This window comes from Pseudomonas lactis (genome assembly GCF_001439845.1).
Taxonomy (GTDB): domain Bacteria; phylum Pseudomonadota; class Gammaproteobacteria; order Pseudomonadales; family Pseudomonadaceae; genus Aquipseudomonas; species Aquipseudomonas lactis.
Window position 1 is genome coordinate 56,681 of record NZ_JYLO01000006.1, and the last position, 57,671, is coordinate 114,351.

Genomic DNA, 57,671 nt, shown 5'->3' on the forward strand with positions numbered 1-57,671 from the left:
GAGAATCAGCAGCGCCACCAGGCCCCAGGCCGCTGGGCGGATCGATTCGTCCACGGCGTTGCCCAGGCCCAGTGGATTGATCAGCGCACTCAACAGGCTGAGCTTGCCGATAAACCCGGACAGCGGCGGCATGCCGATAATCAGCAGCGCGCAGGCGATAAAGCTCAGGCCCAGGAAAGCCATGGTCCAGGGGATGACCTGGCCAATCACTGCTTTTTGCTCATCGTCCAGGTTCACGCCAGGACGCGGATGCAGCGATTCCATGGCTTTGGGCAGCGCATCAATCTCCTCATCCAGCGGCAGGTCGTTGGCCGAACGCGAACGCTCGATCAGCTCCGCCAGCAAAAACAGCGCACTCAGTGCCAGGGTGGAGCTGACCAGATAGAACAGCGCCCCAGCGGTCAGGCTCGGCTGGGCAAACCCGACGGCCGACAGCAGGATCCCGGCCGAGACCAGGATGCTCAGGCTGGCCATGCGCTCCAGGCGCTGCGCCGCCACCATCGCCAGTGCCGCGCAAATGATGGTCGCCATGCCGCCGTACACCAGCCAGTCGCCGCCAAACAGCGCCGAGGCGCCGGCCTGGCCGGAGAACAGCAGGGTCCACAGGCGCAGCACGGTGTACACGCCGACCTTGGTCATGATCGCGAACATTGCCGCCACCGGCGCGCTGGCCGAGGAATAGGCGGGCGCCAGCCAGAAGTTCAGAGGCCACATCCCGGCCTTGGCCAGGAACGCCGTCGCCAGGATCGCTGCACCAGCATGCAACAGGCCGCGATCGGCCTCCGGCACCAGCGGTATTTTCAACGCCAGGTCGGCGAAGTTCAGCGTACCGGTGACGCCGTAGATCATCGCCGCGCCGATCAGGAACAGCGACGACGCCAGCAGGTTGATCGCGATGTAATGCAGTCCCGACGACACCCGCGCGCGGCCGGAACCGTGCAGCATCAGGCCGTAGGAGGCGGCCAGCAGCACCTCGAAGAACACGAACAGGTTGAACAGGTCGGCGGTGAGGAAGGCGCCGTACAGCCCCATCAGTTGGATCTGGAACAGGGCATGGAAGCTGGTGCCCGCACGGTCCCAGCGTGCCATGGCGAACAGCAGCGCGCTGACGCCTATCACCCCGGTAAGCACCAGCATCATCGCCGACAATTGGTCCACCACCAGCACGATGCCGAACGGCACCTGCCAGTTGCCCGGCAGGTACACGCCAATGGAGCCGGGGCCGCCTTGTTGCGTCCAGTACAACAGCAGGATGGCCACGCCCAGGCCGACGAAGCTGGAGCACAGATTGATCTGGGCTTTGAGCGGGCGGCGTTTCTCGCCCAACATCAGCATCAGCCCGGCGGTGAGCAGCGGCAGCAGGATCGGCGCGACGATCAGTTGATTCATCCACGTCATTCCTTGGGCTCCCGGCCGTCTACATGGTCAGTGCCGGTGAGGCCGCGGGATGCCAGCAGCACCACCAGGAACAACGCGGTCATGGCGAAGCTGATCACGATGGCCGTGAGCACCAGGGCCTGGGGCAGTGGGTCGGTGTAGTTGAGCAGGTCTTGGGGCACGCCGTCCTTGATGATCGGCTCCTTGCCGATAAACAGGCTGCCCATGCTGAAGATGAACAGGTTGACCCCGTAGGACAGCAGGCACAAACCCATGACCACCTGGAACGTCCGTGGCCGCAGGATCAACCAGACGCCGGAGGCCGCCAGGACCCCAATGGCTATTGCGATGACTTCTTCCATCAGGCGGCTCCTTCGGTTGCAGCAACCACTTTGGGCTGGTTGCTCGGTTTATGCGCGCGCACCGACTGGTGGCCGAGGGCGGTGAGCATCAACAGGGTCGAGCCCACGACCATGGCGTACACGCCGACGTCAAAGAACAGCGCACTGGCGATATGAATATCGCCCAGTAACGGCAGGCTGAAATGCCAGGTATGCGTAGTGAGGAACGGGTACCCGGCGAACAGCGCACCCAGCCCGGTCAAGGTGGCCGACAGCAGGCCGAAGCCCATCCAACGCATCGGCCGCAGGCTCATCTGCGCCTCGACCCACTGGGTGCCGGCAACCATGTATTGCAGGATAAACGCCACCGACATCACCAGCCCGGCGACGAAACCACCACCCGGTTGGTTGTGGCCACGCATGAACAGGTAGAACGACACCACCAGCGCAATCGGCAGCAGCAGGCGCACCAGCACCGCCGGTACCATCATAAAGCCCAGGGCGGTGTCGCTGGCCTGGCGCGGGTTGACCAGGTCGGTGGCCACGTCCGGTGCCAATTGGCGCTGTTGCGCCGGCAACTGCATGCTTTCCTTGGACGGGCGGAAGCGGCGCAGCAGGGCGTAAACAGTCAACGCCACGGCGCCGAGTACGGTGATTTCGCCCAAGGTGTCGAAGCCACGGAAATCCACCAGCATCACATTCACCACATTGCTGCCGCCGCCTTCGGGCAGGGCACGGCTTAAGTAGAACGAGGAGATATCGTTGGGCGTCTGGCGGGTCAGCATCGCGTAGGACAACAGCGCCATGCCGCCGCCGACTACGGTGGACAGCAGCAAGTCACGCACCCGGCGAATTCGCGCCTTGCGCAAGGTGTTGGGCAATGGCCAAACTTCCTCGATACGCCGTGGCAGCCAGCGCAGGCCAAGCAGGATCAACACGGTAGTGACCACTTCCACCACCAATTGGGTGAGGGCCAGGTCCGGCGCCGAGAACCACACGAAGGTGACGCAGGTCATCAGGCCGCACACGCTGACCATGGTCAGGGCCGCCAGCCGGTGGTACTTGGCTTGCCAGGCGGCACCCAGTGCGCAGGCAATCGCCAGCAACCACAGGGTGACGAAGACGATGGAGCCCGGGATTTTCGGGCGGTCGCCCCAACTGAGGCCACTGTTGATCATCGGGATCATTGCGCCGATCACCGCCAGCAGCACCAACAGGAACAACTGGGTTTGCAGGCGTTTGGTGCTGATGCGTTTCTCGATGCGGCGCACGCCGCGCATCATCACCACCAGGCAGCGCTCGAAACCGCGCTTGCCGTTGAAGTAGCCGATCAGCGGCGGGTATTCGAAGCGGCCACGCTTGAGTTGCTTGCGCAGCAGCAGGTACAGCACCACGCCGCCGGTCATCGCCACCAGGCTCATGATCATCGGCGCGTTCCAGCCGTGCCAGATTGCCAGGCTATATTCCGGCAAGGTACCGCCCACCACCGGCAGGGCGGCAGCGGCGAGGATCGAGCCGACCATCTGGGCCGGGAAAATCCCCACCAGCAGGCAGGTGAACACCAACAGCTCAACCGGGGCGCGCATCCAGCGCGGCGGCTCGTGGGGCGTGTGCGGCAAGTCGGTGGCGGGCGGGCCGAAGAACACATCCACGGTAAAGCGCAAGGCATAGGCCACGCTGAACGTACCGGCGATGGTCGCGATCAGCGGCAGGGCGATTTCCACCCATTGGGTCGACGAGATAAACACGGTTTCGGCAAAGAACATCTCTTTGGACAGGAAACCATTGAGCAACGGCACCCCGGCCATGGACGCACTGGCGACCATCGCCAGGGTCGCGGTAAACGGGATCAGGCGCACCAGGCCACTGAGCTTGCGGATATCCCGCGTGCCGCTTTCGTGGTCGATGATGCCCGCGGCCATGAACAGCGAAGCCTTGAAGGTGGCGTGGTTGAGAATGTGGAAGACGGCGGCAACAGCGGCCAGCGGGCTGTTAAGGCCCAGCAGCAGGGTGATCAGCCCGAGATGGCTGATGGTGGAATAGGCCAGCAGGCCTTTGAGATCGTTTTGAAACATGGCGCAGTAAGCGCCGAGGAGGAGAGTGAGGGCGCCGGCACCGCCGACGATCCAGAACCATTCTTCGCTGCCGGACAGCGACGGCCACAGACGGGCCAGCAAGAACACGCCGGCCTTCACCATCGTTGCCGAGTGCAGATAAGCCGAAACCGGAGTGGGCGCCGCCATGGCGTGGGGCAGCCAGAAGTGGAAGGGGAACTGCGCGCTTTTGCTCAGGGCGCCGATCAGCACCAGGGCCAGCATGACCGGGTACAGCGAGTGCACGCGAATCTGATCGCCCGCCGCCAGCACCTGGTCCAGGTCATAGCTGCCGACGATATGCCCCAGCAGCATCACTCCCGCCAACAGGCACAGGCCACCTGCGCCGGTGACCATCAGCGCCATGTACGCACCCCGCCGCGCATCGGCACGGTGGTGCCAATAGCCGATCAGCAGGAACGAAAACAGGCTGGTCAGTTCCCAGAAAAACACGATCTGGATCAGGTTGCCGGAGATCACCAGGCCAAGCATGGCGCCCATGAACGCCAGGAAAAACGCAAAGAAACGCGGCACCGGGTCGTCCGGTGACATGTAATAACGCGCATACAGCGACACCAGCGTGCCGATGCCCAGCACCAGCATCGAGAACAGCCAGGCAAACCCATCCATGCGCAACACGAAGTTCAGCCCCAGGCTGGGCAACCACATGAATTCTTCGCGGATCACGCCACCGTGGGCGATCTGGGGGTAGAGCAGGGCGACTTGAATAGTACCGACCAGTGCCACAAGGCCGGCCAACAGGGATTCGGTGTTACGTGCGTTATGCGGCAGCAAGGCCGCCAGACAGCTGCCGATAAAAGGCAGAAGCAGTAGAACTATCAGGGACATAGGCTTCTAATCTGCGGGAGTTTGGGATGCATCATACGTGCCGCTTTCACGATCACCAAACGGCAAGATGTGGCAGGATCCTACAAGGTAGGCTGAAACTTCCCATTTGGCACTGTTTGGACCTGCCCTTGAATTGAAATGCCGACCTCTGTGGGCGCCGTTATCTGCAGCGACGCCGTACCTGTGGCGAGGGAGCTTGCTCCCGTGACGGCCTGACAGTCGACGCTTGTCTCCCTGACACCCACGATCCAATTGTGGGAGCTGGCTTGCCTGCAATGGCGGCCTATCAGCCGACACTTCTCTACCTGACACCCCACAATCCAACTGTGTGCGGGCTTGCTCGCGAAGGCGTCCTGGCAGTCAACACAGTTGGATTGTGTACATATCCATTGCTGCGGTAACGGCCACTTGGGGTTCCGCCCTGACGGCGGCTCACTTTTGAGAAGCGCAAAAGTAAGCAAAACGCTCTTGCCCCACCACTCGGCACCTCGCTTAGGCTCGGTGTGCCCGAACGCAGGCTTGAATCCGTGGGCCGCCGCCACGCGCCATCCATGGCGCGGGGCGGCTAACCCGGCGTCCTGCCGGGTTACCCACGAATTCAAGCCTGCGTTCGGCCAGCGTGGTTTGACGGGGCGCCTGAGATCAAAAGCAGATCAAGAGCAAGAGCAAGAGCGGCTCGCTTCGCATCGTGGTTACTGTCGATCGTGGACTATCCCTGCCGCTCCTCTTCCAACGCCTCTGCCAACTCAACGGCCTTCTGCCCCTTCGTCTTCAACTCACTCACAATCACCGCCACCACAATCAACACCGCCCCCAACATTGCAATCGGCGGGAACCGCTCCCCGGCGATTCGCCCCACAACGCCGGCCCACACCGGCTCACCGGCATAAATCAACGTCGCCCGGGTTGGCGAAACACTTTGCTGGGCCCAGTTCATCGCCACCTGGATCACCGCACTGGTCAAGCCCAGGCCCACGGCACTGAACAGCAGCAGCCAGGAAAAGCCCGGCAACGCCTCGCCCATGGGCACTACCATCATGAACGACAGCACCGAAGCGGTGGCCAGTTGCACCACGGTCACCCGACGAATATCCACTTGGCCTGCAAATGCGCTGATCAAGATGATCTCGGCCGCTATTGCCACGGCACCGACCAGCGTAGCGATTTCACCTGGGCTGAAGTTCAGTGAAGCCCCCGCCGGGCCGGTCAACAGCATCAACCCGGCAAACGCCAGCATGATGCCGATGCTGGGCATCAACCCGGGGCGACGGCCCAATACCAGCCACTGCAACAGCGGCACGAATGGTACATACAAGGCGGTGATAAACGCCGACTGGCTGCTCAAGATGGTTTGCAGGCCAATGGTCTGCAAGCCATAGCCGAACATGATCGCCACCCCGATAAACACCCCGGCCTTCAATTCGAACAGGGTCAGGTCGCGCAGGGTGCGCAAGGAAAAAAGCCCAACCACTATCGTCGCCGCCGCGAAGCGCAGACCCACAAAAAACATCGGCCCGCTGACGGCCATAGCGTGCTGCACGAGCAAAAAGGTGCCGCCCCAGATCATGGTGATCACCACCAGGATGCATTCGGCTTTACTGAAACGGTTGAAACGCGAAGGGGAGTTCGGGGTGGTCATGGCGGCTCGGTCTTGCAAGGGGAAAGCACGGACCGCACAATGCGCCGCACGCTGGGCAGTATACTGCGCACACCCACCTATTGAGCAATATAGTGCACAAAGAAAATCCGCAACGGGCCTCGGTCCTGCAGCACGTCAGCCAGAACGTTCGTCGCCTGCGCCATGCCGCCGACCTGAGCCAGACCGCGCTCTCGGAAAAGTCCGGTGTCAGCCGGCGCATGCTGGTGGCGATTGAAGCGGGGGAGAAGAACGTCAGCCTGTCGACCCTGGACCGTGTCGCCGAAGCGTTGGACGTGGCGTTCAGTGATCTGATTCAGGCGCCGGATGCTCCCGATCACAGCTGCATCAACGAGCTGGCCTGGGCGGGTGAGATCCCGGGCAGCAAAGCCGTATTACTGGCTAAGGCTAACGCTCGACGTGAAGTTGAATTGTGGGAGATGCGCTTGGAACCAGGGGATCGCTACTGTCCCGAGCCGGATCCGGAAGGGTGGAGCGTGCAGTTGTTTGTATATGAAGGTCACCTGACACTGAAAGTGGGAGACGAAAAAATAATCGTCAGCGCTGGCGAGTTTTTTATGTTTGCCAGCCGCCAAGGCCACGTCTACCGCAATGATAGTGAGGTCGCGGTGCAGTTTGTTCGTAATGTCGTTATTTGATTAATTTGTCAGGTGTCTGTCGACAGTTTTTATTGTTTGTCAACTGTTGAGTTTGACAGGTTTAAGCGTTCGTCATATTTGCTAGATTGGTTTCTCGATATCGTTGATGTGCTATCAGCGCAAGTCGAGTTAACTTATTGAAGGAGATAGTCAATGGATATTTTTTTGCCTGATCCAGCTACAAACCTGCCTGGCTCGACGTTGCCTGATGCTTCGATCACTCCGGTGAACCCTGATGGGACGCTCAATAATCACGATATCGAGAATAAACTCGCTTACATGCACGTGTTCCCCTATGCCGGTATCCAACTTGAGGACGAGGTAGCTTGCTCCCAAAAAGTGGAGGGCGGAACGTGGTTCAGTTTTCGTGAGGTCACTAATCCTTGCGCCACTATCGACGTATTAGTACGTTCATTGCGTGGTGGCACTACGACAACTATTTCGTATTACGTGAGGCGCGGGGGAGAAATTGTGGGGCGCTCCGGAGAAAGGGTCTATCACGTCGTATAGGGCTTTCTAACCTGAGTGTTTTGATAAGTCATGCAACGTTTTGTCCTTGCCATCTGTTCTGGCGTGATTTTCCAGTGTTTTCATATGGCGAGGAGACTTGGACGCACGCGAAAGTCGTGGCTGTTTCCAGTGCGATAATTGTCAATAGATCGCCATGACAAAAACAGCTGCTGATTGTTTTATCTTACCCTTCCAAAAGCTGCGAACATCGGTATCTGTCTGTGCATCGGCTCTCCATTTCATTGCCAACTGCCACGGCCCGCCTTGCTCTCGCAGCGTTTCAGTCAAAGACAATCCTAATTGCCCAGGCCATGCTAATGCCCGCGAGTAGCGGGTGAGGCTCCTGATCGCTGAGCACACTGTCAATGTCGCGTTCAACTATGCATCTCAGAGCTACGTGCTGGATACTGGGCGGGTGGTCCTGAGTCGCAGTACCGCGCCGTTGTTGGTGCGGGACATGACATTTGTCTGGGCAAACAGTAAGGGTGAACCAGCATGAATCAATCAACTCGCAACGCTGACGTGCTGATCATCGGTGGCGGCCTGAGCGGTACGATGCTGGCCGTGCAACTGCTGCGCCTACCGGGCACGCGGCGCATCCTGATAGTCGAACCTCGCGCTGAACTGGGGCGTGGCGAAGCCTACAGCGCGGTCGAATTGGGCCATACGCTGAACGGCAATGCCGCCCGCATGAGCGTTGACCCGGACAATGCTGACGACCTCACTCAGTGGCTCACCGACTACATCAGCGCCGGGGGATGGCCCGAGTCGTATCAACAGCATGTGCCCATCAGCGAGCTGTTCCCGCCACGGGGGCTTTTCGGCCTGTACGCGCAGCAGCGTCTGGCGCAAGCCAAGGCGCTTTCTACATCGAGCGTCGAGCACATCCGCGCCGAAGGGGTAGACCTGCAAGTCGATGCCACCTCGGCGTTGTTGACTCTCGATACTGGCGAGCAACTGCGCGGCGCCTGTGCGGTATTGGCCACTGGCATGTTCCCGGCGGCGCGCACTCCGCAGACCGAGTCCACAGGATTGAATGCCGCCGCGCTGGACCCCTGGGATGTCCCCGCGATGACTCGTCTCGACCCACAATCGACCGTGCTGATCATCGGCTCGGGCCTGACCATGGTCGATGCCGTGGTCTCCCTGGAGCAGGCCGGCCATCGCGGGCCTATCGAGGTTTTTTCGCGCCACGGCTTGTTGCCCCATGTACGCCGGCAACCGCCGAGCTGGAACGACTTCCTCGCCGCCGACCACAGCCTGAGCAGCCCCCGACAGTTGCTGCGTGAGGTGCGACGCCAATGCCAGCTCGCGTTGGGGCAAGGCACAGACTGGCAGGCGCCGTTGGACACGGTGCGCGGGCATATCGCGCGGCTGTGGAGCCAGGCCAGTGAGGCTCAGAAACGCCAGTTCGTGCGGCATGTGCGGCCCTGGTGGGAAAGCCATCATCACCGTTCGCCACCCTTGAGCGCGCAGTTGCTGGCGCGGTTGCACCAGCAAGGGCGGTTGCGCATCCGTGCGGCGTCGTTCAAGGGTTTGATGCCGTCGCAAGAGGGGGTCGCCATTGCGGTGCGCTACCGTGGCGAGGATGTGATCACCCAGGTGTGGGGCGCCGCGCTGATCAATTCCAGCGGCATCGAATACGACTGGCGCCGGGTGGCCCGGCCTTTGCCGCAGCAATTGCTCAAGCGCGGGTTGGTCCAGCCTGGGCCGTTGGCGCTGGGGATTGCGGCGGATGCGTCCGGCGCAGTGCTGGATGCTCGCGGCCAGGTCAGCCCGCGACTGTTTGCCATGGGGCCGCCGTTGCGGGGCATGTGGTGGGAGAGCACGGCGGTGACCGATGTGGCCCTGCAGGCCAAGGCACTGGCCGCCAGGCTGGCACAGGCTTGAATGTGGGAGCTGGCTTGCCTGCGAAAGCGCTAGTGCAGTAACAGATGCAGTGACTGACACACCGCTTTCGCGGGCAAGCCCGCTCCCACATGGTGTTCTCCTTTTATCTGGAGATTTTCACAAACCCGGATTTCAGCCCAAACACCTCAACCCCCTGCGGCGTCGATTGCCCGGTGGTCACGTTCACCCGCTGCACCGGTTTATCCATCGCCGCCCGATACTCCACCGTCATGTCCGCCTGGATCGCCTGGCTGGGAATCACGATCGCCTGGTCATTGTTGTAGGTGACGATAGTCAAGCGCGCACTCATGCCCAGGCGCACCCGCTGCAACTGCTGGGGCGTCAGCGTGGGGATCGACAAGGTCACCGGAAACTGCGCGCTGCCCTGGCTGTCGCTGGCGATGGCCAAGCCGCTGACCACGCTGACCGAACCCGTCAGCCGCTCGCCGTCAAAGCCATCGCCCATCACTTCAACGGCCTGGCCCTGACGTAACTGGTTGATATCCAGCTCTGAGACCTTGGCGACGATTTTCAACTGTTCGATATTGGCCAGGCCGAACAGCACCTGGCCCTGGCTGACCTTGCTGCCGGCCTGCACCGGCGCGCTGTTATTGCCGCCAGCTTGCGCGGTGTTGTTGCTGCCGGGGGCCGGTACCACGATGCCGGAGAAGGGCGCCTTGACCTCCTTGCCTTCGAGCAGTTTCTGCAAGGCTTCGTACTTCACCGTGGCATTGGTCAGTTCCATTTCGGCGATCTGCCGGTATTCGCCCTGGCCTTGGTCCAGGGCTTGTTGCAGCTCACTGCGCGCCGCCGCCAGGTCCAGTTGCTGCTGCTGAGTCTGCTGCTTGAGGTCATCCAGTTCGTTGCGCGGGATGATGCCGCGCTTGAACAGGTTTTCGCTCTCGGTGAGTTTGCGTTGGGTGTTGCCGGCGGTCATTTCAGCGGTGCGTAAACTGCGGCGGGCACGGCTGACGGTGGGGCTGCTGCCCCAGTCCTGCATTTCCTGCACGGTGCGCCGGGCCTTGAGTTGTGCGGAGAGGGCGTCGCGCAGTTGCACTTCCAGCGTCGCCGGGTCCATGCGCAACAGAACCTGGCCGGCTTCGACGCGCTGGCCTTGTTCGACCAGGTTGGCCAGCACATTGCCGTCGAACGGCGCCGTCAGGGTGACGGTGGTGTGCGGCTCGATCTTGCCCACCAGGCCGATCTGGTGCACCAGCGGGTCGGGCTTGACGGCCAGCCACTGCTCGGCCGTGTTCGCTGGCTCGGCGCCGCCGCGTTGGCTGAGCAGGCTGACTGCCGCCCCGGCCAACAACAGGGCCAAGGCAACGGCCAGCAGGGATTTTTTATTAATAGTCATTGAGGGCGATTTCCCAACTTTCCAGCGTCATGCCCAGGGTCAGATCGAGCTGGGTCTGGGCGTTCAAATAAGCGATCAGCGCATTGAGCTGGGCATTTTCGGCGTTGCGCAGGTCGGTCTCGAAGCTCAGCACCTGGAAGTTGGTGGAGCGTCCGGCACTGAGTTTTTCCCGCTCGATCTCGATCTTGCGCCGCGACAACTCCACGGCGCGCTTGGAGATTTCATATTGGCGCCAGCGGGTGCCGAGGTCACGCACCACATTGTTGACGTTGCGCTCCAGTTCCTGGCGAGCGTCGGTGATGCGGATTTCCTGATCCTCCACATTCACCCGCGCACGCACTTCGGCCTGGCGCGTGCTGATATCGCCAATAGGGATCTGCACTTGCACCCCGGCGTAACTGTCCCAGGTGCGGTTATTGTTATGGCCGTCGTCGTTATCGGTGGCGGCGCGTATCTGGTTGGCGCCTGCGACCAGGTCCACTTGCCAGCGCCCGGAATCCTTGGCGATCACCAGGTTAAGGTCGGCCTGCTGGCTGCCGAGCAGGGCGGCGAGGTATTCCGGTTGCTGGTTTTGCGCGAGGTTGAAGGCCTGGCGCTTGTCTATCTCCATGGGGCTGGCTTCCAGGGCCTCGGTGGCACGCACCGGTGTCGACAGGTCCAGGGCCAGCAGGCGCAGTAACGCCAGGCGGCTGGTGTCGAGTTGGTTGCGGGCTTCTTCCACGCCCAATTGCTGGGTGGCGATGTCGGCTTCGGTCTGCACGATCTCGAACTCGGCCATGCGCCCGGCGCTGATCAGCGCCTTGTTCACCTCCAGCAAGGTCGTGGAGCGCTTGAGGGCTTCCTGCACGATCACCAACTGTTCCTGGGCACGCAGCAACTCGCGGTAGGTGGCGATGATCTGGCTGATGGTCTGCGCCACGGTGGCCTTGAGGTTCAGGCGGTTGGCCTGCTCGGCCAGGCGCGACAGGCGCAGCGGTGCGGTGGTGGCATCCCAGCCGGCGCCGCGCATCAGCGGTTGGATGATCGCCAGGTCCAGGCCGTCGCTGCGATAGCGGCCGGCGCGGTTGGCGTTGTTCAACTGCTGGGTCCAGGCCATGCTCAAGCGTGTGCCGTATTCACCCAGCAGGCTGCTGCTCGGCGCCAGGCTGGCGTTGCGCGCGTTGTCCTGGGAGCCGCGTGTGCTGCGGTAATAGCTGTTGAGGGTGAGCTTGGGGTTGAACACGTCTTCTGCCACGCGCAGGTCGAACTTCTGCGCCACCCGTTGCAGGTAGGCGCTGCGGATCGCCGGGTTATTGCGCAGGCCCAGGTACACCGCGTCGCCCAGGGTCATGGTGGTGGCCTGGGCATTCAGCGAGACGCTACGCTCGTAGCCGCTGCGGGTGGTGCTGGGTGCCTGAGGGTTGATCACCACGTCGGCGGCCATGCCCGGCAGGCTGGTCAGCATCAGCAGTAGCAGGTACTTATTCATCGCGCAGGGCCTCCACCGGCTGCAAGCGTGAGGCCGACACTGCCGGGTAAATGCCAAAGAACAAACCCACCAGCAACGTGCTGCCCACGCCCAGGGGCAGGGCCGCCACTGCCAACGCAAACGTCCAGCCCGACAACCACGCATACAGCCAGGCAGCGGTCATGCCCAGTACCGCGCCGCACAGCGCGCCCACGGCGGTGAGGGTGACCGCTTCGAGCAAAAACAGGTTGCGGATGTCTCGCTGGCGCGCGCCCAAGGCCATGCGAATGCCAATCTCGCGGCGGCGTTCCGAGACGTTCATCAGCATCACGTTCATCACCCCGACACCACCGCCCACCAAGGAGATCGCGCCGAGGGCAAGCAGCAGGTAGGCAAAGGTGCGGCTTTGCCGGGTCATGCCATCGATCATTTGCTGGGGCACCGTGATGTCGACGTCATGGTCGGTAAGCTGGGGTTGCAGCGCGGCGGCGGTGTCCCTGGCGATACGTTCCATGTCCTGTCCTGGCGCTGCGCGAATGATCAGGTTGTTGATCTGCGGGGTGGCATAGATACGGCGCATGCCCTCGGCGGGGATAAACAACGATTCGTTGGCTTGCACAGGCATCAGCATGGCCCGGGGTTGGTTGTGCAGGATGCCCACCACCAGAAACAGGTAATCGTTGATACGCACACGGTCGCCCAGTTGCAGCGGGTCGCCCGGTGCGCCGAGGGCCTGGGCGAGTTGGTCACCGATTACCCCGTAGGTTTCGTTGGCATCGAAGGGTGACAGGAAACGCCCCTTACGCAACGCCAGGCGCATGGCGTGCTGGATACCCGCAGTGCTGCCGACAAAGTTGGCGTTAGTGGTACGCCCATGAAACACGATGGGCCCGCTGAACAGGCTGAGCGCGCCGAGATGGGCAATGCCCGGCACTGCCTGGCGTACCGCGTCGAGGTCGAGCTGGGTGCGCATCGGCACGTTGCTGCTGCCCTTGGGTGGGAACTGGGCGATGAGGGTATCGGTACCCATGTCCTTGAAAATCATCGCCGCATCCACTGCCGCGTTGTGGCCGATATTGATCAGCGCTACCACCGAGGAACTGCCGATGACGATCCCCAGGAGCGCCAGGATCGAGCGCTTGCCCAAGGTACGCAGGCTGATAAACGCTTCATGCAGCAGTTGGCTGAGGCTCTGCTCGACCCGCAGGCTCATGGGCGCCCGGCCTCATGCACCACGCCGTTGCGCACCAGAATCTTGCGCTCCAGGCGCTCGGCAATGTGGGGGTCGTGGGTGACGATGATCAGCGTCACCTGTTGCTCACGGTTAAGGTTCAACAGCAGGTCCATGATCTCTTGGGCGGTGGTGCTGTCGAGGTTGCCGGTGGGTTCGTCGGCCAGGATCACCGAGGGGTTGCCGACCAGGGCGCGAGCAATGGCCACGCGCTGGCGCTGACCGCCGGAGAGGTCGGCGGGCCGATGGTGGGCGCGGTCACCGAGGCCGACCTGTTCGAGCATGCGTTGGGCGTGTTCCACCGATTCATGCCGCGACACGCCGCGATAACTCAAGGGCAGCGCGACGTTGTCCAGGGCGCTGAGGCGGGGCAGCAGGTTGAAACTCTGGAACACGAAGCCGATCTGCTGGTTGCGGATCGCCGCCAGCTCATCGGGGGTGGCGTTGAAAATATCATGGCCGGCAAAGTGGTACTGGCCACAGTTGGGCAGGTCGAGCAGGCCGAGGATGTTGAGCAGGGTGCTTTTTCCGGAACCGGAAGCACCGAGAATGCCGCAGCTGTCACCGCTGGCGATGCACAGGCACACATCATTGAGAATGCTCAATTCTTGCCCGGCGAGCTGATAGCGCTTGCCGATGCCTTGCAGGGAAATCAAACCTGGGTGCGCGGGGGTCTGTGTCATCATGACTACGCCTGCAGTCTCGACGGTACCGCCTTGCCCCCGGAAACCCTTTGTAACAAGTTCGGAAGCTGCCTGTACGCGTCACGGACTGGTTTTATTTCTTGTTTTTAAAATATTGTTTGAATAGTAACTGCCTTCCTGACGCTTCGCCAGCCACGGAGGTAGAGCGGTTTTACCGGTTGAAACGATTTTCTCGTTGGGTGTGAGGGGCCGGGAAAAATTCCTTGGCTAGCCTCAAAAGCCCGGTAACACGGGCTTTACAACATATGGCGGAGTGTCACTACTTGCTTTCGACGGGCCGCCCCGGTATAAAAAATCAAATTATTTTTTAAAACAATATTTCCGCCGTGGAACCCATATGGTCGCGAAGAAACTCAGCGCTCCAAACGTTACCAAGACTCGACTGCTGGATGCGACAGAGGCTCTTTTCATCAAGTACGGCTATGACGCCGTGTTGCTACGGCAGATAACCGAGCGTGCCCAGGTCAACCTGGCGGCGGTGAACTACCACTTCGGGGACAAGGACTCCCTGATGAAAACCCTGCTGATGCAGCGCCTGGAGCCCCTCAACGAGCAGCGCCTGGAGTTGCTGGCGCGCTGTGAAGCCGAATCCGATGGCCCGCTCGATTGCGACACACTCCTGGGCGTGCTGTTTGCCCCAGCCATGGGCCTGGAGCGCAGCGACCCGGCCAGCGGGGAAGGGCGCTCGTTCATCCGCTTCCTGGGCCGGGTCTACAGCGACACCTCGCCGTTCATTCAGGAATACCTCAAGGTGCATTACCAGCCGGTGTTCCAGCGTTTCTTCGAAGCCTTCGCCCTGGCCCTGCCGGATTTGCCGCGCAATGAACTGGGCGTACGCCTGCAATTTGCCCTCAAGGCCATTTCCGGGGTCATGGCTGGCACCGAACTGCGCCTGCTGATGAACTCCATGAGCCTGGGCCGCCCGGCCACGGATGCCGAGGTAATGGCCAAGCTGATCACGCTGGTGTCGGCAGCGATTCGCGTGCCGCAGCAGAGTGCCGAGGCTGAAACGGCGCTGGCCAAGGTGCTGGAAACCCAGCGCGCCATTCGCGAACAGGCTGCACGCTGAAACCCATCCCCAAACCCATGTAGGAGCGAGCTTGCTTGCGAAAAACGCAATGACGCCGCGGTTAACCAGAATGCCCGCGTTATCGTTGATGTTCTTCGCGAGCAAGCTCGCTCCTACAGGGTGAGGCCGTTTCCTGACCAAAACCCAGGCAAAAAAAAGCCCGCTGGGGCGGCGGGCTTGATATGCAACGTTTGTAACGGATGAGGCTTCACACTACGGCTTGGCTTGTGAATAAATCGTGAAAAATATGTAAGAAGAAGTGTGAATGTGCGGGCATTGTATTAGGTGTACTTTCACTCGACCCAATGTACCGTTTGTCGTCACTGTCAATTCTCACAGCTAGACGCGGCTTCCCTTACCACTGTTTGATCTCCCTGGCCCCACGCATAATTCCCTGTGCGTGCCCTTCAGCCAGGAGAGCTCTTCATGTCTGATAACCCGTTTGATTCCGGCAGTGATCGCGCGCCCGCTGCCTCTGATGACACTTCCTTCCCCATAGCCTGTCTGCCCCACCAGAGAGAGTCTATTGTCCCTGGCCCACAGCGCGTGGAAAACCTGGACCCGCCTTATTCCGCGTATCCCTCTGTCCCTATTGCTGGGCATGTGCCCGGTGAGGTTGCGGTCTATGGCCTGGGCATCCGGCATGTGCGCCCTTACGCACTTATGTCATTTGAAAATTGGTCTGCGCAGGGTATTGATGACTACTTCGCTAGTTACTTCGGCCGTAGCGATGCCGACCTGGCTTTCCCGGTAGCTGACGACCTCGTTAGCGATACCACCCTGGTTCGCCAGAACCTGGCGATCCCCGAGGAGCGTATGCCCGAGGGCGAAGTGGTGACCTATGGCCGAGTACGCCGGGCAGGCAGCGGCAACGAAAGCACTTCCCCCAAGCAGATTATTCTGATCAAAACCACCCGGCCCGGTGGCACCGATACCGACCCGGGCAGCTCATGGCATACCGGGTTGGTCATGGAAGTCGAAGGGTTCCCCGAAGGCGAGACCCTGCGCTTGGAAAATATCGGCCTTGGCGTGTATTGCCTGATTTACTTGTACGAACACATTCGCAAGAACGATGTGATCGAACTGTCCTGGGATGGCATTTTTGTACTGCATACCGTCACTTCCGATGAAGCGGGCGGAGCGGGGCCGATCCGCGTATTTGTGGATAAGTCCATCATTGCGCAGGGCGGACAACGGGGCACATTGACCCTGCGTTTTCGGGTGCGAGATGTGGTGGAGAACTTCTCCGGCGAAAAATATCAGTATTCCAAACCCTATTTCCTCAACGCCGAACTGGACCCCAGCCTGTTGAACGCACCGATTTTCCTGGTGGATGACCAAGAGCTTGAATCCCGACAGATCGACTTCGACACCCAGAGCGGCTCGACCTTCGAACTCGTCGTCCTGACAGACCGGCAGTTTCCAGCGCCTAACCCCAGGTATGAGATCACCGTTTCCTTGCTTTGCACCCGAGACGACGGCACCAGCGAGACTATCCTGTTGGGACCTGTGCCTGATTTGAACCGAGGGTTTACCTATATTCCTATTGATAACGACATCATTGCGCAGCTGGTTGGGGGCTCACTTAGGGTGTCATTTTTCTGGAAAACCGATGCGCCGCTACCGCGCGAGTCCGGCAGCCTCACGATTACCGTGGTTGGCACCAAGGTTTCAATGCCCGCGCCTAGCGTCAGCCCTATCGAACTGGGGTTGATTCCGGCAGGTGAGGACATCACCGTCACCATACCTGCCTACGAGCCGCACAGCCCCGGCTGGCTGGAAACGCTGTACATCACCCATGTACCGCCGGGTGGAGGTAGCGCGATTATTTTTAGCCGAGAGCAGTTGGCCGGTTCTCAAGGCGGCACCTACACCGTCACCGCAGCCGAGTTGGAGCAATTCAATGGGCGGGGTGAAATCCACATTTATTACACCACCAATGATGGCGCCGCCCATATTTTGGGAGGCGGCGCCTTGGCGATTCGTCAATCGGCGATGCTCGGGGCGCAAGTCGGTGAGCGCATTGCAGACATGCCGGCGCCGCGCTTGCAGGGCGCTATTGGTAACAACGTGGACCCGGCTGACGTGCCTGGTAGTGATGTGCTGGTCACCTTTACCTACTTGGGAACACAAAACGGCGACAAGCTTCACTGGTCGTGCATTGGTTCAGGCCTTGGCGGCTCCGCCAGTGGCACTATCGAGATTAACGGCGCAACCGCCGGCAAGGAGTTGCACTATCCGGTCACCCGCGACATTCTCGATAAAAACCTCAACGGCAGCCTGCGTATCTCCTACAGCCTGGAGCGTGAGGGACCGCCGAAAGTGGTGTTGCGTTCAGAAGTACTGATGCTCACCGTGGGCAAAGGTGTGGAGTTGGACCGGCCGATCATCGAGGGCGCCTCCACCGCTCCCGATGAACTCAACCCGTTGGCGGCAATAAGCGGCACCCGGGTAATCGTGAAATTCCGGCCGATGCTGGACGGTGACCTTATTACGGTGGATTGGATCACCGCTGATCATCACGGCAGCTTCGCAGATAATGTTGCTGGTAACCCAACTACCCATGAAGCCAGCGTGTGGGTCGACGCTCGCACCATCGCCCGTGGGATTCGTGAGGGTGGCAACACCATCAATGTGCAATATCACTTCCATCGCGGCACGTTCCCGTACGAGTCCGTGATCGTGCCCCTGCGGCTATTGCCGTTGGCCGGGTTGCCGACGCCGACTATCGAAGGCATCAGTGGGCCGGTTCTGGACTTGTCACAACTGAGCCCAACCGCGCGGACCTACATTCCGGTGTGGAGCTTCATCCATGCCGAGCAATTGATGTGGATGACGTACGAAAGCGAAGGCGTTGTGTTTGAAGACACTTACACCGCCAATGAAGTAACGAACGACGGCGTGTTGAATGGGATCAGCCCGCCCACGCCTGTGGACAAGATCAAGCTGCTGGAGGACGGCGTGGATTTGACGATCAAGTTCTGGGTCAGCCTGGCGGAACGCCCTGACAAGAACACTGCCGTGCTGTTCGGTGTGCGCCATTACACCATCCAGGCCTTGCCGGGAGTATTGCCTCATCCGTTTATCAATGGCACCACCGATACCGGAGCAAGTGTGACGGTGGACCCGCTGCCGATTGAACACAATACGACGGTGACCGTCCGCTACACCGGTATGAGTGGTCAAGACCGCATAACGCTTGAATGGATTTTGGCCGACGGCACTCATCATACGGCGGTAGAGAACGGACTGGATGGAGGCACGGTGGTATTCAACCTGACCGCGGATAAAGTCTTGCACCGTAGTGTGAACAGTACGGTGTGCTTGAAGTATTCGGTGGTACGTACGGGTGTGGCGGACCCGATTCCGTCGAATGTGCAGACGGTGACGGTCACTACCATTCCTGCTGCCAGTTTGCCACAGCCACGGATCAATAATATTGCACCCGGTGGCGTTCTGAACTTGAACAGCTTCACAGGCAATGCCTCTGCATCAGTCGCCAAGTGGTCTTTGAGCTCAGTGGGCAATCGTGTGTGGCTCACCTGCAGCAGTTCGGGAGTGGCACCGCTTCATGTACTCACGGCTAACGGCGCGTTGATCACTTCAACAGAGGCTGCCAATGGCCTCGTGAACAAAGCCGTATTACGCAGTTGGCTGGAGTCATTACCCAACAACAGGCAGATAACGATAACCTGTGAAGTGGAGTTTGGCGGTAATACGGATAAAGCGCGTGCTGTCGTATTCCCTACCACATCATATACCGCCGCCTATCCGGCCTTGTCTATCAGTACAGCCACGATGACGTTAAATGGAACCGCTTATATCATGGCCGGCTGGGTAAAGAGAGCAGAGTACGCCGGCAATACGCAGACCCGGGCTGCAACCGGTGGGCGACCTCCTTATACCTACACCTCCCAAAACCCGTCCGTGGCGACGGTCACATCTACAGGGTTTGTGTCAGGGATGCGTAATGGCAGTACTAACATTGTTGTCACTGACAGGGCGAATAACCAAGTGTCCTATACCGTTAGCGTCAGTAACGTATGGCAAGTACGTGAAGACCGCCGCGGTATGGATTGGGGCACCGCAGTCAATTGGAGAAAGTCCCTGCCAGGCGCTATTGGTCATTACGGCGATGCTATTCGCTTCATGGGCAACGCTTATGGTTGGCCATTGCCGGTACCTTATGACTCTTGGTACTGGGTATGTACAGAGCCTCAATGCGACGCCTTGACCGGAGTACTCTGGGACTCCATCGACCCAGAAGTAGTCTGGTGTAATCGAAAGCAGGCGGTTGGATGGGCCTGGTGCTTGCAACCTTAAATATAAGGGCACTGTAAAAAAGGCGAAGCAGGTTCATGGGGTTGTATAGGACCTGCTTCTCTGGCCTGTTACTAAATTTTCCAATGTAACGAGCTTTTCAAAAGCCGCTCGCGCATCCCGTCGACATTCGCGGTCAGTTGCAGCGTCAACAGTCGGTAGCCGTCCAGCCCGTTGTGCACCGGGACCTCCAGCAACGTGACGTTCGTCGCGACACTGCCAGGGCGCTCCAACCGCTCCGTCACCCCCGACTTCAACGCCCGCGCCATCCCCACCAACTGCACCCGAATCTGCCGATGCTCGGCCTTCAACATCACCCGCATCCTTGCCGTGGCCTGCTCATCACGCGGGTCCGGCCGGGTATTGCCCAGAATCTCCAAAGTGCTGATGCACATGCGCAGGTGCCGCTGGATCGCATCCAGTTCAGTCATGGAAATCCGCACTTCCTTGGACACCGACGGCATCAACGAGCGCAGTTGCACCATCGCCCCGTTCAAACGGTTGAGCAGCTTGAGGTGTTCATCGTTGGTTACCGATTGGCCATTGGTGATCCGGCTATAAATCTGCGCGCAGTCCCGCAGGGCGCTGGCCAGGTTGTAGCGCCACGAATACACGGCGTACAACGGCAAGGCGAAGGAAAACGCCAGGGCCAGCACGATGCCGATCAGGATATCGACGGTGCGCCACAGGCCATCGGAGATTGGGTTGTCGCCATGGCCGGCGACGATAAATACCGTAATCGCCGACAGCAGCGCGATGTAACCGCCCTTACCGATGGCGTGATAGGAAAAGAACCCGCACACCACCGACATCAGCAGGTAGGTGAGCAACGGCAGGCCGAAGTAAGCCTGTTGCACCACCAGCAGCAAGCCGACGCTGGCGCCGATCAAGGTGCCGTAGGCGCGCTCGACGGCTTTCTTGCCGATGTTGCCGTGGTGCTGCAGCCCGCCGATGACAATCAGCATGGTCACCGACGCCCATTCACCGTGCGGCAGGTTGAGGCCGGTGGTCAGCAGGATGGTTGCCAGCAAACCCACGGACACGCGCGCGGCGTGGATCAGCTTGGCATGGCGAAAGCGGCGGTAGGGGTCGAGCAAGGGGCGCAGCAGGCGCCGGGCAAAGAAGGGCAGGTTCATCAGTATTAAAGTGGCCTCGATTATCTGAGTATGCGCGATCAAATGTGGGAGCTGGCTTGCCTGCGATAGCATCACCGCGACCTGACTGAAAGACCGAGGTGCCAGCATCGCAGGCAAGCCAGCTGCCACACTGACCTGTCTGCACATTGAAACGGGGTTGATCTTAGAAGATGTAGTCGGTGGTCAGGAAACTCGAGTCTCGATTGCGCAAAATGTCGCTGACCAACGCCTTGTTACTTTCCTGGAACTTGGTCGCCACCAAGGTGCGGATCGAGAACACACGCAAGGCGTCATGCACCGACAACGTGCCCTCGGCCGAGTTCTTGCGCCCGTTGAACGGAAAGGTATCCGGCCCGCGCTGGCATTGGGCATTGATATTGATGCGGCCCACCTGGTTGGCGAAGGTGTCCACCAGGCGTCCGACTTCCACGGGGTCGGTGCCGAAGAGGCTCAGCTGCTGGCCGAAATCCGAGTCCAGCACGTAGTCGATCACGGTTTCTAGGTCACGGTAGGGCACGATCGGCACCACCGGGCCGAATTGCTCTTCGTGGTAGACACGCATCTGCGGGTTCACCGGGTACAGCACCGCCGGGTAGAAGAACGAGCCACGGCTGCTGCCACCCTCGGCATTCATCACCTTGGCGCCATGGCGCGCCGCATCGGCCACCAGTTCGTTGAGGTAATCGACCTTGCCCACCTCCGGCAGTGGCGTCAGCGCCACGCCGTCTTCCCAGGGCATGCCGGGCTTGAGCGTCGCCAGCTTGGCGTTGAACTTCTCGATAAAGCGCTCGACCACGTCTTCATGCACGAACAGGATTTTCAACGCGGTGCAACGCTGGCCGTTGAACGACAGCGAACCGGTAACGGCTTCGTTCACCGCATTGTCCAGGTCTACTTCGGGCAGCACGATCCCTGGGTTTTTGGCATCCAGGCCCAGCGCAGCGCGCAAACGGTGCGGCTTGGGGTGCAGCTTTTTCAAATCACTGGCGGCCTTGTTGGTGCCGATAAACGCAAAGATGTCGATCTTGCCGCTGGCCATCAGCGCGCTCACGGTCTCGCGGCCGCTGCCGTAGATCACGTTGATCACCCCGGCCGGGAAGCTGTCGCGGAACGCCTCCAGCAACGGGCGGATCAACAGCACACCGAGCTTGGCCGGCTTGAACACCACGGTATTGCCCATGATCAAGGCCGGGATCAGCGTGGTGAAGGTCTCGTTCAAGGGGTAGTTGTAAGGCCCCATGCACAGCGCCACGCCCAGGGGCACGCGGCGGATCTGGCCGAGGGTGTCCTGCTCCAGCTCAAAGCGACTGCTGCGCCGGTCGAGTTCCTTGAGGGCATTGATGGTGTCGGTGATGTAGTCGCAGGTGCGGTCGAATTCTTTCTGCGAGTCCTTGAGGTTTTTGCCGATCTCCCACATCAGCAGCTTGACCACCGCATCACGCTGTTCGCGCATGCGCCGCAGGAACGCCTCGACGTGCTGGATACGCTCAACCACTCGCATCGTCGGCCATACACCCTGGCCACGGTCGTAGGCGCGCACGGCAGCATCCAGGGCGGTGAGGGCGGTGTCGGCATCCAGCAACGGCGTGCTGCCGATGTGCACGCGCTCATCACCCAGTTGCACGGGGCTTTGCACGCGGGCGAGCGGGCCGTTCCACTCCTGCAACTGGCCATCGACCAGGTATTCACGTTGCTCAATGGGCGCTGCCAGGCGAAATTGCTCGGGAATCTGCGCGGTGGAGGTGGGAAACAGCTGGGCGAGCAGGTTGCTGGTGGTCATGTCGCTACCCCTGGAATAGTTGCAAAACATGACTAGAGAGTCACCCAACACGCGGCTCTAACGCAAGGCTTGCGCGCATTCTTGTTCGCAGCGCGGTGTACGCCGGGTAAACTGCGCGGCTTTTCAGAAGGAGTTCACATGAGTCAGTACCAGCCGGGCATTCTTGCCGCACCGGTGCCTTTGCAGGCCCGCCATCTGTTTTTTGCCCTCGACTCGCTGCAAGCCGTGCCCGCTGCGCTGGACGCACTGGTGCAGTTGACGGATGCGGCGGCCGTGGTGGGGTTCGGTGAGCCGCTGGTAACGGCGCTGGGTGTCCAGATCCCAGGGCTGCGCTCATTCCCGGCCGTCAGCGGCCCTGGCGCCCACAACCCGTCGACTCAACAGGCGCTGTGGGTATGGCTGCATGGGGTGGATCGCGGTGAGTTGCTGCTGCGCAGCCGGACCGTGGAAAAAGCCCTGGCCCCGGCGTTTCGCCTGGTGCAGTCGACAGAAGGCTTCCGCTACAAGACCGGCTTTGACCTGACCGACTACGAAGACGGCACCGAAAACCCTCACGACGATGCCGCCGTGGAAGCCGCGCTGACCGACAGCGGCGCCAGCTTCGCTGCTATCCAGCAATGGCAGCACGACCTTGACGGTTTCGCCGCGTTGCCTGCCCAGGAGCGTGACCACATCATTGGCCGCCGTCATGGCGATAACGAAGAACTCGACGATGCCCCCGAGTCGGCCCACACCAAGCGCACCGCCCAGGAAAGCTTCACACCGGAAGCCTTCGTGGTGCGCCGCTCCATGCCCTGGGCCGAAAATGGCCAGGCGGGGCTGATGTTCCTCGCGTTTGGTCATTCTTTCGATGCGTTCGAAGCGCAGTTGCGACGCATGAGTGGGTTGGAAGATGGGATTGTCGATGGCCTGTATCGCATCAGCAAGCCGTTGACGGGGGGTTATTACTGGTGCCCGCCGCTGAAGGACGGGCGCCTGGATCTGGGCGTGGTTTTTGAGTCGCCGCTTCCTTGAGCGATCATTGCCCCCTGTAGGAGCGAGCTTGCTCGCGAAAAGCGTCAACGATAACGCGCGCCGCCTGAATCAACGCGGCGCCTTCGAGTTTTTCGCGAGCAAGCTCGCTCCTACGCAAAGCCTAACCGAGCATTTTTACTTTGCCGCTGTGCAGCTTGTATACGCCGCCGACAATCAGCAGTTTTCCCGCCGCGACCGCATCAGCCAACAGGCTTGATTCAGCCGTGAGCCGCGCCATGGTGTCGGTGACATTTTGTGCAATGGCGTTTTCCAGCAAATCGCCGGGCGCTTTCAATACCTTGTTCACCGAGGGTTTGAAAGTATCGGCCAAGCCCTGGATCTTGCCCGGGAAGCGGGCGTTATCCTTGACGGCCTTGACCCCCGCCGCGACTGCGCCACACATGTCGTGCCCCAATACCATGATCAGGGGCGTGCCCAATACCGCCACCGCGTATTCAAGGCTGGCGAGCCCGTTATCGGTGGCGAAATTGCCCGCGACCCGTACCGCGAAGAGGTCGCCGCGGGCGGTGTCGAAAGCGTACTCGGGAGCGATCCGCGAATCGGCACAACTTAACACCGCGACGAACGGATTTTGCCCACCCACCAACACTTCACGCTCGCTCATAAAGTCATGACGCTTGGTCACCCCGTCGGCGTAACGCTGGTTGCCTTCCATCAGCCGCTGCAAGGCAAGTTGGGGGCTGAGGTCGTTGGCGGGCTTGGGCAGCGCTGGCGCCGCCGATGTTGCGTTCGCGAGGGAGGGCAGCGCCCCGCTCAGTAGCGTTGCGCTTGTACTGACGGCAGCCAGGCGTAGGAAGTTTCGACGGTCTTTGAGGTGAACAGGGCGGTTGCACATCGGGAAGGTTCTCAGACGGGTTGAGGGCACTAGGGTGGGAACGATCAGCCGAAAGAGATGTAAGAAATATCTGATTTTGCTTGTGTCTAGCAGCGGGGGCGCCTTCTAAGCACAAGACTCAGCCCTTGTAAAAAAGGCCAGGGGAGGGCTAGTGTGGCGGCCTGAATATTTCTGAATGTTTCAGTTTTATGTCCAGCCTTGCCCAACGCACCGCCAATACCACCTCGCGCCGCGCGGCACTGACCCTCGGGTTTTGCCTGCCCAGTGATGTGCTGCTGTACCTGTTGCTGCCCATGGAGTCCGAGGCGTTCGGCATCACGCTGGCCCAGGCTGGGGTGTTGTTGGCGGCTAACCGTCTGGTACGGATCTTTGGTTATCGGCATGTACTGAATTTTTATGCACGTAACGGCGACCGCCTGACCTGCATGCTCGCCGCCGGCGCGGCAGCACTGTGCGCATTGGGTAATTCGGTGCTGTCGGGCTTCGCTGCGCTGTTGGTCTTGCGGCTGGTGTGGGGCCTGTGTTTTGCCGCGTTGAACCTGTCGACCCAGGTACTGGCGACGTCTGAACCTGAAGGGGCGGCGCGCAGGGCGGGGCGCTCACGGGCATTGATTGCCTTCGGGCCGATGCTGGCCCTGCCTCTGGGCGGGTTGCTGACGTTATGGGCCGGGCCGCGCCCGATCTTCCTGATTCTCGCCGTCTGTTGCCTGGCAGGGTTGTGGATCGCTCGCGGCCTGCCCACCTCCGGTCATGACTTGCACAGCACTCCGGGGCGCCGCTTCAGGTGGCCTGACAGCGTTGCGCTGTGGTCGTTTATCGAAGGTGTCGCGCTGGACGGCTTGTTTATCTTTGGCCTGTCGATCCAGGCGCAGAAGATCATGGGCGGGGATGCGGTACTGATCGCCGGCGGCTTGATGGGCCTGCGCTACCTGTCGGAATTGCTCCTGAGCCCGTTGGGCGGGCGTGCGGCCCAGCGTTTCGGTGCCACGTCGATGCTGTTGCTGTTTTCGTTCTTGAGCGCCCTGGCCCTGGCTGCGTTCGGCAGCCATTGGGTGATCGTCGGCGCGGCGGCGGTGCTGGTGCTGCGTGCGTTGCAATTGCCCCTGGTGACTACCCTGGTGGCCGAGCGCAACCCCGGCGCCATGCGCGTGTCTGCATTGGCGTCCAACGCCGTATGGCGCGATATCGGCGCCGGCCTCGGGCCGCTGCTGGCGGGCCTGTTGCTACCTGTGGCCTCGGCGCCCTGGGTGTTTGGCCTGGCGGGTGCGGCGATTGCCCTGAGTGCAGTGTTTTGCTGGCGGGCCAAATGGCCCACTGACGTGTCCCTGCGGAGCTAAGCGCTTTTCAGGCTGTCCAGCCAGGCAGGATCAAGCCGGGTTTGCTCGGTAGCGATCCCCAGGGCCTGCATCTTCGCCTTGTGGGCCTCGATCTCGCCCACCATTTGCGCCTGGGCGCTGGAGTTGGCGTCCAGTTCGTGCATCTGAATCAGCCCCAGATGATAGAAACGCAACAGCTTGATGGCTGACGGGTCGTTGGCCTGTACCCGTTCGCTGACCTTGTGCATCACATTGGTCACGCTCATCAGGCTGCGTTTGAGCTGCCAGCCATACACCGCCGACGTCATCCAGGGTTGGGTCCAGAACGGGCCACGTACCAGCGCGACGGTGATCAACACCCCGGCAAAGACGCCGCCGACGTTGAAGCGAAAATTATCACCGCCAGGCTCACCGAACAGCATCACTGCCAGGCTCGATAACAGCATGGCCAAGGCCAGGAACAGCACGGCAATGACCAGTGTGCTGCGACGGGTCTGTTGGCGATAGGTGGCGGGGTCGCAGGGTTTGAGCTCGAACATCCGGGGCAGGTCTCCAGAAAGAGCGGTCATCTTCTCATGCTTGGCGCAATGAAGTTGAACGATGGCGGCGGGCGATTTCTCTAAAACGGTGAACCCTTCATGAGGTCAGCCGTCATGCCCGACTATAAACAGCCACCGCCTGGTACACCCGACCCGCACCGCACCCCCGGTGAAGAGGAGCGCGACAACGATGCGTTGCGCCCCAATGATCCGAAAGAACGAGGCCCGGACGACGATGTGCAGCGCGCCGAAGAAGACCTGGAAAACCTCCACGACAAAGCCCGTCCGCTTTAACAGGAGAACCTGATGAACAAGCGTACCGATGGCCCCCATTCCAACGAACACGCCAGTGGCAAGGATGAACTGGGCTTCGACCCGGACTCGCCGGACCTGGCCGACCCGCAGGTCGACCCGATCGGCCCGGCAATTGCGCCGCTGGACAAAACGGACGAGGAGACAGCGAAAAAAAAGCCGCCCTACGATCCGTTGGGCGACTTGAAGCAGTGAACCGAGCCCCGCCTGTGTGCGGGGCTTTGTTTATCTGGGCGGGGACCAGCTGACGTCGCTGATGCCGTATTTTTCCGCCCAGGGCCGGGTGGTCTTTTTCACCTGCTCGTGACCCACGCGACCGATGCGGCTGACATGGGCAATGTCGGCATCAACGGCCGCCCAATGCCAGGCCTCGGCGTTGTTCATCACCTCGGCGCGCACCACGAAAGACTTGGGTTTACCGTGTAGCTGATAGTGGACGGTGTAGATTTTTGCGGTACTCATGTTGCCTCCCAATCTTGTTATAGATGGATAGGCTGGCGCTCCAAAAGGTTCATTCAAAATGACAACGCACACAGAGGCGCGGCATAGTGACGCTCTTGCCCTGCGCCCAAGGATCGCGCCATGCACACACTCGCCGATAGCCGCCTGTACCTGCAACGCCTGGGCTATGCCTCGCCACCGCCGCCCACCCTGCAAACCCTGCGGGACCTGCAACTGCGCCATGTGTGCACCTTCGCCTTTGAAAGCCTGTCGACCCTGATGCATGCACCGGTGCCGATCGACCTGCCCAGCGTCGAGCGTAAGGTGCTGCATGAGGGGCGTGGCGGCTATTGCTATGAGCTGAACCAGCTGTTCCTGGCCCTATTGCAGGAGCTGGGCTTTGAAGCCCGTGGTATCACCGGGCGCGTTGTGATCGGCGGCCCACCGGACGCCCACACCGGGCGTACCCACCGCCTGAGCCTGGTGACCCTTGACGGCGTGCGCTATATCACCGACGTCGGCTTTGGCGGTATGGTGCCCAGCAGCCCGTTGCAACTGGACAGCGACGCGCCCCAGGTCACCGCTCATGAGTGCTTTCGTCTGACACACAACCAAGGCAGTTACACGCTATGGGGCCAGGTGGGTGAAGAATGGCGTGGCCTGTATGTGTTCGACCTGCAAACCCAGGCCGACATCGATTATGAAATCGGCAACTGGTACGTCTCCACGCACCCTGGCTCACCGTTCGTCGGGCAGTTGAAAGCCGCGCTGCTTGCGCCCGGTAAACGTCATACCTTGGCCAACGCCCGCTATGCCCTTCATTATCTGGATCGACCCAGCGAAAAGCGCACGCTCAAGAGTGCCGATGAGTTACTGGGACTGTTGCGCGACACCTTCGGCATTCGGCTGCCGGAGCAGCCTCAACTTCGCGAAGCCGTTGAACACCTGATTCGCATGAATCCTGAAGAGTCTTGAGTTAGAGCCTTCGCTGAATCGTTTTTCCTCCGTTTTGGTGCAAATCCGTTCGAACTTTTTGCAAAAGCCAAGGTTCGAACCGATTCCTGAATACTTTGCCCACCTTAAAATGGAGATGTAAAACGATGTCCAAACTATTCGGAAAATTCCTCAAGAACACCTCGTTGCTGGCCCTGGTGGCTGCGCCTGGCGTGGTGTTCGCAGCACCTTCCACTGACCCGATTTCCACGTTCGGGATCATGGGCAGCTACAACGACTTCAAACTTGAAGGCGGCAGCGAAAGCGACAAAGACCACATGCCCGAAGCCGGCCTGTTCTACAACTTCGGCAACAAGCTCACTGCCGAGTCGGGCTTTATCTACCAGGCCGGTATCGAAGCCAAGTACGGTGAAAAAAGCGATAACAAACTCAAGGAAGGCCAGGCCGACCTCGACCTCGGCTGGCGTGCCGCGCTGGATGCGCGCAATTTTGTCGACGTGATCGTGGGCGGTGGCTACAGCTGGACCCGCTACGAGCCGGACACCAATGGCTACGACATGAAGCTCACCAACAAATCGCCGTTTGCCAAGGCGGCGCTGGGCTACAACCACCAGTTCGATGACATGACCCTGCGCGTTGAAGCCGGCGCCCGTCACACCATCGACGGCCGCGCCAAGCTCAAGGTCGACGGCGTCGGCAGCGACACCGTAGACCTCAAGGACCGCACCAACCCTTACGCCGAAGTCAGCCTGCTGATGAACCAGAAGGGCGACCTGCCAGTGATGGCGGGCCTGTACTACACCCGCACCGAGTACAAGCTCGATAACGACTCCTATGTGGCCGACAACACCAAGCTCAAGCGTGATGAGTATGGTTTCAAGGTGGGTATCGCGTTCTAACGCTGTTTGCGCTGCAAAAACGCCCCGAATGCTCGGGGCGTTTTTTTTGCGGCTATTGCCGGTCAGCCCAATGCGGCAAGTTGCGCCACGGTTTCCGGAAAGCGCGCCACCAGTCGTATCAACGTGACAGCCTGCGCATTCGGCTTGGCCCGGCCTTGCTCCCAGTTCTCCAAGGTGCGGGTGTTGGTGCGCAGGTACATGGCGAATACCGAGCGGGACAGGTTGAGTTGCTGGCGTACGGCGATTACCTCGTCAGCGCTGAGTGGCGCCAGCTTGTTGAGGTGCGCTTTGTGGGTGCGCAGGGTAATTTTGCCCTGGCGTTCATCAGCCAAGGCGTCGAAGCCTTCGACCAGTTCGGAAAAGATTTCACGTTTCATGGTGTGTTCTCGCTTTGATTTCCCTGTCTAGCATGTGTTTAAGGGCTTTCTTGTGTTGGGGTGTCAGGTCGTTCTGTTCGTGTTTGCCGTACAAAGTGAATAACCAGAATTGCGTACCGCCTGACCACCAGTAGTAAATGACCCGCAGGCCACCGCGCTTGCCTTTGTTTCGTCGCTCATCGACGAAGCGAACCTTTCTCAACCCGCCCGTTCCTTCGATCACGTCTCCCGCTTCTGGGTTTTTCATCAACTCCTGCTGAAAACCGTGAAAAAGTTCATCGCTCAGATAGTCCCTGCGATGCCGTTCGAATGCCGGCAGTTCGATAAATAGAGCATCCATGTTCTGTACGTAGCCTGCGTATAGTTTGGTGGCCCACTCGCTTTGGGTCAAGCGCCCAAGCTGTGGGAACTTTCTTAAAACGCAGACACCTTAGGCCGCATCCAGCGGGGAAGATGCCGGATGAGGAGGCAGATTGAAGAGGAAATTTCAGCGAGTAGGGAAGGGAAAAAGCCAGGCTACAGAAATGCAAAACGGCGCCCAAAGGCGCCGTTATGTTTACTGCATTAATCTAAGCGATCAAACGCCCAGCACCGCGTGCTGCACTAGGGTGAGCAACGGTTGTGGGTACACGCCCAGGAAGAACGCGAGCAGGGCGATGGCCAGCAGCATGACGCCACCGGCTTTCTGTTCCCAATGCAGCTCGGCATCCACACGGCGCAGGTTTGGCTCGATCAGGTACAGGGTGACCATCACGCGCAGGTAGTAGAACACGCCGATGGCGCTGCCCAGTACCAGCGAGGCAACCAGCCACCATTCGTGGGCTTCGACACCGGTAGCGACGATGTAGAACTTGCCGATAAAGCCCGCCGTCAGCGGAATGCCGGCCAGGGACAGCATCATCACGGTGAGCACGGCGGTCAGGTACGGCCGGCGCCAGAACAGGCCGCGGTATTCGTACAGGGCGTCGGCGTCACGGCCTTTGTACGGCGACGACATCAAGGTGATGACGCCGAACGCACCCAGGCTTGTGATCACGTAGGTGACCAGGTACACGCCAATGGCTTCCACGGCCAGGCCTTTGCTCGCCACCAGGGCGATCAGCAGGTAGCCGAAGTGGGCGATGGACGAATAGCCCAGCAGACGCTTGAGGTTGTTCTGGGTCAGGGCCAGCAGGTTACCGAACAGGATCGACGCTATGGCGATCACGGTCAGCACGTTGCTCAGCACGCCGGTGTTGGCGGCGGGGGAGATCTGGAACAGACGCACCATCACCGCAAACACCGCCACTTTCGACGCAGTGGCCAGGAACGCCGCCACCGGCGCTGGGGCGCCTTCGTACACGTCCGGGGTCCACAGGTGGAACGGCACCAGCGACAGCTTGAACGCCAGGCCGATCAGCATCATCGCCAGGCCCAGTTGGGCAATCGGCGCCGGGCTGTTGGTGGCGGCCAGGGCGTGGCCGATACCGGTGAAGCTCAGGCTGCCAGCTTCGGCGTAGAGCAGGGCCATACCGAACAACAGGAACGCGGAACCGGCAGCCGACAGCACCATGTACTTGATGCCGGCTTCCAGGGAGCGCTTGTTGAAGAAGGCATAGGCCACCAGGCCGTAGGTCGGGATCGACAGCAGTTCCAGGCCGATGAACAGGCCCGCCAGGTGCTGAGCGCTGACCAGCACGATACCGCCGGCCGCAGCCAGCAGGATCAGCAGGTACAGCTCTTCCTTGTTGCCCGGGTAGCCGGTGCCGCCTTCGCCGAGGTAGGCGTGGGCGAGGGTGACGCAGGCCAGGGTCGCCACCAGGATCAGGGCGATGTACAGCAGTGCGAAGTCATCGACCATCATCAGTGGCGTGACCGCCAGTGGCGCGACCTTGAGGGCCGGAATGATCGACAGCAGGGCCAGGTTCAACCCGGCGCAAGACAGCAGGAACGTTTGCGAATGATTGCGGCGCCAGGCGATCGCCAGCATCACCACCACGATGGTGAGGCTGGTGATCAGCAGCGGCGCAAGCGCGATAAAGTGTTGGATCGTGAATTCCATAGCGCTCTTACCGGGCCGAAGCGAGTTGGGAGAAGGCGGTGCCGAACCACTGCTGCACGCCATGCATCGTTGCGGCAGAAGTGTCCAGGAACGGTTGCGGGTACACGCCGATGAAGACCAGCAGTACCGCAAGGCCGAGCACCATGATCAGTTCGCGCGCATCCATCCCTTGCAGGACGGTGTCGGACTTGGCCGGGCCGAAATAGGCGCGGTGGATCATGATCAGCGAGTAGACCGAACCGAACACCAGGCCGGAGGTGGCGATGGCGCTGATCCACGGCGTTTGCACAAAGGCACCCATCAGGATCAGGAACTCGCCGATGAAGTTACCGGTACCCGGCAAGCCCAGCGACGCGGCGGCAAAGAACAGGCTGATGGCCGGCAGGTACGCGATGCGCGACCACACGCCACCCATCTCACGCATGTCACGGGTGTGCAGGCGCTCGTACAACTGGCCACTCAGGATAAAGAGGGCAGCGGCGGAAACACCGTGGGCCAACATCTGGATCACCGCACCCTGCAGCGCCAGTTGGCTGCCGGAGTAGATGCCGATCAGTACGAAACCCATGTGGGAAACGGACGAGAAGGCAATCAGACGCTTGATGTCGGTTTGCGCGAAAGCCAGGAACGCACCGTAGAAGATCCCGATCAGACCCAGGGTCATGGCGATCGGCGCGAATTCGGCCGAAGCATTCGGGAACAGCGGCAGGGCGAAACGCAGCAGGCCGTAGGCAGCGGTCTTCAGCAGGATACCGGCCAGGTCCACGGAGCCGGCAGTCGGCGCCTGGGCGTGGGCGTCAGGCAACCAGGAGTGGAACGGCACCACCGGCAGCTTCACCGCGAAGGCGATGAAGAAGCCCAGCATCAGCACGTACTCGGTGGTCAGCGACATCTTGGTTTTCAACAGGTCGGCGTAGTTGAAGGTAATCACGCCGGTGTTGTTGAAGTTGACCAGTACCAGGCCCAGGATCGCCACCAACATGATCAGGCCGGAAGCCTGGGTGAAGATGAAGAACTTGGTCGCTGCGTAGATCCGGGTTTTCTTGCCGTCCGAAGAGCTGTGACCCCAGAGCGCGATGAGGAAGTACATCGGCACCAGCATCATTTCCCAGAAGAAGAAGAACATGAACAGGTCCAGCGCCAGGAACACGCCGACAACACCGCCCAAAATCCACATCAGGTTCAGGTGGAAGAAGCCCACGTGACGTTGGATCTCTTTCCAGGAGCAGAGTACCGAGAGGATACCCAGCAGGCCGGTCAGCAGGATCATCAACAGCGACAGGCCGTCGAGGGCCAGGTGCACGTTGATGCCGAAGCGCTGGATCCACACGTGCTTGAATTCAAGCGCGAAGGTGGGGTCGACACCCGGTGCCGGAGCGAATGAGTAGTCACCATGGGCCCACAGCCAGAGGCCGAGCGCGAGTTCCAGGGACATGGTCAGCAACGCAATCCAGCGGGGGAGGGTGGCGCCGAAGCGTTCACCCATCCAGCAGAGCAGGCCGCCGATAAAGGGGATCAGGATTAGCCAGGGCAGAATCATGACGGGCTCGTTTCCTTTTGCAAGTTCGCAAAGTACGCAATGTTCATAGTCATACCGCTACCACCACGATGGCGCCGATCACCAGCACGGCACCGACGGCCATGGAAGCTGCATACCAACGCAATTGGCCGGTCTCGCTGCGGCTCAGGGCGGTGTGACCGGCCTTGGCGGCACGCGGGATCAAACCGATGGTCTGGTCGAGCGGGTCTTTGCGCAGCACGTGGCTGATCGCAAGGTAAGGTTTGACGAACAGTTTGTCGTAGATCCAATCGAAGCCCCAGGCAGCGAACCACCAGGCCGACAGGAAGCGACCAATGCCACTGTTGGCCACGGCGGTCACGAAGCGACGCTTGCCGAGGAACAGCAGGGCCGCCAGCAGGATACCGGCGATGGCGATGGCGCCCGAGGCGATTTCCAGGCTGTGCTGGGCTTCGCCGCCGGCATGGCCGACGCTCTGTGGCAACACACCGTGCAGCGGTGGAGTGATCATCGCGCCGACGAAGGTCGACAGGATGATCAGCACCGACAGTGGCAGCCAGTGGGAGATGCCGTGGCCTGCGTGCGCTTCGGTCTTGGCTTCACCGTGGAAGGTGATGAAGATCAGGCGGAAGGTGTACAGCGAGGTCATGAACGCACCCACCAGGCCTGCGTACAGCAGGTTCTGGTTACCGCTGGCGAAAGCTTCCCAGAGGATTTCGTCCTTGGAGTAGAAACCGGCGGTCACCAACGGCAAGGCGGCCAGGGCGGCACCACCGACGATGAAGCTGGCGTAGGCCAGTGGCAGTTTCTTCCACAGGCCGCCCATCTTGAAGATGTTCTGCTCGTGGTGGCACGCCACGATCACCGCACCGGAGGCGAGGAACAGCAGGGCCTTGAAGAATGCGTGGGTCATCAGGTGGAAGATCGCCGCGTCCCAGGCGCCCACGCCAAGGGCCAGGAACATGTAGCCGATCTGGCTCATGGTCGAGTAGGCGAGGATACGCTTGATGTCGGTCTGCACCAGCGCGGCGAAGCCGGCCAGCACCAGGGTCACGCCGCCCACGATGCCCACCAGGTGCAGGATGTCCGGCGCCAGGGTGAACAGGCCGTGGGTACGGGCGATCAGGTAGACACCGGCGGTTACCATGGTGGCGGCGTGGATCAATGCCGATACCGGGGTAGGGCCGGCCATCGCATCCGCCAGCCAGGTTTGCAGCGGCAGTTGCGCAGATTTACCCACGGCGCCGCCCAGCAGCATCAGGGTCGCCAGGGTGATCCAGAAGTCGCCGACCTGGAATTTCTGCGGAGCCAGTACCAGCAGTTCCTGGATGTTCAGCGTGCCCACCTGTTGGAACAGGATGAACAGGCCGATGGCCATGAACACGTCGCCGATGCGGGTGACGATAAATGCCTTGAGTGCCGCGTTACCGTTGTTGCGGTTGCTGTAGTAGAAACCGATCAACAGGTACGAGCACAGGCCCACGCCTTCCCAGCCGAAGTACAGGAACAACAGGTTATCGCCCAGCACCAGAAACAGCATGCTGGCGATAAACAGGTTGGTGTACGAGAAGAAGCGCGAGTAGCCCGCTTCACCGCGCATGTACCAGGACGCGAACAAGTGGATCAGGAAGCCCACACCCACCACCACGCCGAGCATGGTGATCGACAGGCCGTCGACGTAGAGGGCGAAGTTGGGCTTGAAGCCTTCAACCGCCATCCACTGCCACAGCACCAGGGTGTAGTGACCGCCTTCAGGCGGTGCCACATTGAATTGCCAGATGACGTAGGCGGCCACGATGGCCGACAGGCCGATGGAGCCCACGCCGATCAGGGCCGAGAGGTTTTCCGACCAGCGCCCGCGAGAGAACGACAGCAGCAGGAAACCGATCAGGGGGAATACGAAAGTCAGAAAGATCATGTTCATCCGCGCATCTCACTGGCAGCGTCGATATCAAGCGTGTGGAAGCGACGATACAGTTGCAGCAGGATCGCCAGGCCAATACTGGCTTCGGCGGCTGCCAGGCTGATCACCAGGATGAACATGACTTGTCCATCCGGCTGGCCCCAACGTGCGCCTGCCACGATGAACGCCAGTGCCGCGGCGTTCATCATGATTTCCAGGCTCATCAACACGAACAGAATGTTACGGCGAACCATCAGGCCGACCAGGCCAAGGCAGAACAGGATGCCGGCGACCGCCAGACCATGCTCCAAAGGGATAGCAGGCATCGTCATTGCTCCTTGGCTTCGTTGCGGCCCAAGTGGAAGGCCGTGATGGCCGCGGCGAGCAGCAGCATCGAAGCCAGTTCGACCACCAGCAGGTACGGGCCGAACAGGCTGATGCCCACGGCTTTCGCGTCTACGGTGGTGTGGCCGATGGCCTGGCCGCTCTGGTGAGCGAACAGTACATACAGCAGTTCACCCAGCAGCAGGGCTGCGAGCACAACCGGGCCGAGCCAGATGCCGGGCTTGAGCCAGACGCGCTCCTGGGCGACCGAAGCCGGCCCCAGGTTGAGCATCATCACCACAAACACGAACAGCACCATGATGGCGCCGGCGTAGGCGATCACTTCCAGCACACCGGCGAACGGTGCACCGAGGCTGAAAAAGGTCATGGCCACGGCGATCAGCGAAATGATCAGGTAGAGCAGGGCGTGCACAGGGTTAGTGTTGGTGATCACGCGAAGCGTGGACACCACTGCAATACCCGATGCGAAATAGAAAGCGAATTCCATCTTTCTTCCTTAAGGCAGCAAGCTCTTCACGTTGATCGGCTCGGCTTCGTTTTGTGCGGCGCCCTTCGGCTTACCGGCAACGGCCATACCTGCAACACGATAGAAGTTGTAATCAGGGTTTTTACCGGGACCAGAGATCAAAAGATCTTCTTTCTCGTACACCAGGTCCTGACGTTTGAACTCGGCCATCTCGAAATCCGGTGTGAGCTGGATCGCGGTGGTCGGGCAAGCTTCCTCGCAGAGGCCGCAGAAAATGCAGCGCGAGAAGTTGATACGGAAGAAGTCCGGGTACCAGCGACCGTCTTCGGTTTCAGCTTTCTGCAGGGAGATGCAACCCACCGGGCACGCCACGGCGCACAGGTTGCAGGCTACGCAACGCTCTTCGCCGTCGGGGTCGCGGGTCAGTACGATGCGGCCGCGATAGCGCGGCGGCAGGTACACCGCTTCTTCGGGGTATTGCAGGGTGTCGCGTTTGCGAAAGCCGTGACCGAACACCATCACCAGGCTTCGCAACTGGGTACCGGTACCCTTAACGATGTCGCCAATATATTTGAACATGGGTCAAATCCTCACTGAACCGCGGCAGCGGGCGTGTTCAACAACACGACGGCAGCCGTCACCAGCAAATTGATCAGGGTCAGCGGCAGGCAGAATCTCCAGCTGAAATCCATCACCTGGTCATAGCGCGGGCGCGGAATCGAGGCGCGCAGCAGGATGAACAGCATGATGAAGAACGCGGTCTTCAAGAAGAACCAGAAGAAGGCCAACTGCGGCAGGATGCCAAACGGACCGTGCCAGCCGCCGAAGAACAGCGTGACCAGCAGGGCCGAGATCAAGATGATGCCGATGTACTCACCAACGAAGAACATGCCCCATTTCATACCGGCATATTCAATGTGGTAACCGTCGGCCAGTTCCTGTTCCGCTTCCGGCTGGTCGAACGGGTGACGGTGAGTCACGGCCACGCCAGCGATGAAGAAAGTACAGAAGCCGAAGAACTGCGGAATGATGAACCACAGGTTCTGCGCCTGGTACTCGACGATATCGCGCATGTTGAACGAGCCAACCTGCACCACGATGCCCATCAGGGCCAGGCCCATGAACACTTCGTAGGACACGGTCTGGGCCGAGGCCCGCAAGCTGCCCAGCAGGGCGAACTTGTTGTTACTGGCCCAACCGGCGAACAGCACGGCATAGACCGACAAACCGGCCATGGCGAAGAAGAACAGCAAGCCGATGTTCAGGTCCGCCACGCCCCAGGTCGGGGTGATCGGGATGATCGCGAAGGCGATCAGCAATGCGCTCATGGCTACCACCGGTGCCAGGGTGAAGATCACCTTGTCGGCGAACGGCGGGGTCCAGTCTTCCTTGAAGAACATTTTCAGCATGTCGGCCGCGATCTGGAACATGCCGAATGGGCCAACGCGGTTCGGACCGTAACGGTCCTGCCACCAGCCCAGCAGGCGACGTTCGACGAAGCTGAGCAACGCGCCCGCGACGACCACGGCCAACAGGATCACGATGGCCTTGACCACCGAGATGATCACGTCAATTACTTCCGGCGTGAACCAAGTCATTGCGCTGCCTCCTGCAGACCGTCAACGGTTTTGCCGAAAATGGCAGGCGGAATACCGGCGATGCCTTTAGGCAGTGCAACCAGGCCGGCACCCAGCTCGTCATTGATACGCAGCGGCAGACGCAGGGTCTGGCCGGCCACGTTCAGGCTGAGCAGCGCACCGTCGTTGACGCCCAGGCGGTCGGCTTCGGACTTGGCGACAGACACATAGGCGGCAGGAATACGCTCTTGCACCGGCGCGGCCTTGGAAGAAGTTTCTTCGCTGCCGAACAGGTGGAAGAACGGCACGACCTGCCAGGTGCCCGGCGCCGGGTTGAACGGACGCGGTACCGCAGCGAACCAGTTCAGCGAGTCACCGCTGCTTTCGATCAGGCGGGTGCCCGGGTCGCCAGCGCGGATATGACCACCGACTTCGTCCTGGAACTTGTTCCAGGCTTGCGGCGAGTTCCAGCCCGGCGACCAGGCAAACGGCACCTGCTGACGCGGCTCGGCCGAACCCGAATAACCTTCCATGGAGAAGGCAAACGCGGTGTCGTTGTCTTGCGGGGTACGCGGCTCGTGCACGCTGATGTCAGCACGCATGGCGGTACGACCGGAGTAACGCAACGGCTCACGCGCCAGTTTCAGGCCCTTGATGCGGAACGCGGCAGACGGCGCGGCATCGACGATACGAGCCAGTTGCGGCGCGCTGGCAGCGGTGGCAGCGGTGACGTGGTCGAGCTGGGTCCAGTCGATCGGCTGGTTCAGCAGGGTGGCGCGCAGGGCATGCAGCCAGCGCCAGCCTTCGTGCACCAGGATGCTGGCGTCCATGTACTTCGGATCGAACACCTGGAAGAAGCGCTGGGCGCGGCCTTCCTGGCTGACCAGGGTACCGTCGCCTTCAGCGAAGGTGGCGGCTGGCAGCACCAGGTCGGCGCGGTCGCTGGTGGCGGTCTTCTGATGGTCGGCGACGATCAGCACCTTGGCGGCGTTGAGCGCAGCGTCAACCTTGGCCGCAGCGGTGCGGGTGTACAGGTCGTTTTCCAGTACCACGATGGCGTCGGCGTTGCCGTCGATCACGGCTTGCAGCGCCGCGTCCACGGACTCGCCACCGAGCATGGCCAGGCCCAGACTGTTGGCTTCCGGCACTACCAGGCTGATGGAACCGTTTTTGTCGCGCAGCTTCAGGGCCTTGGCGATGTTGGCAGCGGCTTCGATCAGCGCCTTGGAACCCAACGAGGTACCGGCAATGATCAACGGACGCTTGGCCGCCAGCAGGGCGTCGGCAATGCGCTGGGCCAGTTCGACGGCTTCAGCGTCCAGGCCTTCAACCGCAGGCGCGCTGGCGTCGAGGGCATGGGCCACGGCGAAACCGAGGCGGGCCAGGTCGTCCGGCGCAGCGTGCACGCATTCTTCGGCGATGTCGTCGAGCTTGGTTTCAGCCAGAGAAGCGATAAACAGCGGGTTCAGCGCGTGCTGGCCGATGTTTTTCACGGCCGCGTCGAGCCACGGCTGTACGCGCATGGCGTCGGCCATTTCTTCGGCCTTGCCTTTGACCGATTGACGCAGGGACAGCGCGATACGCGCGGCGGTCTGGGTCAGGTCTTCACCGAGCACGAAGATCGCATCGTGGTCTTCGATGTCGCGCATGTTCGGAACCGGCAGCGGGCTGTCGTTCAGCACTTGCAGGACCAGGCGGATGCGCTCCAGCTCGCCGGCTTCGATACCGCAGTAGAAGTGCTCGGCACCTACCAACTCGCGCAAGGCGAAGTTGCTTTCGAGGCTGGCACGTGGTGAACCGATACCGACGATGTTACGGCCGCGCAACAGGTCGGCGGCCTTATCCAGTGCGGCGTCCAGGCTCAGCTTGGCGCCATCGGCCAACAGTGGCTGGCGTGGGCGGTCTTCGCGGTTGACGTAGCCATAGCCGAAACGGCCACGGTCGCACAGGAAGTACTGGTTGACCGAACCGTTGAAGCGGTTTTCGATGCGACGCAGTTCGCCGTAGCGCTCGCCCGGGGAGATGTTGCAACCGCTGGAGCAGCCATGGCAGATGCTCGGTGCAAACTGCATGTCCCACTTACGGTTGTAGCGCTCGGAGTGGGTCTTGTCGGTGAACACACCGGTCGGGCAGACCTCGGTGAGGTTGCCGGAGAACTCGCTCTCCAGCACGCCGTCTTCAACGCGACCGAAGTACACGTTGTCGTGGGCGCCGAATACACCCAGGTCGGTGCCGCCGGCGTAGTCCTTATAAAAGCGCACGCAGCGGTAGCAGGCGATGCAGCGGTTCATTTCGTGGGAAATGAACGGGCCGAGGTCCTGGTTCTGGTGGGTACGCTTGGTGAAGCGATAACGGCGCTCGTTGTGGCCGGTCATCACCGTCATGTCTTGCAGGTGGCAGTGACCGCCTTCCTCACAGACCGGGCAGTCGTGGGGGTGGTTGGTCATCAGCCATTCGACAACGCTGGCGCGGAATGCCTTGGATTCTTCATCGTCGATGGAGATCCAGGTGTTGTCGGTGGCTGGGGTCATGCAGGACATGACGATACGACCACGGGTGTCGTTCTCGTCGGTGTATTGCTTGACCGCACACTGGCGACAGGCACCGACGCTACCAAGCGCGGGGTGCCAGCAGAAATACGGGATGTCGAGACCGAGTGACAGACACGCCTGTAACAGGTTGTCCGCCCCATCGACTTCGAGCGCTTTGCCGTCTACGTGGATAGTGGCCATGGTTCAAAGTTCTTCGTTGGCCCGTTGTCAGCGGGCGTGGCTAATGGAATCTTGTTATTCATGTGCATCTACACAGCCTTGAAGGCGTCAGCACATGAGCAGGCGAAGGGCACGGACCCTTCGCCTGTTTAAGCGTTACGCGCCGACTACGATCGGCTTCGCCAGAGGCGGGACGGCGGCGCTGGTGGGCGCGATGCCGGCTTCGAACTCCGAGCGGAAGTATTTGATTGCGCTGCCCAATGGCTCCACGGCGCCCGGTGCGTGAGCACAGAAGGTCTTGCCTGGGCCGAGGAAGCCGACCAGGCCCAGCAGGGTTTCGATGTCACCCTCGCGGCCTTCGCCATTTTCCAGGGCCATCAGCAGCTTGACGCTCCACGGCAGACCGTCGCGGCATGGGGTGCAGAAACCGCACGATTCACGGGCAAAGAACTGCTCCATGTTGCGCAGCAGCGAGACCATGTTCACCGTGTTGTCGACCGCCATCGCCAGGCCAGTACCCATCCGGGTACCCACCTTGCCGATGCCGCCGGCATACATCTGTGCGTCGAGGTGCTCAGGGAGCAGGAAGCCGGTACCGGCGCCGCCTGGCTGCCAGGCTTTCAAGGTGTAGCCGTCGCGCATGCCGCCGGCGTAGTCCTCGAACAGCTCGCGCGCGGTCACGCCGAACGGCAGCTCCCACAGGCCAGGGTTCTTGACCTTGCCGGAGAAGCCCATGAGCTTGGTGCCCATGTCTTCGCTGCCTTCACGGGCCAAGGATTTGTACCAGTCCACGCCGTCGGCGATGATCGCTGGCACATTGCACAGGGTCTCGACGTTGTTCACGCAGGTCGGCTTGCCCCACACGCCCACGGCGGCGGGGAAGGGCGGCTTGGAGCGCGGGTTGGCGCGGCGGCCTTCAAGGGAGTTGATCAGTGCGGTTTCTTCACCGCAGATATAACGCCCGGCGCCGGTGTGTACGAACAGTTCGAAGTCAAAGCCGGAACCGAGGATGTTCTTGCCCAGCAAGCCTGCGGCCTTGGCTTCTTGCACGGCACGGTTGAGGTGCTTGGCGGCGGTGGTGTACTCGCCACGCAGGAAGATGTAGCCACGGTAGGTTTTCAGCGCACGGGCACTGATCAGCATGCCTTCGATCAGCAGATGGGGCAGTTGCTCCATCAGCATGCGGTCTTTCCAGGTGTTGGGCTCCATTTCATCTGCGTTGCACAGCAGGTAGCGGATGTTGATGGATTCGTCTTTGGGCATCAGGCCCCACTTCACGCCAGTGGGGAAGCCCGCACCGCCGCGGCCCTTGAGGCCGGCGTCCTTCACGGTCTGGACGATATCGTCCTGGGCCATGTCGGCGAAGGCTTTGCGCGCAGCCGCGTAGCCGTTCTTGGCCTGGTACTCGTCGAGCCATACCGGCTCGCCGTCGTCACGCAGGCGCCAGGTGAGGGGGTGAGTCTCGGCCGAACGCTTGATCAGGTTGGCCGGGCCGAAGGAAGTCAGGGTCATGGGTAGCCCTCGAGCAATTGGGTGACGCCAGCGGGCTGTACGTCACCGAATGTGTCGTCGTCGATCATCAACGCCGGCGCCTTGTCGCAGTTGCCTAGGCAGCACACCGGCAGCAGCGTGAAGCGGCCGTCCGGGGTGGTCTGGCCGAGGCCGATGCCCAGCTTGTTCTGGATCTCGCTGACCACGGACTCATGGCCGCCGATGTAGCAGACCATGCTGTCGCACACGCGAATGATGTGGCGGCCCACCGGCTGACGGAAGATCTGGCTGTAGAACGTGGCCACGCCTTCAACGTCGCTGGCGGGGATGCCGAGGATCTCGCCGATGGCGTAGAGGGCGCCGTCGGGCACCCAGCCACGTTCCTTCTGGACGATCTTCAGGGCTTCGATAGACGCCGCGCGCGGGTCTTCGTAGTGATGCAGCTCGTGCTCGATGGCCGAGCGCTCGGTTTCACTCAAGGTGAAACGGTCTGTCTGGATAAGCGTGCTGTTCATGCTTAGCGGTCCACGTCGGCCATAACGAAATCGATACTACCCAGGTACGCAATCAAGTCCGCGACCATCTCGCCTTTGATCACCGAAGGGATCTGCTGCAAGTGGGCAAAGCTTGGGGTACGAATCCGGGTGCGGTAGCTCATGGTGCCGCCATCGCTCGTCAGGTAATAACTGTTGATACCCTTGGTCGCTTCGATCATCTGGAAGGATTCGTTGGCCGGCATCACCGGGCCCCACGAAACCTGCAGGAAGTGCGTGATCAGGGTTTCGATGTGCTGCAGCGTGCGCTCTTTGGGCGGCGGCGTGGTCAGCGGGTGATCCGCCTTGTACGGGCCGGCCGGCATGTTGCGCATGCACTGCTCGATGATCTTCAGGCTCTGGCGCATTTCTTCGACGCGCACGATGCAACGGTCGTAGGCATCGCCATTGGCCGCCAGCGGTACTTCGAACTCGAAGTTCTCGTAGCCGGAGTATGGGCGCGCTTTACGCAGGTCGAAGTCGCAACCAGTGGAACGCAGGCCGGCACCGGTGACGCCCCATTCCAGGGCCTCTTTGGTGTTGTACTGCGCGACGCCGATGGTGCGGCCTTTGAGGATGCTGTTGTCCAGGGCGGCTTTCTGGTATTCGTCCAGACGCTTGGGCATCCAGTCGATGAATTCCTTGACCAGGCGCTCCCAGCCGTTCGGCAGGTCGTGGGCCACCCCGCCAATGCGGTACCAGGCCGGGTGCAGACGGAAGCCAGTGATGGCTTCGATGACCTTGTACGCGCGCTGACGGTCGGTGAAGGTGAAGAACACCGGGGTCATGGCGCCGACGTCCTGGATATAGGTACCCAGGAACAGCAGGTGGCTGGTGATCCGGAAGAACTCGGCCATCATGATGCGGATGGTGTCGACGCGGTCCGGCACCTTGATACCGGCCAGCTTCTCGACCGAGAGCACGTACGGCAGGTTGTTCATCACGCCGCCGAGGTAGTCGATACGGTCGGTGTACGGGATGAAGCTGTGCCAGGACTGACGCTCGGCCATCTTCTCGGCGCCACGGTGGTGGTAGCCGATGTCCGGGACGCAGTCGACGATCTCTTCGCCGTCCAGTTGCAGGATAATACGGAAGGCACCGTGAGCCGAAGGGTGGTTCGGGCCCAGGTTGAGGAACATGTAGTCCTCGTTAGTGCCGGAACGCTTCATGCCCCAGTCTTCGGGGCGGAAGCGCGCGGCTTCTTCTTCCAGTTGCTGCTTGGCCAGGTTGAGGCTGAACGGGTCGAATTCGGTGGCGCGGGCAGGGAAGTCCTTGCGCAGCGGGTGACCTTCCCAAGTCGGTGGCATCATGATGCGCGTCAGGTGCGGGTGGCCGGGGAAGTCGATACCGAACATGTCCCAGACTTCACGCTCGTACCAGCTGGCGTTCGGCCAGATACCGGTCACGGTCGGGATGCTCAGGTCGCTCTCGCTCAGGGCAACCTTGATCATCACGTCGCTGTTACGTTCCAGCGACATCAGGTGGTAGAACACGGTGAAATCGGCGCCGCTCGGCAGGCCCTGGCGCTTGGTGCGCAGACGCTCGTCCACGCCATGCAGGTCATAGAGCATGACGTACGGCTTGGGCAGGTTGCGCAGGAAGGTCAGGACTTCGACGAGCCTGGCACGCGCCACCCACAGCACCGGCATACCGGTGCGTGTGGCCTGGGCGGTGAAGGCGTCAGGGCCAAAACGGTTATTGAGTTCGACAACCACATCCTGGTCGTCTGCCTTATAAGGCGGGATGTACAGAGCACTGCCTGTAGTCATGGTTTTTTATCGCTTTCGGTCAACGTAAAGAATGAAGCCAGGTTTTCGTTCTATAAAAGAAGCGGGCTGGATCAGACTTCGTCGGGGCTGCGCAGGTTGGTGACTGCGATTCGCTGTTCGCGGCGCTGTTCCTTTTGAGACGGCATCTCGGCGCGATAAACGCCTTGATCACCGACCACCCAGGACAGTGGGCGACGCTCCTTGCCAATCGATTCCTGCAACAGCATCAAGCCTTGCAGGAACGCTTCGGGACGGGGCGGGCAGCCAGGCACGTAGACGTCCACGGGCAGGAACTTGTCCACCCCTTGAACGACCGAGTAGATGTCGTACATGCCACCGGAGTTGGCGCACGAACCCATGGAGATAACCCATTTTGGTTCGAGCATTTGCTCATAGAGACGCTGGATGATCGGCGCCATCTTGATGAAGCAGGTACCGGCGATAACCATGAAATCCGCCTGGCGCGGCGAGGCCCGGATCACTTCGGCGCCAAAGCGCGCGATGTCGTGGGGCGCCGTGAAGGCGGTGGTCATTTCCACGTAGCAGCACGAAAGGCCGAAGTTGTACGGCCACAGGGAGTTTTTACGCCCCCAGTTGACCGCACCACTCAGCACGTCTTCCAGCTTGCCCATGTAGATGTTTTTGTGGACTTGGTCTTCTAACGGGTCGGAAACGGTTTCCCGTTCGCCGATGGGGTACTGCTCGTTAGGAGCATCCGGGTCGATCCTGGTGAGATTGTATTGCATTGCCAAAGCCTCATTGTTTCAGCTTCGCTTGCCGCTTGCGACGAGCTTCCGGAGCCCAGTCAAGGGCGCCCACTCGGAACAGGTAGACAAGACCTGCCAACAGAATTGCTATGAAAACGAGAGCTTCGACGAATCCGGTCCAGCCGCTTTCGCGGACGGACACAGACCATGCAAAGAGAAAGAGGGCTTCGATATCGAAGATCACGAACAACATCGCGACCAGATAGAATTTGGCTGAGAGCCGCAAGCGGGCGCCACCTGTAGGCAGCATGCCGGATTCGAACGGTTCGTTTTTGCTGCGGCCCCAGGCTTTTGACCCGAGGAGGCTGGACACGCCGAGCATGAAGGCGCAAAGGCCTACAACACCGAGGAGGAAAATGGCAAAGCCCCAGTTGTGGGCCATGAGTCCTGTCGCGTCGGTCATGCTGGAAATCCTTAACAGAGAGCAAAGGTCTCTGAGCTCGAAAAAGTAACGATGCAGTGACGATATGTCGCACTGCAATCAATCGCGGTGATTTTATGGCTAAACACCGGGCAAGTAAAATTCCCAGGGCGAAATTATTCGGTGGAATAAGCACATAGTGCACCTTCTTGGGGCTGTAGCCCTTGTGGTGTGGGCATTAGCGGGCTTTTCATCAAATATGTTTTGTTTAAGATGTAACGAAGTTTTCAAGCGCCAAATGATAATGAATATTGTTTGCGCAGAGGTTTAAGCGAGTGTTTCTCATGTGGCGCGGGAAGTTAGCGTTACTTGCTTGAGTGCTGCTTAGTTGCTGCAACGGCTCTTTTACCCGATTGGGCCTGTGCGGATACCGCTCTGGATCAATGTTTTTAGCAAAAAACTATGGATAGGGCGCGGTCAATGTGGGAGCTGGCTTGCCTGCGATAGCAGCGAATCAGCTGAAACACCTGCCTCTGACCCACCGCCATCGCAGGCAAGCCAGCTCCCACCATTGATTTTCGGTGATTCCTAGGCAAAAAAAACGCCCCGAACCAGTCGGGGCGTGATTGTTGCGCGGCACTGCGGTTAGGTCTTCCGTGGGGCCGCAGTGGCCGTGTACGCGGTACTTAGTGGAACTGCTCTTCTTCGGTCGAGCCGGTCAGCGCGGTCACGGACGAGGTGCCGCCCTGGATTACGGTGGTCATGTCGTCGAAGTAGCCGGTGCCCACTTCCTGCTGGTGCGCCACGAAGGTGTAGCCTTTGGCGGCGTCAGCGAATTCCTGCTCCTGCAGCTTCACGTAGGCCGTCATGTCGTTGCGGGCGTAGTCGTGCGCCAGGTTGAACATGCTGTGCCACATGTTGTGGATACCGGCCAGGGTGATGAACTGGTGCTTGTAGCCCATGGCCGACAGCTCACGCTGGAACTTGGCGATGGTCGCGTCGTCCAGGTTCTTCTTCCAGTTGAAGGAAGGCGAGCAGTTGTAGGACAGCAGTTGGTCCGGGTATTCCTTCTTGATCGCTTCGGCAAAGCGGCGTGCTTCGTCCAGGTCCGGCTTGGCGGTTTCGCACCAGATCAGGTCGGCGTACGGCGCGTAGGCCAGGCCACGGGCGATAGCCTGGTCGAGGCCGGCGCGCACTTTGTAGAAGCCTTCCTGGGTGCGTTCGCCGGTGACGAACGGCTGGTCGTACGGGTCGCAGTCCGAGGTCAGCAGGTCTGCTGCGTTGGCGTCGGTACGGGCCAGGATGATGGTCGGCGTACCGGCCACGTCAGCGGCCAGGCGAGCGGCGGTCAGCTTCTGTACGGCTTCCTGGGTCGGTACCAGTACCTTGCCGCCCATGTGGCCGCATTTTTTCACCGAGGCCAACTGGTCTTCGAAGTGCACGCCGGCAGCGCCTGCCTCGATCATGCTTTTCATCAGTTCGTAGGCGTTGAGTACGCCGCCGAAACCGGCTTCGGCGTCGGCCACGATTGGCGCGAAGTAGTCGATGTAGCCTTCATCGCCTGGGTTCTTGCCGGCTTTCCACTGGATCTGGTCGGCACGACGGAACGAGTTGTTGATGCGCTTGACCACGGTTGGCACCGAGTCCACCGGGTACAGCGATTGGTCGGGGTACATGGATTCAGCGGAGTTGTTGTCCGCTGCCACTTGCCAGCCGGACAGGTAGATCGCCTGGATACCGGCTTTTACCTGCTGGACTGCCTGGCCGCCAGTGAGGGCGCCCATGCAGTTGACGAAATCTTTGTCGGGACGGAAGGACGGCTTGGCGCCTTGGGTGACCAGGTTCCACAGCTTCTCGGCGCCGAGTTTTGCAAAGGTGTGCTCAGGTTGAACCGAGCCACGCAGGCGGACGACGTCAGCAGCGGAATAAGCGCGGGTTACGCCTTTCCAGCGTGGGTTTTCAGCCCAGTCTTTTTCAAGGGCTGCAATTTGCTGTTCGCGTGTCAGTGCCATGGGGAAAAACCTCGTCGCGTCTTGTTTGAAGTATCCGTTTGCCAGCCCGGCATTCGTTGCCTGGGTAGGGTTGCTCGCTGACCAGAAGCTTTGGTGTTCAAGTCAAATCTGACGGAGGTAGGCGACGGGATGAACGATGGGGCTCAAAGGGGGGAGTTGAGCAGGTAAGGGCAAACTGCGAACGGTCTTCGGGCGTCGTGGGCCTTGGTACGATCCATCAGTGTGTAGCCGGGTTACCTGGTTAGCTTCCGTCCCTCGGGACAACTTCGTTCCAGTCGCAACCAACGTCAAACACACCTTGTGGGCGGTACAGACACGAATCGGCTCAGGTGGGTAGCTTAGAGCAGCGATCCGAAGGCCCTTGCCAGGGCCCCTGATTAGCGGGAGCGAGGCCATCATGCCCATGCTTTTTTGGCTCGTCAAATGTTTTGTAGTGCTTTTTTTAAAGCACTACATCTTTAGTCTAATGCGACTTGCCAGTCAGTTTTCGGTGCTTCAGTTCAGGGTGTCGACCTTGACCCGTAAAGTCAGGTCATCGCGGCCCTGAGTAGAGTAGCTGCGGGTTGTAGAGGATTTGTCCGCCTGGGTTTCGCGATTGATGCCGGCCAGGGGGATCCATTCGCCCAGGCGGCCGCTGACAGTTGTGTCGGTGCTTTGCACGTTCACTACATCGGGACGTTCCTGGCTCATGCGGTCACGGTTGGTACTGATGGCCAGGTGTACGGTTTCGCCAGTGACGCTGGCGGTCACGTAAAAGCCCTGGGTGACGTTGCGATACTGGGTCTGGTTTTGCAGACGGCCATAGCTGTCCTGTTGCGTGGTGGTCAGCGGTACGCTCTGGCCGACCTGGATCAGCGCAGGCACGCCTTCGCTGGCCTGGATCTGCTGCACGCCACCGTCGCGGCTGGCAGTGCCGTAGCTGATGATGCGGGTCTGGCTGTCACCGCTGTTCTGCTGGTTGTTCTCGTTGGTATCGACGGTGATCAGCAGGCGTTTGGCCGGTGTATCCAATTGGCCGAGCAGTGCGCGCAAGCCCTCGATCTTGGCGGGCTCAGCGTTAACGATAAGTTGGTTGCCGTAGGCGCTGACGGTGCCGTCCTTGCCGATGAAGTTCTGCGCCACGGGCAGCAGGTCGGCGCTGGTGCGGTTGTTCAGGTTGACGACTTCAGTGGCGGCCATGGCGCAAGCGCTGACGGTCATCAGGAGGGCGGTGAGCAGGGTGCGTAGGGACATGTCCGTTATCTCTGCGAGTCATTTGCTTGATAGTGCCAGTTTGTCGGCCTGGCAGGGTGCAAGTTGAATCGTAGACGGCAAAATGCCCTGGCAGGCAGGGCATTCAGGGTGTTGCTGAAATAGCTATCGCAGGCAAGCCAGCTCCCACACTTGGAATGCAGTCAAATGTGGGAGCTGGCTTGCCTGCGATAAAGGCGGCGCGGTCTCGAATTAGCCCTCGCGCACCATATCCACATGCGGAATCCCGACCTCAAGAAACTCATCGCTGACAATCTTGAAACCCAGCCGCTCATAGAACGGCGCCGCATACACCTGCGCACTCAGGAACTGCCGGGTCTGGCCGCGTTTCACAGCCTCGCCAATCACGGCTTCCATCAGCTTGTCGCCGACTTTCAGCCCGCGCCAGTCCTTGAGTACCGACACGCGCCCGATCTCGCCGCTGGGCAGCAGTCGAGCAGTGCCAATCGGGAAGTCGCCTTCGTATGCAAGAAAATGCATGGCGCCGGCATCGTCCGCGTCCCACTCCAGTTCAGGCGGGACCGATTGTTCAGCGATAAATACCGCTTCACGAATGCGCCGAATCTCGTCGATATCCTTTCGCCAGTCCGCGACACTTACGTGAATTCTATTCATCCGCGAACCCCAGGCTGCCTTGCTTGACCAGTTCGCACAGCAGGTCGCGACCGTCTTCGTCGGCCAGCCACTCGCCCAGGTTTTCGCTGTGCAGTGCATCCGCCGAGCACACCAGCTTCAACAGTTCACGCAGTCTGCCCGGCAGGTAACGGCTCTGGCCGCTGGCGAACAGCAGGACGTCGTCGTCCACTTCGGACCAGGCCAGGCGCGCGCTCGGGTTGCGCACCAGGATCGCGCCGTCTTGCAGGCTGTTGATGAAGTCTTCTTCGCCCAACTCTTCGCCGGCTACCAGCTCCGGGTAGCGTGGTTCGGTCATGAACTGGCCGAACCAGGTCAGCAGCATGCGCTCATCGCTCATGTGCTCGGCGAGCAGGCCCTTGAGGCGGTCCAGTGCGTCGCCCTGAATCTGGTGCGGGTCGCTGACCGGCTGGGCGTCGGCGTCGGTGTAGCGTTCTTCGTCGGTCAGGTACTGGCTGAGGAAGTCGGTGAAGTGGGTCAGCACTTCAGCGGCGCTCGGTGCACGGAAACCGACGGAATAGGTCATGCAGTCGTCTTCGGCAATACCGAAATGGGCCAGGCGCGGCGGCAGGTAGAGCATGTCGCCCGGTTCCAGTACCCATTCGGCGCTTTCTTCGAATTCGGCGAGGATGCGCAGGTCGGCGTGTTGCAGCAACGGGCTTTCGGAATTGCACATCTGGCCGATCTTCCAGTTGCGCTTGCCCTGGGCTTGCAGCAGGAACACATCGTAGTTATCGAAATGCGGACCGACGCTGCCACCCGGCGCGGCGAAGCTGATCATCACATCATCGATACGCCAGCTCGGCAGGAAGCGGAAGTGCTCCAACAGCTCAGCCACTTCCGGCACGAACTGGTCGACCGCCTGCACCAGCAGGGTCCACTCACGCTCGGGCAGGGTGCTGAAAGCGTCTTCGGCGAACGGGCCGCGGCGCAGTTCCCACGGGCGCTCGCCGTGTTCGATCACCAGGCGCGACTCGACTTCCTCTTCCAGGGCCAGGCCTGCCAGTTCGTCGGCATCAATCGGGCTTTCGAAGTCAGGGAGGGCCTGGCGGATCAGCAGCGGTTTTTTCTGCCAGTAGTCGCGCAGGAATTCCCGTGCCGTGATGCCGCCCAGAAGTTGAAGAGGGATATCAGGATTCATGTGTAACCTATTGAAAAAAAGCACTTTTAAGACAGGAATAAAAACGCCCGGCGCGGCCGGGCGTCTCAAAGGAGCTTGCTTGGATCAGATGCGCTTGGCTTGCTCTACAGCGTTGCCGATGTAGTTGGCCGGGGTGAGCAGTTTCAGCTCGGCCTTGGCCGCGGCTGGCATGTCCAGGCCGTCGATGAAAGTTTGCAGCGCTTCGGGGCTGATGCCCTTGCCGCGCGTCAATTCTTTCAGCTTCTCGTAGGGGTTTTCGATGTTGTAGCGGCGCATCACGGTCTGGATCGGCTCGGCCAGTACTTCCCAGCACGCGTCCAGGTCAGCGGCAATCTTCTGCTCGTTGAGCTCCAGCTTGCTGATGCCTTTGAGGCTGGCTTCGTATGCGATCACGCTGTGGGCAAAGCCGACACCGAGGTTGCGCAGTACAGTGGAGTCGGTCAGGTCGCGCTGCCAGCGGGAGATCGGCAACTTGCTGGCCAGGTGCTGGAACAGGGCGTTGGCAATACCCAGGTTGCCTTCGGAGTTTTCGAAGTCGATCGGGTTGACCTTGTGCGGCATGGTCGAAGAACCGATTTCGCCGGCAATGGTGCGCTGCTTGAAGTAGCCCAGGGAGATGTAGCCCCAGATATCGCGATCAAAATCGATCAGGATGGTGTTGAAGCGTGCAATCGCGTCGAACAGCTCGGCGATGTAGTCGTGCGGTTCGATCTGCGTGGTGTAGGGGTTGAAACCCAGGCCCAGCTCGTCTTCGATGAAGGCGCGGGCGTTGGCTTCCCAGTCGATCTCAGGGTAGGCCGACAGGTGGGCGTTGTAGTTGCCTACGGCGCCGTTGATCTTGCCCAGCAATGGCACGGCGGCGACTTGGGCGATCTGGCGCTCCAGGCGGTACACAACGTTGGCCAGTTCTTTGCCCAGGGTAGTTGGCGAGGCCGGCTGGCCGTGGGTGCGCGACAGCATCGGCACGGCAGCGAAACGGATCGCCAGCTCGCGGATGGCTTCGGCAGTCTGGCGCATCAGCGGCAACATCACGTCATCACGGCCTTCGCGCAGCATCAGGGCGTGGGACAGGTTGTTGATGTCCTCGCTGGTGCAGGCAAAGTGGATGAACTCGCTGACCTTGGCCAGTTCCGGCAGTTGGGCCGCTTGCTCTTTGAGCAGGTATTCGATGGCTTTGACGTCGTGGTTGGTGGTGCGCTCGATCTCTTTCACACGCTCGGCGTGCTCCAGGGAGAAGTTTTCCGCCAGGGCGTTCAATACAGCGTTAGCCTCGGCGGAAAACGCCGGCACTTCGCTGATGGCGCGGTGACTGGCCAGGCGCTGGAGCCAGCGCACTTCAACCAGGACACGGGCACGGATCAGGCCGTACTCGCTGAAAATAGGGCGCAGGGCCTGGGTTTTGCCGGCGTAGCGGCCGTCAACAGGGGAAACCGCAGTGAGCGAAGAGAGCTGCATGGGGTGTTCTCGGACAGTCGGGCAACGAAATGGGGCGCGTATCATACATGAAAAAAACCGCCGGTCCGTCGCCAACTGACCGGCGTATTACGCGTAATGGCTTGAAAACAGCCTGTTGGTGCGACTTATTCGTTGCGCATCAACGGGTAAAGCTCTTTGAGCAATTTGCGCCGGCTGATCACCAACTGCCAGCGATGACCGCCCAGCTGGCGCCACAAGCGTGCCGAACGAATACCGGCCAGCAGCAATGCGCGGATTTTCGACGCGTTGTTGGGTTGTTGCAGGTTGCGCATATCGCCGTGCACCTGGATGCGCTGGCGCAGGGTGCTCAAGGTGTCCTGGTACAGCGCACCACAGGCTGCGATCACGTTTTCGTGGGCCGGGCCGAAGTGTTCTACCTGGGACTGGATCTGCGGCAGGCGCTTGCCGATGGTGTCCAGCAGGTCGTCGCGCTTGGCCAGTTGGCGCTCAAGGCCAAGCATCGACAGGGCATAGCGCAACGGTTCGCGCTGCAAGGTGCTGGGGTCGCGCTCCAGGGCGCCGATCAGGGCGCGATAGCCTTCACGCAGCGCCAGGTCGTCGCCGCCGTAAACCTCAAGGGTGTCCTTGGGATCGCGGATCAGCAGGCTACCGAGCATGCAGGTCAGGCCGGCTTCAGTGACCTGGCCGGTCTTGGCGATCTTGTCCACCAGTACCGCAGCGAGAAACACACCGCCAAGGGCTGTCAACTGCTCCTGGGTCGGGCTCATGCCGGGTTGCTCCAGGCTTGCGCAACTTCAATCACGCCGCCGCCCAGGCAGATTTCGCCGTCATAGAACACCACGGACTGGCCAGGGGTGACCGCGCGTTGCGGGTCATCGAAGATGGCGCGGTAACCGGTGGCGGTCTTTTCCAGGGTGCAGGGCTGGTCGCTCTGGCGATAACGCACTTTGGCGGTCAGGCGGCGCGGGGTGCTCAAGTCGATCGGGTTGACCCAATAGATCTCGGAAGCGAGCAGGGCGCCGGAGAACAGCAGCGGGTGCTCATTGCCTTGGCCGACCACCAGCACGTTGTTTTCCAGGTCTTTGACCAGCACGTACCACGGCTCTTCACCTGCGTCCTTCAGGCCGCCAATGCCCAGGCCCTGACGCTGGCCGATGGTGTGGTACATCAGGCCGTGGTGACGGCCGATCACTTCACCGTCGGTAGTCTTGATCTCGCCGGGTTGCGCGGGCAGGTATTGCTTGAGGAAGTCGCTGAAACGCCGCTCGCCGATAAAGCAGATACCGGTGGAATCTTTCTTCTTGGCGGTGGCCAGGCCGTGCTTCTCGGCGATCTTGCGCACTTCGGGCTTTTCCAGCTCGCCGACCGGGAACAGCGTTTTGGCGATCTGTTCACCGCCGACGGCATGCAGGAAGTAGCTCTGGTCCTTGTTCGGGTCCAGGCCCTTGAGCAATTCGGTGCGGCTATCGATATCGCGACGGCGCACGTAGTGGCCGGTAGCTATCAGGTCGGCGCCGAGCATCATGGCGTAGTCGAGGAAGGCCTTGAACTTGATTTCGCGGTTGCACAGGATATCCGGGTTCGGCGTGCGGCCGGCCTTGTATTCGGCCAGGAAGTGCTCGAACACATTGTCCCAGTACTCGGCGGCGAAGTTGGCGGTGTGCAGCTTGATGCCGATCTTGTCGCACACGGCCTGGGCGTCGGCCAGGTCGTCCATGGCGGTGCAGTATTCCGTTCCATCGTCTTCTTCCCAGTTCTTCATGAACAGGCCTTCCACCTCATAACCCTGCTCCATGAGCAGAACGGCGGAAACGGAAGAGTCCACGCCGCCGGACATGCCGACGATGACGCGCTTCTTTTGTGTGTCAGAAGGGGCTGGATCACGCATAGGGTTTCAACGGGTGTCTTGAAAAAGGACGCGATTCTAGCAGGCCTGGGCCCGCAAGGCTAAAGAGAAGGGCGGATCAATTCGAGACTGTGGCGCTGGCCGGCCAAGTAATCATCGATGCAGCGGATAATCAGCTCGCTGCGCCAGTCGTCGCGCACCGCCATCAGCTCGTCACGGGTCAACCAGCGGGCGCGCAGGATGCCTTCGTCGAGTTGGTACTCCGGGTGGTGTCTCAGGGCCTTGGCGACAAAGCAGACCCGTTGATAGGTCACGCCATTGCTGGGTGCGGTGTACAGGTAGATGCCGACGATGCCGGTGGCTTCCACGTCCCAGCCGGTTTCTTCCAGCGTCTCGCGCACGGCGGCTTCGGTCAGGGTTTCGTTCGGGTCCAGGTGGCCGGCGGGCTGATTGAGCACGGCGCGGCCGCCCTTGAGTTCTTCGACCATCAGGAACTTGCCGTTGTCTTCGACGATGGTGGCGACGGTGATGTGGGGGAGCCAGGTCATTGCGAGCCTCGGTATCTGGAAGGTGGCATGCTCAATGTGGGAGCTGGCTTGCCTTAATGCCAGTCAATTAAGGCTTTTTTGTAGGAGCGAGCTTGCTCGCGAAAAACGTCAACGATAACGCGTGCTTGCTGAATGAACGCGGCGCCTTTGAGTTTTTCGCGAGCAAGCTCGCTCCTACAGACTGCAATCGCAGGCAAGCCAGCTCCCACATTGGATTGGGTTTCTTCAATGAAGTCCCTACAAGCAGAAACCCCGGCACTTGGCCGGGGCTTCTTTGCATCCTTACAACCTTACTTCAACTTGGCAATCGCCGCATTGAGGGTGTTGCTTGGGCGCATGGCTTTGCTGGTCAGCTCTGGGTTCGGCGCGTAGTAGCCGCCGATGTCCACTGGCTTGCCCTGTACGGCGTTGAGTTCGGCAACGATGGTTGCTTCGTTCTCGGCCAGGGTTTTGGCCAATTCGCCAAACTGCGCTTGCAGTGCAGTGTCTTCGGTCTGGGCGGCCAGGGCTTGTGCCCAGTACAGCGCCAGGTAGAAGTGGCTGCCGCGGTTGTCGATGTTGCCGACTTTGCGCGATGGCGACTTGTTGTTGTCCAGGAACTGGCCGGTAGCCTGGTCCAGGGTCTTGGACAGTACCAGGGCTTTCGGGTTGTTGTATGTCACACCCAAGTGCTCAAGGGACGCGGCCAGGGCCAGGAACTCGCCCAAAGAATCCCAGCGCAGGAAGTTTTCTTCCAGCAGTTGCTGCACGTGCTTTGGAGCCGAGCCGCCAGCGCCGGTTTCGAACAGGCCGCCACCGTTCATCAGCGGCACGATCGACAGCATCTTGGCGCTGGTGCCCAGTTCCATGATCGGGAACAGGTCGGTCAGGTAGTCGCGCAGTACGTTACCGGTCACCGAGATGGTGTCCAGGCCCTTGCGGGTGCGCTCCAGGGTGAACTTCATCGCATCGACCGGGGCCATGATGCGGATGTCCAGGCCTTCGGTGTTGTGGTCTTTGAGGTAAGCCTGAACTTTCTCGACGACTACACCATCGTGGGCGCGCTTAGGGTCCAGCCAGAAGATGGCCGGGGTGTTGCTGGCGCGAGCACGGTTGACGGCGAGCTTGACCCAGTCCTGGATCGGCGCGTCTTTGGTCTGGCACATGCGGAAGATGTCGCCAGCTTCGACGTTCTGTTCCATCAGCAGGTTGCCCTGGCTGTCGGTGACGCGGACAACGCCGTCAGCCTTGATCTGGAAGGTCTTGTCGTGGGAGCCGTACTCTTCGGCTTTCTTGGCCATCAGGCCAACGTTTGGCACGCTGCCCATGGTGGTTGGGTCGAAGGCGCCATTGGCCTTGCAGTCTTCGATGACCGCCTGGTAGATGGTGGCGTAGCAGCGATCCGGGATCACGGCCTTGGTGTCGTGCAACTGGCCGTCGGTGCCCCACATCTTGCCGGAGTCGCGGATCATTGCTGGCATCGAGGCGTCGACGATCACGTCGCTCGGCACGTGCAGGTTGGTGATGCCTTTGTCGGAGTTGACCATCGCCAGGGCAGGGCGCGCGGCGTAGACCGCCTGGATGTCGGCTTCGATCTGCGCTTGCTGGTCGGCCGGCAGGGCCTTGATGCGGGCGTACAGGTCGCCGATGCCGTTGTTCAGGTTGAAGCCGATCTGCTCCAGCACGGTGGCGTGCTTGGCCAGGGCGTCTTTATAGAACTCGGCAACGATCTGGCCGAACATGATCGGGTCGGAGACCTTCATCATGGTGGCTTTCAAGTGGACCGACAGCAGCACGCCTTGCTTCTTGGCGTCTTCGATTTCAGCGGCGATGAAGCTGCGCAGGGCTTTTTTGCTCAGCACGGCGGTGTCGATGATTTCGCCGGCCTGTACGTTGGTCTTTTCCTTCAGGACGGTGGTGGTGCCGTCCTTTGCGACCAGCGCAATTTTGACAGCGTCAGCGGCTTCGATCTGCACGGCTTTTTCGCTGCCGTAGAAGTCGCCGTTGTTCATGTGGGCAATGTGCGACTTGGAGTCGGCAGCCCAGGCGCCCATCTTGTGCGGGTGCTTGCGTGCGTAGTTCTTGACCGACAGCGGTGCGCGACGGTCGGAGTTGCCTTCGCGCAGGACCGGGTTCACGGCGCTGCCCTTGACCTTGTCGTAACGTGCACGGGTTTCTTTTTCCGCGTCGGTGGTTACGGTTTCAGGGTAGTCCGGCAGGGCGTAGCCCTGGGCCTGCAGTTCCTTGATCGCGGCTTGCAGCTGCGGGGTCGAGGCGCTGATGTTGGGAAGCTTGATGATGTTGGCTTCAGGCGTAACGGCCAGGTCGCCCAGTTCGGCGAGGTGGTCCGGGATGGCCTTGGTGCCCAGTTGCTCGGGGAAGCTTGCGAGGATGCGCCCGGCGAGGGAAATGTCGCGGGTTTCCACGGCAATATCAGCGGAAGCGGTGAAGGCCTCTACGATAGGCAGCAGTGAATAGGTGGCGAGGGCTGGGGCTTCGTCGGTGAAGGTGTAGATGATCTTCGAGCGGGTGGGCATATTCGGATTAACTCTCTTCTTTGCTGAAAGCGTGCGCAGAAACTCGAGATGCGCCGGGTAGAGCGCGTTCGTTCAAAGTCATCCATGAGCGAAATGTCGAGGTTTCTTCGCGGTGATGTTGGTTTGCATCAGTCGAGCGTCAAGCGGGTGGGCTATGGTAATAGTCCGGCTTTCTGGCGAAAGGCTACGTTCTAGAGCGGTCCGCCGTCGTGACTCTTTGGTCAGCGGCGGCATTATACATAGGTCGCTATGCTTACGCTGAGCCTTCATGAAAAAGGAGGCTCGTCCATTGGTCTAAAGGTCGCAGGCGCACGGGGTGGTGGGATGTGCTCAAGATTGGCGCTTTTCCCTTTGCTTTCAGGCTTGTAGGCCACCAAATATGCTGTTTTCGATGCAAATGAGCATGGCGTGAGGTTTCAGTCGCCATTTATCTGGAGTAGGCTCGAACGCAGCCAGATGTTCAATCCATAGATGGAGTTCAGCATGGGATACAAGAAGATTCAGGTTCCGGCAGTCGGCGACAAAATCACCGTCAATGCAGACCATTCTCTCAATGTTCCTGACCAACCGATCATCCCCTACATCGAAGGTGACGGTATTGGCGTCGACATCAGCCCGGTGATGATCAAGGTGGTCGACGCCGCTGTTGAAAAGGCTTACGGCGGCAAGCGCAAAATCTCCTGGATGGAGGTGTACGCTGGCGAAAAGGCCACGCAAGTCTACGACCAGGATACGTGGCTGCCCCAGGAAACCCTGGAGGCGGTCAAGGATTACGTGGTGTCCATCAAGGGTCCCCTGACCACGCCGGTCGGCGGCGGCATCCGCTCGCTGAACGTGGCCCTGCGCCAGCAACTCGACCTGTATGTGTGCCTGCGCCCGGTGCGCTGGTTCGAAGGCGTGCCCAGCCCGGTGAAAAAGCCTGGCGACGTGGACATGACCATCTTCCGTGAGAACTCCGAGGATATTTACGCCGGCATCGAGTGGAAGGCCGGTTCGCCGGAGGCGATCAAGGTGATCAAGTTCCTCAAGGAAGAAATGGGCGTTACCAAGATCCGTTTCGACCAGGATTGCGGGATTGGCGTCAAGCCGGTCTCCAAAGAGGGCACCAAGCGCCTGGCGCGCAAGGCCTTGCAGTATGTGGTGGATAACGACCGCGACTCGCTGACCATCGTGCACAAAGGCAACATCATGAAGTTCACCGAAGGGGCCTTCAAGGAGTGGGCCTACGAGGTGGCGGCTGAAGAGTTCGGCGCGACCCTGCTCGATGGCGGGCCGTGGATGCAGTTCAAGAACCCCAAGACCGGCAAGAATGTGGTGGTCAAGGATGCCATTGCCGACGCCATGCTCCAGCAGATCCTGCTGCGCCCGGCCGAGTATGACGTGATCGCCACGCTTAACCTCAATGGTGACTACCTGTCCGATGCCTTGGCGGCGGAAGTGGGCGGCATCGGTATTGCACCGGGGGCCAACCTGTCGGACACCGTTGCAATGTTTGAAGCCACCCATGGTACTGCGCCTAAATATGCGGGCAAGGATCAGGTCAACCCAGGGTCATTGATCCTGTCGGCAGAAATGATGCTGCGGCATATGGGCTGGGTCGAGGCGGCGGATCTGATCATCAAGGGCACCAACGGCGCGATTTCGGCCAAGACCGTGACTTATGACTTCGAGCGTCTGATGGATGGCGCTACGTTGGT

At 60.6% G+C, this 57,671-nt stretch carries 50 protein-coding genes (2 of these 50 running past the window's edge); 12 read left to right on the forward strand and 38 right to left on the reverse strand.

Translation table 11 applies throughout. The annotated features are described in order from the left end of the window. From TX24_RS11130 to TX24_RS11150, 4 genes are all read right to left on the reverse strand, one after another. A protein-coding gene (locus tag TX24_RS11130; RefSeq protein WP_057710341.1) for a monovalent cation/H+ antiporter subunit D crosses the window boundary here: on the reverse strand, positions 1 to 1,398 show its 5' portion. It extends 285 nt beyond the left edge of the window; only the first 1,398 of its 1,683 coding nucleotides appear in the window; its start codon is at positions 1,396 to 1,398; its stop codon lies beyond the left edge, outside the window. Continuing rightward, a complete protein-coding gene (locus TX24_RS11135) occupies positions 1,395 to 1,739 on the reverse strand; it encodes a Na+/H+ antiporter subunit C (RefSeq protein WP_003192163.1) in 345 nt (114 codons plus the stop codon). Before TX24_RS11135 ends, TX24_RS11130 begins: the two co-directional genes overlap by 4 nt. Continuing rightward, a complete protein-coding gene (locus TX24_RS11140; RefSeq protein WP_057710342.1) occupies positions 1,739 to 4,660 on the reverse strand; it encodes a monovalent cation/H+ antiporter subunit A in 2,922 nt (973 codons plus the stop codon). The genes TX24_RS11135 and TX24_RS11140 overlap by 1 nt, the downstream gene beginning before the upstream one ends. 709 nt (positions 4,661 to 5,369) lie before the next feature. Next, positions 5,370 to 6,299 (reverse strand): DMT family transporter, encoded by a 930-nt coding sequence (locus TX24_RS11150; protein WP_057710344.1) that lies wholly within the window; start codon positions 6,297 to 6,299, stop codon positions 5,370 to 5,372. A 92-nt stretch (positions 6,300 to 6,391) separates the two neighbouring features. Here TX24_RS11150 and TX24_RS11155 point away from each other — a divergent pair, with 92 nt between their 5' ends. Continuing rightward, a complete protein-coding gene (locus TX24_RS11155) occupies positions 6,392 to 6,955 on the forward strand; it encodes a helix-turn-helix domain-containing protein (RefSeq protein ID WP_003192155.1) in 564 nt (187 codons plus the stop codon). Between the two features lie 153 nt (positions 6,956 to 7,108). Continuing rightward, the gene (locus TX24_RS11160) at positions 7,109 to 7,465 is read left to right on the forward strand and encodes a hypothetical protein (protein ID WP_032900748.1); all 357 of its coding nucleotides are present in this window, start codon (positions 7,109 to 7,111) and stop codon (positions 7,463 to 7,465) included. A gap of 141 nt (positions 7,466 to 7,606) precedes the next feature. On the opposite strand, the gene TX24_RS31835 is transcribed toward TX24_RS11160, so the two are convergent. Beyond that, positions 7,607 to 7,753, reverse strand: a complete 147-nt coding sequence (locus TX24_RS31835; RefSeq protein WP_157255546.1) for a hypothetical protein — start codon at positions 7,751 to 7,753, stop codon at positions 7,607 to 7,609. A 207-nt stretch (positions 7,754 to 7,960) separates the two neighbouring features. Between TX24_RS31835 and TX24_RS11165 the strand changes: the two genes are divergently transcribed. Beyond that, positions 7,961 to 9,355, forward strand: coding sequence for an FAD/NAD(P)-binding protein (locus TX24_RS11165; protein ID WP_003192153.1), 1,395 nt, complete (start codon positions 7,961 to 7,963; stop codon positions 9,353 to 9,355). Positions 9,356 to 9,458: 103 nt separating this feature from the next. Here TX24_RS11165 and TX24_RS11170 read toward each other — a convergent pair whose 3' ends face one another. Genes TX24_RS11170 through TX24_RS11185 form a run of 4 tightly spaced genes read right to left on the reverse strand, consistent with a single transcriptional unit; the run spans position 9,459 to position 14,076 of the window. Then, entirely contained in the window at positions 9,459 to 10,712 is a 1,254-nt protein-coding gene (locus TX24_RS11170; RefSeq protein ID WP_057710345.1) for an efflux RND transporter periplasmic adaptor subunit, read from the reverse strand. Next, the gene (locus tag TX24_RS11175) at positions 10,702 to 12,180 is read right to left on the reverse strand and encodes a TolC family protein (protein WP_057710346.1); all 1,479 of its coding nucleotides are present in this window, start codon (positions 12,178 to 12,180) and stop codon (positions 10,702 to 10,704) included. Before TX24_RS11175 ends, TX24_RS11170 begins: the two co-directional genes overlap by 11 nt. After that, on the reverse strand, positions 12,173 to 13,372 hold the full coding sequence (locus TX24_RS11180) for an ABC transporter permease (RefSeq protein WP_057710347.1): 1,200 nt from the start codon (positions 13,370 to 13,372) through the stop codon (positions 12,173 to 12,175). Before TX24_RS11180 ends, TX24_RS11175 begins: the two co-directional genes overlap by 8 nt. Further along, positions 13,369 to 14,076 (reverse strand): ABC transporter ATP-binding protein, encoded by a 708-nt coding sequence (locus TX24_RS11185; RefSeq protein ID WP_057710348.1) that lies wholly within the window; start codon positions 14,074 to 14,076, stop codon positions 13,369 to 13,371. The genes TX24_RS11180 and TX24_RS11185 overlap by 4 nt, the downstream gene beginning before the upstream one ends. Positions 14,077 to 14,431: 355 nt before the next feature. Between TX24_RS11185 and TX24_RS11190 the strand changes: the two genes are divergently transcribed. Both TX24_RS11190 and TX24_RS11195 read left to right on the forward strand, forming a co-directional pair. Beyond that, positions 14,432 to 15,163, forward strand: a complete 732-nt coding sequence (locus tag TX24_RS11190; protein WP_003192146.1) for a TetR/AcrR family transcriptional regulator — start codon at positions 14,432 to 14,434, stop codon at positions 15,161 to 15,163. A gap of 546 nt (positions 15,164 to 15,709) precedes the next feature. Beyond that, complete coding sequence (locus TX24_RS11195; RefSeq protein ID WP_244175855.1) at positions 15,710 to 19,486, forward strand: Ig-like domain-containing protein; 3,777 nt, start codon at positions 15,710 to 15,712, stop codon at positions 19,484 to 19,486. 71 nt (positions 19,487 to 19,557) lie between these two features. On the opposite strand, the gene TX24_RS11200 is transcribed toward TX24_RS11195, so the two are convergent. Then, on the reverse strand, positions 19,558 to 20,619 hold the full coding sequence (locus TX24_RS11200; RefSeq protein ID WP_003192141.1) for an FUSC family protein: 1,062 nt from the start codon (positions 20,617 to 20,619) through the stop codon (positions 19,558 to 19,560). A 163-nt stretch (positions 20,620 to 20,782) separates the two neighbouring features. Next, positions 20,783 to 22,399 (reverse strand): NADP-dependent glyceraldehyde-3-phosphate dehydrogenase, encoded by a 1,617-nt coding sequence (locus TX24_RS11205; protein WP_057710350.1) that lies wholly within the window; start codon positions 22,397 to 22,399, stop codon positions 20,783 to 20,785. 138 nt (positions 22,400 to 22,537) lie between these two features. Between TX24_RS11205 and TX24_RS11210 the strand changes: the two genes are divergently transcribed. Next, positions 22,538 to 23,413, forward strand: a complete 876-nt coding sequence (locus TX24_RS11210; protein WP_034133814.1) for a Dyp-type peroxidase — start codon at positions 22,538 to 22,540, stop codon at positions 23,411 to 23,413. A gap of 121 nt (positions 23,414 to 23,534) precedes the next feature. On the opposite strand, the gene TX24_RS11215 is transcribed toward TX24_RS11210, so the two are convergent. Beyond that, positions 23,535 to 24,269, reverse strand: coding sequence for a carbonic anhydrase (locus TX24_RS11215; RefSeq protein ID WP_057710351.1), 735 nt, complete (start codon positions 24,267 to 24,269; stop codon positions 23,535 to 23,537). A 188-nt stretch (positions 24,270 to 24,457) separates the two neighbouring features. Here TX24_RS11215 and TX24_RS11220 point away from each other — a divergent pair, with 188 nt between their 5' ends. Then, the gene (locus TX24_RS11220) at positions 24,458 to 25,606 is read left to right on the forward strand and encodes an MFS transporter (protein ID WP_057710352.1); all 1,149 of its coding nucleotides are present in this window, start codon (positions 24,458 to 24,460) and stop codon (positions 25,604 to 25,606) included. Here the strand turns inward: TX24_RS11220 and TX24_RS11225 are convergent. Further along, positions 25,603 to 26,124: a DUF3087 family protein gene (locus TX24_RS11225; protein ID WP_057710353.1), complete on the reverse strand. Its 522-nt coding sequence runs from the start codon at positions 26,122 to 26,124 to the stop codon at positions 25,603 to 25,605. The two genes, TX24_RS11220 and TX24_RS11225, sit on opposite strands and share 4 nt — an antisense overlap. Before the next feature lie 114 nt (positions 26,125 to 26,238). Here TX24_RS11225 and TX24_RS11230 point away from each other — a divergent pair, with 114 nt between their 5' ends. Both TX24_RS11230 and TX24_RS11235 read left to right on the forward strand, forming a co-directional pair. Continuing rightward, positions 26,239 to 26,418: a hypothetical protein gene (locus tag TX24_RS11230; RefSeq protein ID WP_003192131.1), complete on the forward strand. Its 180-nt coding sequence runs from the start codon at positions 26,239 to 26,241 to the stop codon at positions 26,416 to 26,418. Positions 26,419 to 26,430: 12 nt separating this feature from the next. Next, the gene (locus tag TX24_RS11235; RefSeq protein ID WP_003192129.1) at positions 26,431 to 26,631 is read left to right on the forward strand and encodes a DUF6021 family protein; all 201 of its coding nucleotides are present in this window, start codon (positions 26,431 to 26,433) and stop codon (positions 26,629 to 26,631) included. 30 nt (positions 26,632 to 26,661) lie between these two features. Here the strand turns inward: TX24_RS11235 and TX24_RS11240 are convergent, their stop codons facing one another. Next, positions 26,662 to 26,898, reverse strand: a complete 237-nt coding sequence (locus TX24_RS11240) for a DUF6555 family protein (RefSeq protein ID WP_003192128.1) — start codon at positions 26,896 to 26,898, stop codon at positions 26,662 to 26,664. A gap of 120 nt (positions 26,899 to 27,018) precedes the next feature. Between TX24_RS11240 and TX24_RS11245 the strand changes: the two genes are divergently transcribed. Then, positions 27,019 to 27,852: an arylamine N-acetyltransferase family protein gene (locus tag TX24_RS11245; RefSeq protein WP_034133817.1), complete on the forward strand. Its 834-nt coding sequence runs from the start codon at positions 27,019 to 27,021 to the stop codon at positions 27,850 to 27,852. Between the two features lie 125 nt (positions 27,853 to 27,977). Continuing rightward, positions 27,978 to 28,730 (forward strand): outer membrane beta-barrel protein, encoded by a 753-nt coding sequence (locus TX24_RS11250; RefSeq protein ID WP_003192126.1) that lies wholly within the window; start codon positions 27,978 to 27,980, stop codon positions 28,728 to 28,730. A 62-nt stretch (positions 28,731 to 28,792) separates the two neighbouring features. Here TX24_RS11250 and TX24_RS11255 read toward each other — a convergent pair whose 3' ends face one another. The 24 genes from TX24_RS11255 to TX24_RS11370 all read right to left on the reverse strand — a co-directional run bounded on the left by TX24_RS11255 (position 28,793) and on the right by TX24_RS11370 (position 55,974). Continuing rightward, entirely contained in the window at positions 28,793 to 29,107 is a 315-nt protein-coding gene (locus tag TX24_RS11255; RefSeq protein WP_003192124.1) for a helix-turn-helix domain-containing protein, read from the reverse strand. Then, positions 29,097 to 29,447, reverse strand: a complete 351-nt coding sequence (locus tag TX24_RS11260; protein ID WP_003192123.1) for a type II toxin-antitoxin system RelE/ParE family toxin — start codon at positions 29,445 to 29,447, stop codon at positions 29,097 to 29,099. The genes TX24_RS11255 and TX24_RS11260 overlap by 11 nt, the downstream gene beginning before the upstream one ends. Positions 29,448 to 29,684: 237 nt before the next feature. Further along, on the reverse strand, positions 29,685 to 31,148 hold the full coding sequence (gene nuoN, locus TX24_RS11265) for an NADH-quinone oxidoreductase subunit NuoN (protein WP_003192122.1): 1,464 nt from the start codon (positions 31,146 to 31,148) through the stop codon (positions 29,685 to 29,687). 7 nt (positions 31,149 to 31,155) lie between these two features. After that, positions 31,156 to 32,688: an NADH-quinone oxidoreductase subunit M gene (nuoM, locus tag TX24_RS11270; protein ID WP_003192119.1), complete on the reverse strand. Its 1,533-nt coding sequence runs from the start codon at positions 32,686 to 32,688 to the stop codon at positions 31,156 to 31,158. Between the two features lie 49 nt (positions 32,689 to 32,737). Continuing rightward, entirely contained in the window at positions 32,738 to 34,591 is a 1,854-nt protein-coding gene (nuoL, locus tag TX24_RS11275) for an NADH-quinone oxidoreductase subunit L (protein WP_034133818.1), read from the reverse strand. Continuing rightward, positions 34,588 to 34,896, reverse strand: coding sequence for an NADH-quinone oxidoreductase subunit NuoK (gene nuoK / locus TX24_RS11280; protein WP_003174727.1), 309 nt, complete (start codon positions 34,894 to 34,896; stop codon positions 34,588 to 34,590). The genes nuoL and nuoK overlap by 4 nt, the downstream gene beginning before the upstream one ends. A gap of 2 nt (positions 34,897 to 34,898) precedes the next feature. Continuing rightward, the gene (nuoJ, locus tag TX24_RS11285; protein WP_003174726.1) at positions 34,899 to 35,402 is read right to left on the reverse strand and encodes an NADH-quinone oxidoreductase subunit J; all 504 of its coding nucleotides are present in this window, start codon (positions 35,400 to 35,402) and stop codon (positions 34,899 to 34,901) included. Positions 35,403 to 35,411: 9 nt separating this feature from the next. After that, positions 35,412 to 35,960, reverse strand: coding sequence for an NADH-quinone oxidoreductase subunit NuoI (gene nuoI, locus TX24_RS11290; RefSeq protein ID WP_003174725.1), 549 nt, complete (start codon positions 35,958 to 35,960; stop codon positions 35,412 to 35,414). An 11-nt stretch (positions 35,961 to 35,971) separates the two neighbouring features. Next, positions 35,972 to 36,979: an NADH-quinone oxidoreductase subunit NuoH gene (gene nuoH / locus TX24_RS11295; RefSeq protein ID WP_003192116.1), complete on the reverse strand. Its 1,008-nt coding sequence runs from the start codon at positions 36,977 to 36,979 to the stop codon at positions 35,972 to 35,974. After that, positions 36,976 to 39,690: an NADH-quinone oxidoreductase subunit NuoG gene (gene nuoG, locus TX24_RS11300; protein WP_003192114.1), complete on the reverse strand. Its 2,715-nt coding sequence runs from the start codon at positions 39,688 to 39,690 to the stop codon at positions 36,976 to 36,978. Before nuoG ends, nuoH begins: the two co-directional genes overlap by 4 nt. A gap of 135 nt (positions 39,691 to 39,825) precedes the next feature. After that, complete coding sequence (nuoF, locus tag TX24_RS11305) at positions 39,826 to 41,181, reverse strand: NADH-quinone oxidoreductase subunit NuoF (protein ID WP_034133820.1); 1,356 nt, start codon at positions 41,179 to 41,181, stop codon at positions 39,826 to 39,828. Continuing rightward, the gene (gene nuoE, locus TX24_RS11310) at positions 41,178 to 41,675 is read right to left on the reverse strand and encodes an NADH-quinone oxidoreductase subunit NuoE (RefSeq protein ID WP_003174721.1); all 498 of its coding nucleotides are present in this window, start codon (positions 41,673 to 41,675) and stop codon (positions 41,178 to 41,180) included. Before nuoE ends, nuoF begins: the two co-directional genes overlap by 4 nt. Positions 41,676 to 41,677: 2 nt before the next feature. Beyond that, positions 41,678 to 43,462, reverse strand: a complete 1,785-nt coding sequence (gene nuoC, locus TX24_RS11315) for an NADH-quinone oxidoreductase subunit C/D (RefSeq protein WP_003192111.1) — start codon at positions 43,460 to 43,462, stop codon at positions 41,678 to 41,680. Positions 43,463 to 43,533: 71 nt separating this feature from the next. Next, positions 43,534 to 44,208: a NuoB/complex I 20 kDa subunit family protein gene (locus tag TX24_RS11320; protein ID WP_003174719.1), complete on the reverse strand. Its 675-nt coding sequence runs from the start codon at positions 44,206 to 44,208 to the stop codon at positions 43,534 to 43,536. Between the two features lie 10 nt (positions 44,209 to 44,218). Further along, the gene (locus tag TX24_RS11325) at positions 44,219 to 44,632 is read right to left on the reverse strand and encodes an NADH-quinone oxidoreductase subunit A (protein ID WP_003192109.1); all 414 of its coding nucleotides are present in this window, start codon (positions 44,630 to 44,632) and stop codon (positions 44,219 to 44,221) included. 644 nt (positions 44,633 to 45,276) lie between these two features. Continuing rightward, on the reverse strand, positions 45,277 to 46,602 hold the full coding sequence (gene aceA, locus TX24_RS11330) for an isocitrate lyase (RefSeq protein WP_003174717.1): 1,326 nt from the start codon (positions 46,600 to 46,602) through the stop codon (positions 45,277 to 45,279). Positions 46,603 to 47,097: 495 nt separating this feature from the next. Beyond that, a complete protein-coding gene (locus TX24_RS11335) occupies positions 47,098 to 47,835 on the reverse strand; it encodes a secretin N-terminal domain-containing protein (RefSeq protein WP_003192107.1) in 738 nt (245 codons plus the stop codon). 210 nt (positions 47,836 to 48,045) lie between these two features. Continuing rightward, positions 48,046 to 48,468 carry a GNAT family N-acetyltransferase gene (locus TX24_RS11340; protein WP_057710354.1) on the reverse strand — a complete coding sequence of 141 codons (423 nt, stop codon included), beginning with the start codon at positions 48,466 to 48,468 and terminating at the stop codon, positions 48,046 to 48,048. Further along, positions 48,461 to 49,627: a ribosomal protein uL16 3-hydroxylase gene (locus TX24_RS11345; protein WP_057710355.1), complete on the reverse strand. Its 1,167-nt coding sequence runs from the start codon at positions 49,625 to 49,627 to the stop codon at positions 48,461 to 48,463. Before TX24_RS11345 ends, TX24_RS11340 begins: the two co-directional genes overlap by 8 nt. Positions 49,628 to 49,711: 84 nt before the next feature. Next, entirely contained in the window at positions 49,712 to 51,082 is a 1,371-nt protein-coding gene (purB, locus tag TX24_RS11350) for an adenylosuccinate lyase (protein WP_003192102.1), read from the reverse strand. 125 nt (positions 51,083 to 51,207) lie between these two features. Then, positions 51,208 to 51,831, reverse strand: a complete 624-nt coding sequence (gene hflD, locus TX24_RS11355) for a high frequency lysogenization protein HflD (protein WP_003192101.1) — start codon at positions 51,829 to 51,831, stop codon at positions 51,208 to 51,210. Next, complete coding sequence (gene mnmA, locus TX24_RS11360; RefSeq protein WP_057710356.1) at positions 51,828 to 52,952, reverse strand: tRNA 2-thiouridine(34) synthase MnmA; 1,125 nt, start codon at positions 52,950 to 52,952, stop codon at positions 51,828 to 51,830. The genes hflD and mnmA overlap by 4 nt, the downstream gene beginning before the upstream one ends. A gap of 59 nt (positions 52,953 to 53,011) precedes the next feature. Then, the gene (locus TX24_RS11365; protein ID WP_003192098.1) at positions 53,012 to 53,458 is read right to left on the reverse strand and encodes an NUDIX hydrolase; all 447 of its coding nucleotides are present in this window, start codon (positions 53,456 to 53,458) and stop codon (positions 53,012 to 53,014) included. Positions 53,459 to 53,748: 290 nt separating this feature from the next. Next, the gene (locus tag TX24_RS11370) at positions 53,749 to 55,974 is read right to left on the reverse strand and encodes an NADP-dependent isocitrate dehydrogenase (RefSeq protein WP_003192096.1); all 2,226 of its coding nucleotides are present in this window, start codon (positions 55,972 to 55,974) and stop codon (positions 53,749 to 53,751) included. Between the two features lie 483 nt (positions 55,975 to 56,457). Here TX24_RS11370 and icd point away from each other — a divergent pair, with 483 nt between their 5' ends. Beyond that, a protein-coding gene (gene icd / locus TX24_RS11375; RefSeq protein WP_034134539.1) for an NADP-dependent isocitrate dehydrogenase crosses the window boundary here: on the forward strand, positions 56,458 to 57,671 show its 5' portion. The gene runs 43 nt beyond the window's last position; only the first 1,214 of its 1,257 coding nucleotides appear in the window; the start codon lies at positions 56,458 to 56,460; its stop codon lies off the right edge, out of view.

Coding starts and splice junctions, on each gene's coding strand:
- TX24_RS11135 (WP_003192163.1), bottom strand. CDS start 1,739: ATGGAAGAAGTCATCGCAATAGCCATTGGGGTCCTGGCGGCCTCCGGC.
- TX24_RS11140 (WP_057710342.1), bottom strand. CDS start 4,660: ATGTCCCTGATAGTTCTACTGCTTCTGCCTTTTATCGGCAGCTGTCTG.
- TX24_RS11150 (WP_057710344.1), bottom strand. CDS start 6,299: ATGACCACCCCGAACTCCCCTTCGCGTTTCAACCGTTTCAGTAAAGCC.
- TX24_RS11160 (WP_032900748.1), top strand. CDS start 7,109: ATGGATATTTTTTTGCCTGATCCAGCTACAAACCTGCCTGGCTCGACG.
- TX24_RS11165 (WP_003192153.1), top strand. CDS start 7,961: ATGAATCAATCAACTCGCAACGCTGACGTGCTGATCATCGGTGGCGGC.
- TX24_RS11170 (WP_057710345.1), bottom strand. CDS start 10,712: ATGACTATTAATAAAAAATCCCTGCTGGCCGTTGCCTTGGCCCTGTTG.
- TX24_RS11175 (WP_057710346.1), bottom strand. CDS start 12,180: ATGAATAAGTACCTGCTACTGCTGATGCTGACCAGCCTGCCGGGCATG.
- TX24_RS11180 (WP_057710347.1), bottom strand. CDS start 13,372: ATGAGCCTGCGGGTCGAGCAGAGCCTCAGCCAACTGCTGCATGAAGCG.
- TX24_RS11185 (WP_057710348.1), bottom strand. CDS start 14,076: ATGATGACACAGACCCCCGCGCACCCAGGTTTGATTTCCCTGCAAGGC.
- TX24_RS11190 (WP_003192146.1), top strand. CDS start 14,432: ATGGTCGCGAAGAAACTCAGCGCTCCAAACGTTACCAAGACTCGACTG.
- TX24_RS11200 (WP_003192141.1), bottom strand. CDS start 20,619: ATGAACCTGCCCTTCTTTGCCCGGCGCCTGCTGCGCCCCTTGCTCGAC.
- TX24_RS11205 (WP_057710350.1), bottom strand. CDS start 22,399: ATGACCACCAGCAACCTGCTCGCCCAGCTGTTTCCCACCTCCACCGCG.
- TX24_RS11210 (WP_034133814.1), top strand. CDS start 22,538: ATGAGTCAGTACCAGCCGGGCATTCTTGCCGCACCGGTGCCTTTGCAG.
- TX24_RS11215 (WP_057710351.1), bottom strand. CDS start 24,269: ATGTGCAACCGCCCTGTTCACCTCAAAGACCGTCGAAACTTCCTACGC.
- TX24_RS11220 (WP_057710352.1), top strand. CDS start 24,458: ATGTCCAGCCTTGCCCAACGCACCGCCAATACCACCTCGCGCCGCGCG.
- TX24_RS11225 (WP_057710353.1), bottom strand. CDS start 26,124: ATGTTCGAGCTCAAACCCTGCGACCCCGCCACCTATCGCCAACAGACC.
- TX24_RS11230 (WP_003192131.1), top strand. CDS start 26,239: ATGCCCGACTATAAACAGCCACCGCCTGGTACACCCGACCCGCACCGC.
- TX24_RS11235 (WP_003192129.1), top strand. CDS start 26,431: ATGAACAAGCGTACCGATGGCCCCCATTCCAACGAACACGCCAGTGGC.
- TX24_RS11240 (WP_003192128.1), bottom strand. CDS start 26,898: ATGAGTACCGCAAAAATCTACACCGTCCACTATCAGCTACACGGTAAA.
- TX24_RS11245 (WP_034133817.1), top strand. CDS start 27,019: ATGCACACACTCGCCGATAGCCGCCTGTACCTGCAACGCCTGGGCTAT.
- TX24_RS11250 (WP_003192126.1), top strand. CDS start 27,978: ATGTCCAAACTATTCGGAAAATTCCTCAAGAACACCTCGTTGCTGGCC.
- TX24_RS11255 (WP_003192124.1), bottom strand. CDS start 29,107: ATGAAACGTGAAATCTTTTCCGAACTGGTCGAAGGCTTCGACGCCTTG.
- TX24_RS11260 (WP_003192123.1), bottom strand. CDS start 29,447: ATGGATGCTCTATTTATCGAACTGCCGGCATTCGAACGGCATCGCAGG.
- nuoN (WP_003192122.1), bottom strand. CDS start 31,148: ATGGAATTCACGATCCAACACTTTATCGCGCTTGCGCCGCTGCTGATC.
- nuoM (WP_003192119.1), bottom strand. CDS start 32,688: ATGATTCTGCCCTGGCTAATCCTGATCCCCTTTATCGGCGGCCTGCTC.
- nuoL (WP_034133818.1), bottom strand. CDS start 34,591: ATGAACATGATCTTTCTGACTTTCGTATTCCCCCTGATCGGTTTCCTG.
- nuoK (WP_003174727.1), bottom strand. CDS start 34,896: ATGCCTGCTATCCCTTTGGAGCATGGTCTGGCGGTCGCCGGCATCCTG.
- nuoJ (WP_003174726.1), bottom strand. CDS start 35,402: ATGGAATTCGCTTTCTATTTCGCATCGGGTATTGCAGTGGTGTCCACG.
- nuoI (WP_003174725.1), bottom strand. CDS start 35,960: ATGTTCAAATATATTGGCGACATCGTTAAGGGTACCGGTACCCAGTTG.
- nuoH (WP_003192116.1), bottom strand. CDS start 36,979: ATGACTTGGTTCACGCCGGAAGTAATTGACGTGATCATCTCGGTGGTC.
- nuoG (WP_003192114.1), bottom strand. CDS start 39,690: ATGGCCACTATCCACGTAGACGGCAAAGCGCTCGAAGTCGATGGGGCG.
- nuoF (WP_034133820.1), bottom strand. CDS start 41,181: ATGACCCTGACTTCCTTCGGCCCGGCCAACCTGATCAAGCGTTCGGCC.
- nuoE (WP_003174721.1), bottom strand. CDS start 41,675: ATGAACAGCACGCTTATCCAGACAGACCGTTTCACCTTGAGTGAAACC.
- nuoC (WP_003192111.1), bottom strand. CDS start 43,462: ATGACTACAGGCAGTGCTCTGTACATCCCGCCTTATAAGGCAGACGAC.
- TX24_RS11320 (WP_003174719.1), bottom strand. CDS start 44,208: ATGCAATACAATCTCACCAGGATCGACCCGGATGCTCCTAACGAGCAG.
- TX24_RS11325 (WP_003192109.1), bottom strand. CDS start 44,632: ATGACCGACGCGACAGGACTCATGGCCCACAACTGGGGCTTTGCCATT.
- aceA (WP_003174717.1), bottom strand. CDS start 46,602: ATGGCACTGACACGCGAACAGCAAATTGCAGCCCTTGAAAAAGACTGG.
- TX24_RS11335 (WP_003192107.1), bottom strand. CDS start 47,835: ATGTCCCTACGCACCCTGCTCACCGCCCTCCTGATGACCGTCAGCGCT.
- TX24_RS11340 (WP_057710354.1), bottom strand. CDS start 48,468: ATGAATAGAATTCACGTAAGTGTCGCGGACTGGCGAAAGGATATCGAC.
- TX24_RS11345 (WP_057710355.1), bottom strand. CDS start 49,627: ATGAATCCTGATATCCCTCTTCAACTTCTGGGCGGCATCACGGCACGG.
- purB (WP_003192102.1), bottom strand. CDS start 51,082: ATGCAGCTCTCTTCGCTCACTGCGGTTTCCCCTGTTGACGGCCGCTAC.
- hflD (WP_003192101.1), bottom strand. CDS start 51,831: ATGAGCCCGACCCAGGAGCAGTTGACAGCCCTTGGCGGTGTGTTTCTC.
- mnmA (WP_057710356.1), bottom strand. CDS start 52,952: ATGCGTGATCCAGCCCCTTCTGACACACAAAAGAAGCGCGTCATCGTC.
- TX24_RS11365 (WP_003192098.1), bottom strand. CDS start 53,458: ATGACCTGGCTCCCCCACATCACCGTCGCCACCATCGTCGAAGACAAC.
- TX24_RS11370 (WP_003192096.1), bottom strand. CDS start 55,974: ATGCCCACCCGCTCGAAGATCATCTACACCTTCACCGACGAAGCCCCA.